At 66.8% G+C, this 57,671-nt stretch carries 46 protein-coding genes and 2 tRNA genes (1 of these 48 running past the window's edge); 33 read left to right on the top strand and 15 right to left on the bottom strand.

The window, feature by feature from the left end:
* Positions 1-695 carry the 5' portion of an FAD-dependent oxidoreductase gene (locus K7W41_RS12800; protein WP_224609079.1) on the bottom strand. Its footprint begins 457 nt before the window's first position, so the window shows 695 of its 1,152 coding nt (coding positions 1-695); the start codon lies at positions 693-695; its stop codon lies beyond the left edge, outside the window.
* A 128-nt stretch (positions 696-823) separates the two neighbouring features.
* On the opposite strand from K7W41_RS12800, the gene K7W41_RS12795 reads away from it, so the two are divergent.
* The 3 genes from K7W41_RS12795 to K7W41_RS12785 are packed head-to-tail and all read left to right on the top strand — an operon-like array spanning position 824 to position 5,996.
* Positions 824-2,143, top strand: a complete 1,320-nt coding sequence (locus K7W41_RS12795; protein WP_224609075.1) for a SpoIID/LytB domain-containing protein — start codon at positions 824-826, stop codon at positions 2,141-2,143.
* Entirely contained in the window at positions 2,140-4,899 is a 2,760-nt protein-coding gene (locus K7W41_RS12790; protein WP_224609072.1) for an LPS-assembly protein LptD, read from the top strand. Before K7W41_RS12795 ends, K7W41_RS12790 begins: the two co-directional genes overlap by 4 nt.
* A gap of 17 nt (positions 4,900-4,916) precedes the next feature.
* Entirely contained in the window at positions 4,917-5,996 is a 1,080-nt protein-coding gene (locus K7W41_RS12785) for a hypothetical protein (RefSeq protein ID WP_224609069.1), read from the top strand.
* Between the two features lie 197 nt (positions 5,997-6,193).
* On the opposite strand, the gene K7W41_RS12780 is transcribed toward K7W41_RS12785, so the two are convergent.
* A complete protein-coding gene (locus K7W41_RS12780; protein WP_224609066.1) occupies positions 6,194-7,162 on the bottom strand; it encodes a serine hydrolase domain-containing protein in 969 nt (322 codons plus the stop codon).
* A gap of 68 nt (positions 7,163-7,230) precedes the next feature.
* On the opposite strand from K7W41_RS12780, the gene K7W41_RS12775 reads away from it, so the two are divergent.
* Both K7W41_RS12775 and speA read left to right on the top strand, forming a co-directional pair.
* Positions 7,231-7,306: transfer RNA gene (locus tag K7W41_RS12775), tRNA-Asp, on the top strand.
* 215 nt (positions 7,307-7,521) lie between these two features.
* Positions 7,522-9,429, top strand: coding sequence for a biosynthetic arginine decarboxylase (speA, locus tag K7W41_RS12770; RefSeq protein ID WP_224609063.1), 1,908 nt, complete (start codon positions 7,522-7,524; stop codon positions 9,427-9,429).
* A gap of 44 nt (positions 9,430-9,473) precedes the next feature.
* Here speA and K7W41_RS12765 read toward each other — a convergent pair whose 3' ends face one another.
* Positions 9,474-10,217, bottom strand: a complete 744-nt coding sequence (locus K7W41_RS12765; protein ID WP_224609060.1) for a hypothetical protein — start codon at positions 10,215-10,217, stop codon at positions 9,474-9,476.
* A 92-nt stretch (positions 10,218-10,309) separates the two neighbouring features.
* On the opposite strand from K7W41_RS12765, the gene K7W41_RS12760 reads away from it, so the two are divergent.
* The 3 genes from K7W41_RS12760 (at position 10,310) to K7W41_RS12750 (ending at position 12,850) form a co-directional block, all read left to right on the top strand.
* Complete coding sequence (locus K7W41_RS12760) at positions 10,310-11,542, top strand: class I SAM-dependent RNA methyltransferase (RefSeq protein WP_224609057.1); 1,233 nt, start codon at positions 10,310-10,312, stop codon at positions 11,540-11,542.
* 199 nt (positions 11,543-11,741) lie between these two features.
* Positions 11,742-12,155 carry a hypothetical protein gene (locus K7W41_RS12755; RefSeq protein ID WP_224609054.1) on the top strand — a complete coding sequence of 138 codons (414 nt, stop codon included), beginning with the start codon at positions 11,742-11,744 and terminating at the stop codon, positions 12,153-12,155.
* A 32-nt stretch (positions 12,156-12,187) separates the two neighbouring features.
* Positions 12,188-12,850, top strand: coding sequence for an NAD(P)H-dependent oxidoreductase (locus K7W41_RS12750; protein ID WP_224609051.1), 663 nt, complete (start codon positions 12,188-12,190; stop codon positions 12,848-12,850).
* A gap of 38 nt (positions 12,851-12,888) precedes the next feature.
* On the opposite strand, the gene K7W41_RS12745 is transcribed toward K7W41_RS12750, so the two are convergent.
* Both K7W41_RS12745 and K7W41_RS12740 read right to left on the bottom strand, forming a co-directional pair.
* Positions 12,889-14,451, bottom strand: a complete 1,563-nt coding sequence (locus K7W41_RS12745) for a M48 family metalloprotease (RefSeq protein ID WP_224609048.1) — start codon at positions 14,449-14,451, stop codon at positions 12,889-12,891.
* 86 nt (positions 14,452-14,537) lie between these two features.
* Positions 14,538-14,927 carry a 4'-phosphopantetheinyl transferase superfamily protein gene (locus tag K7W41_RS12740; RefSeq protein ID WP_224609044.1) on the bottom strand — a complete coding sequence of 130 codons (390 nt, stop codon included), beginning with the start codon at positions 14,925-14,927 and terminating at the stop codon, positions 14,538-14,540.
* A 34-nt stretch (positions 14,928-14,961) separates the two neighbouring features.
* On the opposite strand from K7W41_RS12740, the gene K7W41_RS12735 reads away from it, so the two are divergent.
* The 3 genes from K7W41_RS12735 (at position 14,962) to K7W41_RS12725 (ending at position 18,336) form a co-directional block, all read left to right on the top strand.
* Entirely contained in the window at positions 14,962-15,663 is a 702-nt protein-coding gene (locus K7W41_RS12735; RefSeq protein WP_224609039.1) for a HepT-like ribonuclease domain-containing protein, read from the top strand.
* A gap of 598 nt (positions 15,664-16,261) precedes the next feature.
* Positions 16,262-17,395: a carbohydrate kinase gene (locus tag K7W41_RS12730; RefSeq protein ID WP_224609036.1), complete on the top strand. Its 1,134-nt coding sequence runs from the start codon at positions 16,262-16,264 to the stop codon at positions 17,393-17,395.
* Positions 17,392-18,336 carry a pseudouridine-5'-phosphate glycosidase gene (locus K7W41_RS12725; RefSeq protein ID WP_224609033.1) on the top strand — a complete coding sequence of 315 codons (945 nt, stop codon included), beginning with the start codon at positions 17,392-17,394 and terminating at the stop codon, positions 18,334-18,336. Before K7W41_RS12730 ends, K7W41_RS12725 begins: the two co-directional genes overlap by 4 nt.
* Before the next feature lie 62 nt (positions 18,337-18,398).
* Here the strand turns inward: K7W41_RS12725 and K7W41_RS12720 are convergent, their stop codons facing one another.
* Positions 18,399-19,241: a DUF2167 domain-containing protein gene (locus K7W41_RS12720; protein WP_224609030.1), complete on the bottom strand. Its 843-nt coding sequence runs from the start codon at positions 19,239-19,241 to the stop codon at positions 18,399-18,401.
* A gap of 150 nt (positions 19,242-19,391) precedes the next feature.
* On the opposite strand from K7W41_RS12720, the gene lpdA reads away from it, so the two are divergent.
* From lpdA to K7W41_RS12635, 17 genes are all read left to right on the top strand, one after another.
* Positions 19,392-20,798, top strand: a complete 1,407-nt coding sequence (lpdA, locus tag K7W41_RS12715; protein WP_224609027.1) for a dihydrolipoyl dehydrogenase — start codon at positions 19,392-19,394, stop codon at positions 20,796-20,798.
* 172 nt (positions 20,799-20,970) lie between these two features.
* A tRNA-Glu gene (locus tag K7W41_RS12710) sits at positions 20,971-21,045 on the top strand.
* Positions 21,046-21,215: 170 nt separating this feature from the next.
* Positions 21,216-22,538 (top strand): nucleotide sugar dehydrogenase, encoded by a 1,323-nt coding sequence (locus K7W41_RS12705; protein ID WP_224609024.1) that lies wholly within the window; start codon positions 21,216-21,218, stop codon positions 22,536-22,538.
* Complete coding sequence (locus tag K7W41_RS23710) at positions 22,535-23,476, top strand: Gfo/Idh/MocA family oxidoreductase (protein ID WP_224609021.1); 942 nt, start codon at positions 22,535-22,537, stop codon at positions 23,474-23,476. Before K7W41_RS12705 ends, K7W41_RS23710 begins: the two co-directional genes overlap by 4 nt.
* The gene (locus K7W41_RS12695; RefSeq protein WP_224609018.1) at positions 23,473-24,114 is read left to right on the top strand and encodes an acyltransferase; all 642 of its coding nucleotides are present in this window, start codon (positions 23,473-23,475) and stop codon (positions 24,112-24,114) included. Before K7W41_RS23710 ends, K7W41_RS12695 begins: the two co-directional genes overlap by 4 nt.
* The gene (locus K7W41_RS12690; RefSeq protein WP_224609015.1) at positions 24,114-25,274 is read left to right on the top strand and encodes a DegT/DnrJ/EryC1/StrS family aminotransferase; all 1,161 of its coding nucleotides are present in this window, start codon (positions 24,114-24,116) and stop codon (positions 25,272-25,274) included. The genes K7W41_RS12695 and K7W41_RS12690 overlap by 1 nt, the downstream gene beginning before the upstream one ends.
* On the top strand, positions 25,271-26,341 hold the full coding sequence (wecB, locus tag K7W41_RS12685; protein ID WP_224609012.1) for a non-hydrolyzing UDP-N-acetylglucosamine 2-epimerase: 1,071 nt from the start codon (positions 25,271-25,273) through the stop codon (positions 26,339-26,341). Before K7W41_RS12690 ends, wecB (K7W41_RS12685) begins: the two co-directional genes overlap by 4 nt.
* A 108-nt stretch (positions 26,342-26,449) precedes the next feature.
* Positions 26,450-27,802 (top strand): hypothetical protein, encoded by a 1,353-nt coding sequence (locus tag K7W41_RS12680; RefSeq protein WP_224609009.1) that lies wholly within the window; start codon positions 26,450-26,452, stop codon positions 27,800-27,802.
* Entirely contained in the window at positions 27,789-28,928 is a 1,140-nt protein-coding gene (locus K7W41_RS12675; RefSeq protein WP_224609007.1) for a glycosyltransferase, read from the top strand. Before K7W41_RS12680 ends, K7W41_RS12675 begins: the two co-directional genes overlap by 14 nt.
* A complete protein-coding gene (locus K7W41_RS12670; protein WP_224609004.1) occupies positions 28,925-29,959 on the top strand; it encodes a polysaccharide biosynthesis protein in 1,035 nt (344 codons plus the stop codon). Before K7W41_RS12675 ends, K7W41_RS12670 begins: the two co-directional genes overlap by 4 nt.
* Positions 29,956-31,095, top strand: a complete 1,140-nt coding sequence (locus tag K7W41_RS12665; protein ID WP_224609001.1) for a polysaccharide biosynthesis C-terminal domain-containing protein — start codon at positions 29,956-29,958, stop codon at positions 31,093-31,095. Before K7W41_RS12670 ends, K7W41_RS12665 begins: the two co-directional genes overlap by 4 nt.
* Positions 31,092-32,213, top strand: a complete 1,122-nt coding sequence (gene wecB, locus K7W41_RS12660) for a non-hydrolyzing UDP-N-acetylglucosamine 2-epimerase (RefSeq protein WP_224608999.1) — start codon at positions 31,092-31,094, stop codon at positions 32,211-32,213. Before K7W41_RS12665 ends, wecB (K7W41_RS12660) begins: the two co-directional genes overlap by 4 nt.
* The gene (locus K7W41_RS12655) at positions 32,213-33,391 is read left to right on the top strand and encodes a glycosyltransferase family 4 protein (protein WP_224608996.1); all 1,179 of its coding nucleotides are present in this window, start codon (positions 32,213-32,215) and stop codon (positions 33,389-33,391) included. Before wecB (K7W41_RS12660) ends, K7W41_RS12655 begins: the two co-directional genes overlap by 1 nt.
* Complete coding sequence (locus tag K7W41_RS12650; protein WP_224608993.1) at positions 33,388-34,911, top strand: hybrid nucleoside-diphosphate sugar epimerase/sugar transferase; 1,524 nt, start codon at positions 33,388-33,390, stop codon at positions 34,909-34,911. The genes K7W41_RS12655 and K7W41_RS12650 overlap by 4 nt, the downstream gene beginning before the upstream one ends.
* Before the next feature lie 196 nt (positions 34,912-35,107).
* Positions 35,108-36,685, top strand: coding sequence for a polysaccharide biosynthesis tyrosine autokinase (locus K7W41_RS12645; protein ID WP_224608991.1), 1,578 nt, complete (start codon positions 35,108-35,110; stop codon positions 36,683-36,685).
* 74 nt (positions 36,686-36,759) lie between these two features.
* Positions 36,760-38,184, top strand: coding sequence for an O-antigen ligase family protein (locus tag K7W41_RS12640; protein WP_224608988.1), 1,425 nt, complete (start codon positions 36,760-36,762; stop codon positions 38,182-38,184).
* A gap of 31 nt (positions 38,185-38,215) precedes the next feature.
* The gene (locus K7W41_RS12635; RefSeq protein WP_224608985.1) at positions 38,216-38,635 is read left to right on the top strand and encodes a hypothetical protein; all 420 of its coding nucleotides are present in this window, start codon (positions 38,216-38,218) and stop codon (positions 38,633-38,635) included.
* A gap of 164 nt (positions 38,636-38,799) precedes the next feature.
* Here K7W41_RS12635 and asnB read toward each other — a convergent pair whose 3' ends face one another.
* From asnB to K7W41_RS12620, 3 genes are read right to left on the bottom strand one after another with little or no spacing between them, the layout of a single operon-like run.
* The gene (asnB, locus tag K7W41_RS12630; RefSeq protein WP_224608981.1) at positions 38,800-40,725 is read right to left on the bottom strand and encodes an asparagine synthase (glutamine-hydrolyzing); all 1,926 of its coding nucleotides are present in this window, start codon (positions 40,723-40,725) and stop codon (positions 38,800-38,802) included.
* A gap of 3 nt (positions 40,726-40,728) precedes the next feature.
* Positions 40,729-41,979 carry a lipopolysaccharide biosynthesis protein gene (locus K7W41_RS12625; protein WP_224608978.1) on the bottom strand — a complete coding sequence of 417 codons (1,251 nt, stop codon included), beginning with the start codon at positions 41,977-41,979 and terminating at the stop codon, positions 40,729-40,731.
* Between the two features lie 9 nt (positions 41,980-41,988).
* The gene (locus tag K7W41_RS12620; RefSeq protein ID WP_224608975.1) at positions 41,989-43,812 is read right to left on the bottom strand and encodes a polysaccharide biosynthesis protein; all 1,824 of its coding nucleotides are present in this window, start codon (positions 43,810-43,812) and stop codon (positions 41,989-41,991) included.
* Between the two features lie 88 nt (positions 43,813-43,900).
* Between K7W41_RS12620 and K7W41_RS12615 the strand changes: the two genes are divergently transcribed.
* The 4 genes from K7W41_RS12615 (at position 43,901) to K7W41_RS12600 (ending at position 47,891) form a co-directional block, all read left to right on the top strand.
* The gene (locus tag K7W41_RS12615; RefSeq protein WP_224608972.1) at positions 43,901-44,959 is read left to right on the top strand and encodes a glucose-1-phosphate thymidylyltransferase; all 1,059 of its coding nucleotides are present in this window, start codon (positions 43,901-43,903) and stop codon (positions 44,957-44,959) included.
* Between the two features lie 87 nt (positions 44,960-45,046).
* Positions 45,047-45,652 (top strand): DUF177 domain-containing protein, encoded by a 606-nt coding sequence (locus K7W41_RS12610; protein WP_224608969.1) that lies wholly within the window; start codon positions 45,047-45,049, stop codon positions 45,650-45,652.
* Positions 45,649-46,164, top strand: coding sequence for a cyclic pyranopterin monophosphate synthase MoaC (gene moaC, locus K7W41_RS12605; protein WP_224608967.1), 516 nt, complete (start codon positions 45,649-45,651; stop codon positions 46,162-46,164). Before K7W41_RS12610 ends, moaC begins: the two co-directional genes overlap by 4 nt.
* Before the next feature lie 17 nt (positions 46,165-46,181).
* Positions 46,182-47,891, top strand: a complete 1,710-nt coding sequence (locus K7W41_RS12600; protein ID WP_224608964.1) for a bactofilin family protein — start codon at positions 46,182-46,184, stop codon at positions 47,889-47,891.
* Between the two features lie 268 nt (positions 47,892-48,159).
* Here the strand turns inward: K7W41_RS12600 and K7W41_RS12595 are convergent, their stop codons facing one another.
* Positions 48,160-48,549 (bottom strand): helix-turn-helix domain-containing protein, encoded by a 390-nt coding sequence (locus K7W41_RS12595; protein ID WP_224608961.1) that lies wholly within the window; start codon positions 48,547-48,549, stop codon positions 48,160-48,162.
* Between the two features lie 297 nt (positions 48,550-48,846).
* Here K7W41_RS12595 and K7W41_RS12590 point away from each other — a divergent pair, with 297 nt between their 5' ends.
* A complete protein-coding gene (locus K7W41_RS12590) occupies positions 48,847-49,098 on the top strand; it encodes a hypothetical protein (protein ID WP_224608958.1) in 252 nt (83 codons plus the stop codon).
* 99 nt (positions 49,099-49,197) lie between these two features.
* On the opposite strand, the gene K7W41_RS12585 is transcribed toward K7W41_RS12590, so the two are convergent.
* From K7W41_RS12585 to tgt, 5 genes are all read right to left on the bottom strand, one after another.
* Positions 49,198-50,694 (bottom strand): carboxypeptidase M32, encoded by a 1,497-nt coding sequence (locus K7W41_RS12585; protein WP_224608954.1) that lies wholly within the window; start codon positions 50,692-50,694, stop codon positions 49,198-49,200.
* 54 nt (positions 50,695-50,748) lie between these two features.
* A complete protein-coding gene (locus K7W41_RS12580) occupies positions 50,749-52,032 on the bottom strand; it encodes a bifunctional folylpolyglutamate synthase/dihydrofolate synthase (protein WP_224608951.1) in 1,284 nt (427 codons plus the stop codon).
* A 72-nt stretch (positions 52,033-52,104) separates the two neighbouring features.
* Positions 52,105-53,049, bottom strand: coding sequence for a manganese-dependent inorganic pyrophosphatase (locus K7W41_RS12575; protein ID WP_224608948.1), 945 nt, complete (start codon positions 53,047-53,049; stop codon positions 52,105-52,107).
* Positions 53,050-53,143: 94 nt separating this feature from the next.
* Positions 53,144-56,158 (bottom strand): S-layer homology domain-containing protein, encoded by a 3,015-nt coding sequence (locus tag K7W41_RS12570; RefSeq protein WP_224608946.1) that lies wholly within the window; start codon positions 56,156-56,158, stop codon positions 53,144-53,146.
* A gap of 282 nt (positions 56,159-56,440) precedes the next feature.
* Complete coding sequence (gene tgt, locus K7W41_RS12565) at positions 56,441-57,613, bottom strand: tRNA guanosine(34) transglycosylase Tgt (protein ID WP_224608944.1); 1,173 nt, start codon at positions 57,611-57,613, stop codon at positions 56,441-56,443.
* Positions 57,614-57,671: the final 58 nt, after the last annotated feature.

The following is a 57,671-nucleotide window of genomic DNA, read 5'->3' as shown; positions in this document are numbered from 1 at the left end:
GTGTGCACGCCCAGCGCGCATTCGGCCAGCCAGGGCCCCCCGGCACCGGCCGCCAGCACCACGGCGCGGGCCGGCACGGTCAGGGTCTCATGGGTCACGATCTGGTGGGTGTTCGTGACGGTCAGGCGCTCCAGGCACAGCCGCCCGCCGGGCTGGGGCGCCGCGCGGGTGTTCAGCAGCAGGTCCGCCCCCGCCCGGATGGCCGCCTGCGCGGCGTGCAGGGCCGCGTGGCCGGGGCGGTAGGTGGCGGCGTCCCGGTCCAGTTCGGCCCAGGGCAGCGCGGCCGGGTCCACCAGGGCCAGACTGTCCGGCCAGGGGGCCAGGGCCTCCAGGGTGGGCACGCGCCCGGGGGCGGCCCCGGCGTGCAGGGTCACCAGGGGCCGCGACTCCCAGCCCACGTCGCCCAGGGCCTGCAGGGCCGCGCGGGTCCAGTCGGCGGCCGGGTGCAGCGCGGGGTCCAGGCCCAGGCGGCTCCACACGCCGGGGGCCAGAATGGTCGCGCCTTCCTCGTTGGGCAGGCCGCCTTCTTCCACCAGCAGCACCCGCAGGGCCGGGGCCCGCTGGCGCAGGAACAGCGCGGCGGCGGCCCCCATGCGCCCGGCGCCCACCACGGCCACGTCGTAGGGCGAAGGCGCAAAGGGCTGGCCCACATGGGCCCACACGCGGCCGGGGGAAAGCGGGGGCGGCGCACTCATAGCGGCCATGATGCCGCGACCGCGTGCCCGGGGCCCGCATGGCCCAAGGGCGGCTCAAGGGGGGCGCGCACTTCTCACCGGGCTGTCAGATGGGCGCCAGTCTGGGCTGCGTATACTCGGCCTTGATCATGCCTGAAGGAACTGCTCTGCTTCCCGAGGTGCCGGGGAGCCGCCGCTGCCTGCGCCGCGTGTCTGTGGGCCCCGGCGCGCCTGTGGGGGCCTGGGCGCGGGCCGCGCTCACGGCCGCCCTGGCGCTGCTGGCCCCGGCGGCGGGCGCGCTGAACGTGCGGGTGCTGGTGGCGTCTGGACCGCAGCTGACGGTGCGCCTGCCCCTGACCGCCCCCGCCGCGCCGGGGCTGGGCGTGCCCGCGCCCCTGACGCCAGCGGGCCCCGCCTCCACCCAGACCTGGACCGTGGGGGTCTCGGGGACGCAGCTCACCCTGAATGGCCAGCCCACGGGCAACGCCGCGCTGTACCTGCCGCCCGCGCCCGGGGCCACCGTGGACATTGCGGGCCGCAGCTACCGGGGCGGCCTACACCTGCGCGCCGAGAACGGCAAGGTGCAGGGCATCAACGTGGTGGATGTTGAGGACTACCTGCGCGGCGTGGTGCCGGCCGAGATGCCCGCTTCGTGGCCCCCGGCGGCCCTGGCGGCGCAGGCGGTGGTGGCCCGCACCTACGTGGCTGCCCGCCTGAATCCGGCTGCCCCCTACGACACCTGCGCCACCGAAACCTGCCAGGTATACCCCGGCGTCAGCGCCGAAAAACCCCAGACTGACGCCGCCGTGAACGCCACCCGCGCCCAGGTGGTGGCCTACGGGGGCCGGGCGGCCAGCACCTATTTCAGCAGCGACTCCGGGGGCTTTACGGCCTCCAGCGCCGAGGTCTGGGGCAGCGCCCTGCCCTACCTGAACGCCAAGGCCGATCCCTTCTCGGCCGGGGGGCCGCGCGCCCGCTGGCGCCTGGAGGTGCCGCAAAGCAAGGTGCAGGCCCTGGCGGGCGAGTACGGGGTGCGCACGCCTCTGAAAAGTGTGACGGTCAGCCGCGTCAGCGAATCGGGAAGGCCGCTGGAACTCACCCTGATCGCCAGCGGGGGCACGGTGAAGCTGGCCGGCGCCCGCGCTGGGGGCTTTATCCGCGCGCTGGGGGCGCCGGGCACCCGGGTAACCCTGTCGGGCCTGAACCCCCTGGTGATCGAAGGCAGCGGGGCCGGGCACGGCGTGGGCCTCTCGCAGTACGGGGCGCTGGGGCTGGCCAGGGCGGGTTACACCCACCTGCATGTGCTGGGCTTTTACTACCCCGGCACCAGCCTGGGCACCCTGGCCGCTGGGGGTGAGGGCCAGCCGGTCCTGGCAGCGGGCCCAGTGCTGCCAGGGCTTGGGCTGCCCGGCCTGGACCTCCAGGCCCAGGCCCGGTTGACCGCCGCGCCGGGCGGGGCCGCCCAGTGACGCGGGCGCTGACCCGTCTTCACCCTCGCTCCCGCCGCCCGCTGCTGGGCGCCCTGCTGGCCCTGGGGCTGCTGGGCGGCGCGCAGGCCCGCACCGTCAAGATCATCAGCGCCGATACCCTGGAACTGCGGCAGGTGGACGGCCAGGAACTGGTGATCATTGCCGGCGAGAGCGTGGAACTGCGCGTGGACGACGATGTGGTGCGCGCCAAGCGGGTGGAATTCAACCGCACCCGGCGCACCCTGACCCTGGTGGGCGCGGCCAGCTACCGCAGCGCCAAGGATGCCCAGGACCTGCGCGGCGAGAACCTGGTCGTGGAACTGGGCCAGGAGCAGATCAGCGGCGAGGACGTGCTGATCAGCGACGCGGCGCTGGAGATTCGCGGCGCCGAGGTGGAACGCATTCCGGGGCAACTGCGGGCCACGGGCGGGTATTTCACCACCTGCGCGCGCTGCGGGCGCACCCCGAACGACTACGCCTTCCGCGCCGAGCGCCTGATCGTGTACCCGGGTGACCGCCTCGTGGCCTACCGCGCGCAGGTGCTCCTGGCCGACGTGCCGGTGTTCTTCCTGCCAGTGCTGGTGCTGCCCCTGAACGACAAGGACCGCCAGCCCCGCCTGGAAATCGGCCGCGACGCCGTGGACGGCTACACCGTGCAGGCCGACCTGCCTTTCTCGATTGGCTCCAGCACGCTGGGCACCACCCTGCTGCGCTACTACCAGAACCGCAGCCCCAGCGTGGGGCTGGGCGTCGATCTGCGTTCCTACGCGCCGCTGCCCTACGTGGACCGGGTGAACCTGTACGCGCTGGCCAACCCCAGACCCGTGGGCCAGAGCGGCTACGACGTGGACCTGAATTTCGGCGTGCGTGGGCGGATTCCCCTGGCCACCGCCACCCGCGACCTGGACTACTCGCTGGACGTGACCCGCCGCGACATCGGCCGCGCGGCCACCGACCCCGAGCGCGGCGTGACCCGCGTGAATTTCAGCGCCAGGGCGGAGTATCCCCTCTTCAGCGCCGAATTCAACTACGTCAACCGCTTTGGGCCGCCGCCCACCACCGCGCTGAGCAACGAGGACACGCTGTACCTGCCCGAAGTGGTCGTGGACCCGAAGCCCTACACGAATGGCGGCCTCAGCGCCGACTTCCGCGTGAAAGCCGGGCGGTACACCGGGCGCGTCAATCCGCTGGCCCGCAGCGTGGCCGGCCAGGGCCCGAACATCACCACCAGCCGCCTGGAAGAGCAGCACACCATCTCGTACACCGCCAAACCCTGGCGGGACGCCGACCTGACGCTGAACAACTCGTTTACCGGGCGCTATTACGGCACCGGGGCCCGCACGGTGGACCTGCGGCTCAGCGGCCAGCTGACCCAGCGCTTCAACACCACGAATTCGTTCACGGTCAGCGCCGCCTACAACCGCATAGAGGGCACCAGCCCCTTTGCGTTTGACGCCCTGAGCGGCCGCCTGCTGGAAGCGCCAATCAGCGTGAGCGTCAACACCGTGCCCGTGCGCGACGTGACCTTCAGCGTGAGCAGCAGCCGCAACCTGTTCGCGCGCCCGGCGCAGCAGCCCACCACCTTCACCCTGAATGTGAACCGGAGGCCCCTGACCCTGGGCTCCTCGGCCACGGTGGACCTGCTGGACAAAGAACTGGATGCGTTCAGCTTCAATGCCACGCTGGCCGACGCGGATGCCGGCAAGGTCACCGTGACCCCCGCCCAGCCGGCCACAGGCACCACTCCGGCCCGTCCGGCCACCGCCACCCGCACCAGTCGCTGGCCCGCACCAAAACTGAGCCTGACCGCCAGCGGCAGTTACACCAAAGAACAGGGCCCCGGCCCGCTGACCGTGACCGCCACGGTCAATGGGGACGAGCGCAGCGACTTCTTCTCGGCGTCGGTCACGCACGCCATGCGCACGCCGGAGATCACGGCCGTGGGTGTGCGCTACAACCTCAGCGGCACGCGCGACACGGTGCTGAACAGCCTGCGCCTGTCGGGCAGCGAGACCCTGAATCCGCCCACCGGGCAGCTGGTCGGTGACGCCACACTAACTTGGCGCGGGCGCTACGAGTTCAAGACGACGCACAACCTCCGCCTCGTGCGTGTTCCTGGCGCCACCGACAGCGGCACCCTCTTCTTCAGCGTCGGTACGGTGGGCGGCGCCGCCACCAACTGGAACCTGTCCTACGGCGGCCCCTACGATCTGGGGCGCGGGGGCTTTACCCGCCCGGCCCTGACGGGCAGCTTCAACACCACGCGCCCGGGACAGAGCCTCTCGCTGACCGCTGCCGTGAACACCCCCGGCCTGGACCAGCCGCGCCTGGAACTGGCGCGCGCAGACGTGAGCGCGGCCTGGAACGCCGAACGGTTCTCGGCCTCGGGCCGCGCGATCTACACCCGCACCCGCGAGGGCACCTTCCCGGACGATAAGGCCCGTGACCGACTGTCGCTGGAACCGCTGCGCTTCAGCCTGGGCCTGGGGCGCGCGGGGCAGCCGCCCGGCGCCTACGTGACCCTGGGCCTGCGCCAGAGCTTCGAGTGGCTGGACGGCGTGCGGCAGAACCCGCAGCCGCTCTCACCCGTGCTGGGCCTGACCATTGACCGCTGCTGCTGGGCGCTGCAGGCCGAAGCCGACCTGGGCCTGCGCCGCTTCCGGGTGGCGGTGGGCCTGCCGGGCCAGACCTACTACCCCCTGTTTGACCTGGAGCGCGACCGCGTGAACGTGCCGCTGCTGCCCACCCTGCCCTGACCCCCCGGAGGTCCTCCATGCGCCGCCTGCCCCTTCTGCTCACCCTGGGCCTGCTGACTGCCGGCACCCTCACCGCCTGCACCGGCACCGAGGAAACCCCGCCCCCCCTGCGCCTGGTGGTGCTGGACGGCGCGACCACCCTGCGTACCCTGACCCTGCGCGGTGGCGGCGCCAATACGGCGCCCACAGTGACCCCGGGTCCCACCGCGGGCGTGACCGGCGGCGTCAGCGTGCACCCCACCACCGACGCGCGGCTGTTCCTGCTGGTGCGCACCGAGGCCGTGGAAAGCCGGGGACCTGACCTCGCCGTGACCACCACCTTCCCGGCGCCCGGCTTGACGCCAGTGTGCTTCACGCGCGCCGCGCAGAACCCGGGCCTGGACCGCCTGCTGGTGCTCAGCGACTGCAATGGCTCGCAGGGGCTGGCGCTGTACCAGGGCGCGCGCCTGGTGTGGCAGACCACGCTGCCGCCCTTCCTGGCGCCCACCCCCGGCCCCGGCACCCCCCCGGTGCGCCTGGCGGTGCAGGGCGAGGTGGGCGTGGTGGCCCGGCCTCGCCTGGGCGGCGGCAGCGAGGTGCTGCGCGTGGCCGTGCCGCTGGGGGGCGCCGCGCCCCAGGTCAGCGATCCGCAGCCCACGGCGGCCATCTACGATCTGGCGCCCTACGGCACGGAGGTCCTGGCCGCCACCGACACAGGCGTGCAGCGCCTGAACGCCGCTGGCCTGCCCGACCCCGCCACCACCATTAGCGCCCTGGGCACAGCGCGCTACGACCGGCTGTGGACCGGCGCCCCCGGCGGGCGCCTGCTGGCGGCGTGGCGCAGCGATGTGGGCACGGGCCTGGGCCCCCAGCCCCTGCGGGTGTGGAACGGCGCCTCCACTGCCGCGAACAGCGCGGCGACCGTGACCACCTTCACCGACCTGCGCGACCTGACCTTCACCCCCGACGGCTACCTGTACGCCCTGAGCGCCACGACCCTCACCCGCGCCGATACCCTGCTGGGCCTGCAAAGCGGCACCTGGAACGCCGCGCCGCTGCCGGCCACCTTCACGGGCGCCCGCAGCGTGACGTGGGTGGTGCCGCCGGAAGCACCGTAGATGGGGCAGATGGTTGATGGTCAATGGCAGATGGCCTGGGTGGGCTCTGCCGTGCGCTGAAGGCGTTTATCAAAATTGAGACCCCAGCGCCCCTCTCCACCTGGAGGGGTGCTCTTCTTTGCCAGTGCGTTGGCTGGTCCCGGCCTTGGGCACGATTCAAGCCCAGTCTGCACCCCCCATCCTTGGCCATCTGCCCCTTATCCCAGCAGCCCCAGCACCAGCTGTGTCACCCCGCCGCGTGGGCCCAGCAGGGGCGCGCCGCCGCGCACCAGCACGGCGGCCACCGCGCCGCTCTGGGCGTTAAACCCCAGGGCGGTGCGGGTGGCGCGGGCCGCGCCGTCGTGCCAGCGCAGGGGGCCCCGGGCAAACCAGCCGGGCGCCACGCCGCTGAGCGCCGGGGGCAGGCCGGGGGGGCGAACCGTCTCTGACCACGCGCTGGCCGAGCGGCCGGCCCACTGCGCCTCGGCAAAGGTCAGCAGGTCCTCGGCCGCGCCGAACAGCCCGCCCGCTCCGGCCAGCGGGCCAAACCCGGTGGGCGGCGCGGTGACCTGATCCGGGCGCTGCAGGCCCACCCCCAGCCCCAGCGGGCCGGTGACCCAGCGCGCCAGTGCGCGGCCATACCCGGCAGCGCTAAAGGCCTCGCCCGCCGCGTGGGCCGCCGCCAGGGCCAGCAGGCCCACCCCCAGGTTGGAATACACAAAGCGGCCCCCGGGCCGGGCCCAGCGGCGGGCACTGGCGACCACGGCGGCCGGGTCCATGCCGCCGTAAGGGTCGTGAAAGCGGGTGAAGGTGGTCACCGCCACGCGCGCCGGGTGCATGGGCAGCCCCGCCGTGTGGGTGGCCAGGGCGCGCGGGGTGATAAAGGGCGGGAGCCCCCGCAGCGGGCCGCCCAGCCCGGCCAGCGGCCGGTCCCAGTCCAGGTGCCCGGCCGCCTGGAGCGCCGAGACCAGCGCCGCCGTGAAGGGTTTGCTCACGCTGGCGAGTTCAAAGCCCTGCCCGGGGCGCACGGCCCCAAAGGCGTGGACTGCCCGCGCCGGCCCCCGCGCCACCGCCACCACGCCCCCGCGCGCCGTGACCTGCCGCATCAGGGGCCGCAGCCCGGTCAGATCGTGGCCCAGCACCTCGCTGGAGGCCCGCAGGGCGGCGCGCGCCGGGTCTCGGAACATGGCCGCAGCCTATCCCGGCACGCCGCCGGCTTGACACGGGTCCGTTCTGCCTTTAGTCTGCTGGCGCTGGTCCGGTAGTGTAGCGGTTAGCATATCTGCCTGTCACGCAGAAGGTCGCGGGTTCAAATCCCGTCCGGACCGCCAGAAGAAGAAAGAGGTGCCTCCAGGGGCGCCTCTTTTTCGTGTCGCAGGCTGGGCACGCGCTCCCCCAATGTCCCCCGGCGAATGGGGGCCCACATGACTTCCTGCCGGCGCGCTTTGCCGTATCATGCGCCCCGGTTTCGCACGGCGTCCGTGAGCTGCGCTCCGAACCCCGCGCACGGCGAGCCTATCCCCACTTTCGGAGGAGGACGCCCCTCATGACGACCCCCAACAGTTTTTCCACCACCGACGCCGCCGAACTCTACCAGGTGCCCAACTGGTCGGGCGGCTGGTTCCGCGTCTCTGATAAGGGCGTTCTGGACGTGACCCCCAGCCCCGGCCTGCACGCCCCGCTGCGCGCCATCGTGGATGAAATCGTGGACCGGGGCGAGAGCCTCCCCGTGATTCTGCGCTTTCCTCAGGTCATCTCGGGGCGGGTCAAGCACCTGAACGAGGCGTTCGGCAAGGCCATTGCCGAGTACGGCTACAGCGGCCATTACCAGGGCGTGTTTCCCATCAAGGTGAACCAGCGCCGCGTGGTGGTCGAGTCGGTGGCGGCGGCCGGCTACGACTACGCCCACGGCCTGGAAGCCGGCTCCAAGGCCGAGCTGGCCCTGTGCCTCGCCCAGAAGATGCACCCCGACGCCCTGCTGTGCTGCAACGGCTTTAAGGACGACGGCTTTATCAAACTGGCGCTGTGGGGCCGCACGCTGGGCAAGAACGTGGTCATCACCATCGAGAAGTTCTCGGAACTGGACCGCATTCTCAAGCAGGCCAAGGCGCTGGGCGTCAAGCCGGCCGTCGGCGTGCGCTTCAAGCTGCATGCGCGCGGCTCCGGGCAGTGGGAGGAATCGGGCGGCGACCAGGCCAAGTTCGGCCTGAACGCCTACGAACTGCTGCGGGTGGTCGAGCGCCTGAAAGAAGAGGACATGCTCGATAGCCTGGTGATGCTGCACACCCACATCGGCTCGCAGATCACCGACATCCGCCGCGTGAAGGTGGCGGTGCGCGAGGCCACCCAGACCTACGCGGGCCTGATCGCCGCAGGCGCGCAGCTGAAGTACCTGAACGTGGGCGGCGGCCTGGGCGTGGACTACGACGGGTCCAAGACCACCTTCTACGCCTCCATGAACTACACCGTGGGCGAATACGCCGCCGATGTGGTTTACACCGTGCAGGAGGTCTGCAAGGCCCGCGAGGTGCCCGAACCCGTGATCGTCTCGGAGTCGGGCCGCGCCCTGACCGCGCACCACGCCGTGCTGATCCTGCCGGTGGTGGACGTGACCGGCCCCACCCGCGACCTCGAAGACCTGCCGCCCGCCAGCGACGAGAGCCACCAGATCGTCAAGGACATGGAAGAGATCCTGGGCAACATCACCGGGCGCAACTACCGCGAGATGTACAACGACGCGGTGGGCGACAAGCAGACGCTGCACAACCTCTTTGACCTGGGCTACGTGACGCTGCAGGACCGCGCCCGGGGCGAGGCGCTCTTTAACGCCATTCTGCGCCGGATTGCCAAGCTGATTCAGAACGAGAAGTACGTGCCCGACGAGCTGGAAGACCTGCAAAAGGTGCTGGCCGACAAGTTCATCTGCAACTTCTCGCTGTTCCAGAGCCTGCCGGACAACTGGGCCATTCAGGCGCTGTTTCCGATTGTGCCGCTGGACCGCCTGAACGAGAAACCCACCCGGCAGGCCACCCTGGTGGACATCACCTGCGACAGCGACGGCAAGATCGAGAAGTTCATTGACCTGCGCGACGTCAAGGCCACCCTCCCCCTGCACGAACCCGGCCAGCGGCCTTACTACCTGGGCGTGTTCCTCATGGGCGCCTACCAGGACGTGCTGGGCAGCGCGCACAACCTGTTCGGCAAGGTCAGCGAGGCCCACGTCACCGTGCGGCCCGGCGGGCGCTTCAACATTGACCTCTTTGTGCGCGGCCAGAAGGCCCGGCGCATGATCGAGTCCATGGGCTATGAGGAACCCATGCTGCGCGACGCCATTGAGGACCAGGCCGACGCCGCCCTGAAGGTGGGCACCCTGAGCAGCGAGCAGGAGCACGAGCTGCTGGAGGACTACGGCGAGGAACTGCTGGGCTACACGTATCTGGAATACGAGAACTGAAGGGCAAGCGAGCACGGCCGGGCTTAGTCCCGGCCGTGCTCCGTTCAGCACCCATCTTCAGAAGACCAGATCCACGCTGCCTGCGCAAAGGACCAGAGAGGCAGTGCAGAAGGATCAAGGGCGATCCGTGACCCTGGCTCGGTCCACCCTTCAGCGTATCCCTCCGCAGCTTCTGCCCACACTTGAGCCCCGTACCGCTGTCCGAACGTCATGGTGTGCAGGCCCTGGGCCGTCAGCAGGTCAAAGTCACCCAGGCCCACCCGAAGCACTCGGCCAGCAAGGGCTTGCGGGCCCTCTGTCCAATGAAGGTCAAGCTTCCGCTCCTGCGTGCACAGGAGAAATGCGGCCCAGGCGCGCCGGGTCAGGCTGTACCGGGCCGGTGTTTCCCCAGACCACTCCTCGTTGGCGTATTCATGGGGACAGTCCACCCGGTCGGGGTGCCGGGCAAATTCAGGCCGGTCAATGAACGGTGCGAAGAAGTCCTCCACCTCTTTCAGGTCATCCGTGAGGAAGGTGGTGTAGGCCGTGAGCATCAGCTCGTCCCAGGGCTCCACATCCAGTCCTGCCTCGGCATCACGTTGGGCCGTCCAGAACGACTCCAGGGTGACTTCCAGATGCTGCACCTCATAGGCCCACTGCGCAGGGCGCCACCCCGGCAACCACACCTGCCGGACGTGCACCCAGCCCACCCGGTCACGGGGCGGCCGCTGCACATAGGCCGCCAGCCCCGAGCGGTTGAGGGTGTTGCGCTGCTGAAGATCAAACTGAAAGGGGGGCTCAGGGCTCATCCCGCCACCGTACCGGGCAGCCAACACGCGTGGCATCGGCAACGTGACGCACTGTGCGCCCCCTTCACCCCATCCGCGCTACCCTGTTCTTTATGTCGGACGCTTTGCTTACGCTGGAAATCGAGAAACTGGTCGCCGGAGGTCTGGGGCTGGCCCGTGACGAATCCGGCGTGGTGCTGGTGCGCGGCGCGCTGCCCGGCGAACAGGTGACGGCGCGGGTGCGCCCCGGCAAGGGCGTGCGCCAGGGCGAGGTGGTGGAGGTGCTGCGCCGCAGCCCCGACCGCGTGGACGGCCCGGAGCTGCCCACCGCCGATCTGGCCCACGCGACCTACGAAGCGCAGCTGAACTACAAACGCGCCTTTGTGGAAGAGGCCCTGAGCCGCATTGCCAAGGTGCGCCACGGCGTCTCCCCCACCGTGCCCAGCCCGCAGCCCTGGGGCTACCGCAACACCGCGCAGTATCTGGTGACCCCCCGGGGGCTGGCCTACCGCGAGCGCCGGGGCAGCGAGCCCCTGGTGGTCAGCCGCGACCCCCTGGTGATGCCCGAGATTCAGGCGGTGCTGGACCGCCTGGACCCGGCCCAGCTGGACCCCGCCACCGAGGTCGCTTTCCGCGCCAGCCGCCTGACCGGCGAGGTGGTGGCGGCCCTGATCGGCGCGGGCGAGCCCCGGCAGTACCTGCGCGCCAGCGACCACCTGATGGACGCGGGAGTGGTGGGCGTGTCGCTGGCCCAGCCCGCCGGGCGCCGTTTCAGCGCGGGCGTGCGCCTGATTGCCGGCGAAAGCGAGATCCGCGAGCAGTTCGGGGACGTGCAGGTGAGTGTGTCGGCCACTGGCTTTGCCCAGGTGAACCCGGAAGCGGCGGGGCTGGCTTACCGCCGCGCCGCGCAGCTGGCGGGCCAGGGCGAGCACGCCGTGGACCTGTACGGGGGTGCAGGCGCCATCGGGCGGCATCTGGCGCCCCATTTCCGCCGGGTGACCGTGCTGGACGCCGCGCCCGAGGCCCTGGCGCGCGGCCGGCAGGACGTGGCCCAGAGCGGCGAGACGAACGTGACCTTCCGCAGTGGCGACGCCGCCCGCTTTTCCGAACTGGGCACCGACGTGATTGTGGTGGACCCCCCACGCGCCGGGCTGGAAGAGGGCGCGCGCGACCACATCCACGCCAGCACCGCCGACCGGCTGGTGTATGTCTCGTGTGACCCCGCCACCTGGGCGCGCGATGTGGGCGATCTGGTGCGCCGGGGCTGGAAGCTGGCCGAAGTGGTGCCGCATGACTTCTACCCCCAGACCAGCCATGTCGAAATCGTGAGTGTGCTCAGCCGCTGACAGCGGGCCGCCGGTGACAGTGGGCCTCAGTGCCGCCCCGGGGCCGCGCTGGGCGAACAGATGACAGGCGGCCACAGACAGAGGCGCGGGCAGACCCGGTGGCCCGCCCTTTGGCCTGCGGGCGAAACCGGGCGACGCTGTGAACGGCCTGAAGGCGGCGTTCACGGCCGCTTCACCCCCGAACGCTAGCCTGCCCCGCGTGACGCGCCCGCTGCTCGCCCTGCTTGGCCTGCCCCTGCTGCTCTGCGCCTGTCAGGATCAGGGCGCCCGCGCCCAGACCGCCGCCCTGCAGGCCCAGGTGGACCGGCTGCAAGAAGAGGTGCGCGCCCTGCAGGCCGCCCAGGCGGAGCAGGCGCGCGCCCTGCCCACGAACCTGCGGCAGGTGACCGAGCAGGCCGCCGCCCAGAACTGCGCCAACAGCCTCACCCGCGAACTGGAAAGCTTCCGCGAAAACAGCCTGGACCAGCGCTATCCCACGGCGGCGCAACTGGTGCTGCCCCCCGCCTGCGCCGATCAGCGCGTGAACTGGCTGAGCCGCAGCCCCCAGACCTACACCTTTACCGTCACGGGCGGCGACGGGCGCGAACTGGCCCGGCAGAGCAGCGGCTCCTGAGCCCCTCTGCCCCCAGGCGGGTACGCTGAAGCATGCCGCGCGCCCTGATTGTGCATGCCCACCCCGAACCCGACTCCTTTTGCACCGCGCAGATGCACGCGGCGCGCGGGGCGCTGCAGGCCCAGGGCTACGAGGTGGAGGTCAGCGACCTGTACGCCCTGGGCTGGCACGCCGCGCTGGACCGCCACGACGTCACGCACGCGGTTCAGGCCCCGTTCAAACCCCAGGCCGAGCAGCAGCGCGCCGCGCAGGCCGGCACCTTCGCCCCAGAGCTACAGGCCGAACTGGACAAACTGCGCCGCGCCGAGGTGCTGGTGTTTTCCTTTCCGCTGTGGTGGTTCAGCCTGCCGGCGCTGCTGAAGGGGTGGGTGGACCGGGTGTTCGCTATGGGCGAGGTGTACGGCGCCGGGCGGGGGACCTACGACCAGGGGGTGTTCCGGGGCCGCCGGGCACTGCTGCTGCTCACCACTGGCGGGCCAGAAGCGGCCTACGGGCCCGGGGGACGCAACGGCGAGCTCCTGACGCTGCTGCAGCATGTGCACCACGGCATGCTGTGGTTTTGCGGCTACACGGTGCTGGCGCCCGTGGTGGGGTACGCGCCCGCCCGGCAAAGTCCGGAGGCGCGGGCGGCGCAGCTTCAGGCCGTGGTGCAGGCGTTTGGGGCACTGGAGAGCCGGCCGGTGCTGTACGGCTGAGCAGGGGACCTGGGCGGCGTTGATTCAGGGCGCCCGACTCAGCGGGCTGGCACCACACCTTGCGCGCGCTGGGCCTCCGCTGGCCAGATTTCTGGGCTCAGCAGTGGCTGGTCTTGCAGGCCAAGCGACATGAGGGTCTGCGGCCACTGCCGGCGCGCGTCGCTGTGGCTGACCATGGCCCACAGCTGGGTGTAGGGCACCAGGGTGTGGCCCTGAAGCTGCGCGGCCCAGGGGTGGCCGGGGCGCACAGACGCTTCGGCCCCCTGGCGCAGCGCGCACAGCAGCACGCCCACCGCCAGCCAGCCCACCAACAGATGCCGCTCATCGCCGCCCACCCCCTCGTACTGCAACTGGGGAAACCGGGCGCGCAGATGCGCGTTCAGGTCTGCACACACCTCGGCCACCCCCGCCAGGGTGACCCCGCGCAGGGCCACCTGCAGATCCTCGTTGGTCGCCAGGGTCTGCCAGTGCGCGGGCCAGTGACGCAGGTCCAACTCTTCCCAGCTGACTGGCTGCAAGGTGGTGGCCGACTTGGGCGTATAGAACTGTCCGCTCCACTCGTCGGCGCGGCGCAGCCGCACGCCGGGCAGCGCGGCGGCTGGCCGGGCCGGGGCCTGCTCGGCCAACTGCTCCAGACGGACGCGCAGGGATGGGTGCGACAGCGTGGCCTCGCGGGCCGGCAGGTCCTGCGCGGTCCAGCCCCGGAGCCGCTCGGCGTGTTCGCCAGCCAGGAAGTGCTCAAACCCCTCGGCAATGGGCACACGGAACCCGGCCTGGGCCAGCGGCAAAAGGTCATGTTCAACGTAAGCGTCAAACAGCCAGGCTTCGACGGCCACCCGCTGCAGGGCGCTGCGCGTGGCCTCGGCGCCCGCCACCTGCTGCGCCGCCAGATCCGCTGCGTGTTCCTGCGCGTGGTTCAGGGCCTCCACCCGCTTCAGGTACGCCTGCGCTATGGCCACCATGGGCAGGGCCAGCAGCTTTGCCGTCATCATGTGCAGCAGCACGACCGTCGAGACGCCCTGCGGAAGTACTGCCACCACGGCCTCCGGATCACCCCGGTTCAGATTCAGCATGGTGCGGAAGAGCCCAGACGCCAGCCCCGACAGCCGCCAGACCCGGGCCGCGTCTCCCTGACCCAGATGCGCCAGCTCGTGCGCCACCACGGCCTGCACCTCCGCGCGGGAGAGCGACAGCAGCAGCGGCAACCCCAGGCCCAGGGTGGCGCGCTGGCCCCGCACCGACATATAGGCGTTCATATCTGGCAGCAGGCGAACTTCGTCGGGCAGCGGCACCTTCAGCGCCTGGGCGGTCTCTTCAATGAGTGCACGCAACTCGGGTTCCTGCTCCAGGGGCACTGGCACGCCAAAGGGGGCTGGTCGGGGACGCGGCAGGGCGCTCCACCACAGCTGCGCCAGCAGGCTGAGCAGCAACAGCCCCAGCATGCCGCGCACAAGGGGAAACCAGGGGGCCACCGCGACCCGGAGAAGCAGCCAGAGCAGCGCGCCGCTGATCAGTGCGAACAGGCCCCAGTACGCCAGCAACCAGCCAAGCGCCTGCCGGTACTGACGATCCAGCGAAGGAAGAGCCACGGAAGAGGTCACCCGCCCACTCTACGAAGTTGAACCTGGCAGCGCCGGCGTATGTGCCGTGCAGGGGCTCTTCTGGCCGCCCGCTCCAGGACCGTCCGTCAGGGGGCGTGGGCTTCCAGCACCACCACCGCCGAGGCGTGCTCCTTGGTGTGCGTCAGGCTCAGGTGGGCGCGCCAGCCCCGGGCCTGCAGCTCGGCGGCAATCGCTGGGCAGAACCCCAGGACGGGCGGGGCAAAAGGAAAGGGGCCGTCCGGGGTCCGCTCGCGCTCCACCCACACGTCGCGCCAGCCGTGGGGGCGGGGCCAGACCTTCTGAAAGGCTTCCTTGGCCGCAAAGCGGGCCGCGAGGCTGGGGGCGGGGTCACTCAGGCGGGCGCAGTAGGCCAGTTCGGTGGGCGCAAACAGCTTCTCGGCCCGGCGGCCTTCGCGGGCCAGCATGCGGCGAATGCGCTCAATCTCAATCAGGTCATGCCCCACAGCGACAATCATGCGCCTCCCAGCATACGTGCCCTATTCTGCCCCCGTGACCGGCACCGAGCCGCTGTTTCCCGAGGCCCTGCGCCTGAGCACCATCGCCGCTGCGCTGCGCGGCACGCAGCCGCTGTGGGCGGGCCTGGGCGTGGTTCGCGTGCGGGTGTTCGGTTCTGTGGCGCGGGGCGAGGCCACCCCCGCCAGCGACATTGACCTGCTGGTGGACTTTGACCCGGCCCTTTCCCGCGGCCTGCTGGACCTGATGCGCGCCCGCGAGGTGTTCGAGGCCGCCCTGGGCCGCCGGGTGGACGTGGTGACCCCCGGCGCCCTGCGGCCCCCCCTGCGCGGCGAGATTCTGGCCGACGCGGTGGACGTCTTGCAGGTGCCCGACCCCGCGCCCCGCAGCCACCGCGCCAAACGCTGGCGCTGGCGGGTGTACGACCTGCTGGGCGCCATTGACCGGGTGGCCGAGTACACCGCCGGGCATTCCCTGACCACCTTCCAGCGCGACGAGATCGTGCAGGACGCGGTGCTGCACACGCTGGCGCGCCTGGGCGAGACCACCAAGTTCATTCCGCAGAGCGTGCAGGACCGCCACCCGGAGGTGCCGTGGGCGCTGCTGCGGGACGTGCGGAATCTGGTGTCGCACGATTACTTTGGGATTGAGGCGGGGTTGATCTGGCATACGGCGCGGGTGGAGGTGCCGGGGCTGAGGGGGGGGTTGCAGGCGTTGGCGGATGGGGAGGGGGGGTGAGGGGGGGGCTTTTTGTTGGGCGATGACGTTTTTGGGCTTGCCCCACCCCCCCAGCCCCCCTACCCCGGAGGGGCAGGGGGGAGTTTTCCGCTGCGCTCGGCAAACGTTGACTGACGGTGTGGGGCGGCTTGGCTTCGCCCCGCGTTGTACGCCGTCGCCTTGCTCCGCCCATCGCCTTACGCCCGCGCGCTGCGCGCACGACGGCTTCCGTTGCTCACCCCGCAGGGGTGAAGGGTGGGGACGCTGAGGGCACGAGGTTCTACTTTTGAAGGGCGGCTTTGGCCTTTGGCTGTTGTGTTGTTCAAAGTAGAACTTTCTGGGCCGCAGCAAGACACCTTGCCCCACCACCGCCCAGGTCCAGACGAGGCCGTCGTGCCCGAAGGGCGCGGGCCATTACGCGTCATCAGCGGATGGCGTCGAAGCCGGACACGTTAGCGGATAGAGCGAGCCATCCAATCTCAGTAGAAACTCTTGCCCAGCGCAGCGCCGCTCCCCCCTGCCCCTCCGGGGTAGGGGGGCTGGGGGGGTGGGGCAAACACGCAAACGAACTCGCCCAAACCCCTTTACTTCAGCCAATCCCTTAACTATGATAAACCCCATGGCCTTGACCGACACCGAAGCCGCGCTCCTGGCCCTTATCCGCCAAACCCCCCTCGCCCCCCCCGAAGACCTCGCCCGCCGCCTGGGCACCTCCCGCGCCGCCGTGAACGTGCACGTCAGCAATCTGGTGAAAAAAGGCGCCCTGCTGGGCCGGGGCTACCTGCTGCCCCCCGAACAGGGCCCCGGCCGCGTGGTGGTCGTGGGCGGCGCCAACGTGGACGTCAAGGCCCGCACGCTGGCCCCCGTGGTGCCCGGCACCAGCAACCCCGGCACCGCCGCCCAGGCGCCGGGCGGCGTGGCGCGCAACGTGGCCGAGAATCTGGCCCGGCTGGGCGTGGCCACCAGTCTCATTGCGGCGGTGGGACGCGATCCCCTGGGCGACTGGCTACTGCGCGAAACGGGGGCGGCAGGCGTGGACGTGCGCCCGGTGCTGCGCGCCCCCGGCGTGGCCACCGGCACCTACACCGCCGTGCTGGACCAGGGCGGCGAACTGGTGGTGGCCGTGGCCGCTATGGCCGCCACCGACGCCCTGACCCCCGCCGAGTTGCAGGCCCGCCGGGGCACGCTGCGCGGCGCCGCCTGGGTGGTGGCCGACGGCAACCTGCCGCCCGCCACCCTGTCACACCTGCTGACCCTCGCCCGGGACGCAGGGGTGCCCGCCGTGTTCGAGCCGGTCAGCGTGCCCAAGGCCGCGCGGCTGCGGCCCCTGCTGGCCTCTGGGCTCTCACCCCACACCGTCACGCCGAATGTGCCAGAGCTGGGCGCGCTGCTGGGCCGCGACGTCCCCGACGAGCCCGCTGCCCTGCGCGCCGCCGCTGCCGAACTGCAGGGGCAGGGCGTGGCCGTGGTGTGGGTGCGCCGGGGCGAACGCGGCAGCCTGCTGGTCACGCCGCAGGGCGAGCACGACCTGCCTGCTCTGCCTGCCCAGGTGCGCGACGTGACCGGGGCCGGCGACGCCATGCTGGCCGCCTATCTGGCCGCCCTGCTGGGGGGCCACCCGCCTGAGGCCGCCGCCCGCGCGGGCCACGCCGCCGCCGCGCTGACCGTGGAAAGTGAATTCGCCGTCTCCCCCACCCTCACCCCGGCCGCCATCCATGAGCGCGCCGGACTGGCCCCCCAGGAGCCCGTATGACCCAGACTTTTTCTCTCCGTCCCGAAATCGCCGCCCACATGGACCTTCACCCAGAAGTCGCCGCCGCGCTGCAGGAAGGCCGCCCCGTGGTGGCGCTGGAAAGCACCATCATCAGCCACGGCATGCCCTTTCCGCAGAACGTGGAGATGGCGCGCGGCGTGGAAGCCGTGGTACGGGAGCACGGCGCCGTGCCCGCCACCATCGCCGTGCTGGGTGGCCGCCTGAAGGTGGGCCTGAACGACACCGAGCTCCACCAGCTTGCCACCGACAAGGCCGTGGAAAAGATCAGCACCCGCGACCTGCCGGTCACCGTGGCCCTGGGCCGCCACGGCGCGACCACGGTGGCCTCCACCATGCGCATTGCCGCGCTGGCGGGCATCCGGGTCTTTGCCACGGGCGGCACGGGCGGCGTACACCGGGGCGCCGGGCAGAGCATGGACATCAGCGCCGACCTGCTGGAACTGGCCCGCACCGATGTCTGCGTGGTCAGCGCCGGGGTCAAGAGCATCCTCGACATTGGCCTGACGCTGGAAGTGCTGGAAACCCAGGGCGTGCCCGCCATCACGCTGGGCAGCAGCGAATTCCCAGCCTTCTATTCGCGCCAGAGTGGCTTTCCGTCCCCGCTGACCGTGCAGACTCCAGAGGAGGCCGCCCGGGTGCTGCAGGCCAAGTGGGCGCTGGGCCTCTCGGGCGGGGTGCTGCTTGCCAACCCCATCCCCAGCGCGGCGGAGATCCCGGCCGCCGAGATCGGCGCCCACATTGAACAGGCGCTGCAGGACATGGACGCCCTGGGCCTGACCGGCAAGGCCACCACGCCCTACCTGCTGGGCCGCGTGGTGGAACTGACCGGCGGGCGCAGCCTGGAGGCCAACATTGCCCTGGTGGGCCACAACGCGGCGGTGGCGGCGCAGGTGGCGGCAGCCTACGCCCAGCTGGGGTAAGGGGAAGCAAAGGGGCGGGGGCATATGCGCGCCCCCGCCCTTTGTCTGGCAGTCTCCGGACTTCAGGCCCGCGCGCGGCGGCCCATCAGGCGGCCCAGGCCGCCCAGCGCCGCCGCAATCAGAATCCAACCTTTTTTCAGGAACAGCAGCACCACGCCCAGCAGGCCCACTTTCTTCGCCGCCGCCACGCCCAGCAACCCGGCAATGCCGTAGGTGGCCAGTTGGTCGGTGTCCGCGTTGAAGTCCTCGTAGCGCGCGCCTGGGGTAAAGGACACCTGGTTCAGCACCGCGGCCATGTCGCGCTTGATCTGCGGCAGCTGCGTCATCCCTGCCACGGCGTTCAGTTCCAGCACGTTGTCGCGGCCCAGAACGCGCACGGCGTAGTTCAGGGTGTGCTCGCCGGGGTTGTCGCTGAAGGCCAGTTCCTTGGCCCAGTACATCTTGTGGGTGGCGGCGTCGTAGCGCGGCGAGTCGGCCCAGCCTACGAGGTCCACGGTGCCGAACCCCGCGTCCTGCCGCCCACTGTTCTCCTCCTTCGTGGCGGCCTGCATGTCGCGCATCAACTGGTCGTAGTTCATCCCGGCCGCGTCCTTGTCCGACACGTGGCCGTCCTTGCTCTCGGTGATCACCACGCCCCAGCCTTGCTTGGTGGCGGGGTCCAGGCCCGCCGGCACAATCATGCCCAGCACGTCCTCGGCGGCTTCGGGGGGGTTCCCCCACTGCCCTACGATGACCTGCTTGGCCCCGCTGGCGTCCAGATAGCGCAGGCTCTCGCCGGTGTTCAGCTGGGCTTTGCCCCCCAGCAGCGAGATCTGGCCCGTCTGGTAGCGCAGCGGCGCCTCGGCGGCCTGGGCCCCGGCGGCGGCCAGGCCGCTCAACATCACAAGTGTCAACGCTTTTTTCATCTCTTTCTCAGCTTAGGCGGGGTTGCGCTCCGGCGTTGCTGCATCTGCGGTGCCCCCGGTGGGGGCAAAGTGGTGGGGCCCGCTCTGTCTCTGCCACAGGAACGCGCCTTCCTGTGGGGGGCAAAGGCCGGTGGTACGCTCAGGAACGCTATGGATTCCTTTGACGTGTTGGTCATCGGCGGCGGCCCAGCCGGATACGTGGCCGCCATTCGCGCCGCGCAGCTGGGCTTCAAGACCGCCTGCGTGGACGCCTTTGAACGGAACGGCAAGCCCTCGCTGGGCGGCACCTGCCTGAACGTGGGCTGCATTCCCAGCAAGGCCCTGCTGGATTCCAGCGAGAAGTACGAGGTCATGCAGCACGACTTTGCCGAGCACGGCATCAACGTGCAGGGCGCCAGCATTGACCTGGGCAAGATGCTGGGCCGCAAGGCCGCCGTGGTGGACAAGCTGACCGGCGGCGTGGCTTACCTGTTCAAGAAGAACAAGGTGACCTCCTTTCACGGCCTGGGCCGCCTTGTGCGCCGCGAGGGCGACGCCTGGGTCGTGGACGCCGCCGGCACCGAGGTGCAGGCCAAGCATGTGATCGTGGCGACCGGCAGCAGCCCCCGCGCCCTGCCACTGGCGCCTTTTGGCGGCCATGTGGTCGAGAACGGCGGCGCCCTGGCCTTCGAGCAGGTGCCCGGCCAGCTGGGCGTGATTGGTGCGGGCGTGATCGGCCTGGAACTGGGCAGCGTGTGGCGCCGCCTGGGCGCGCAGGTGACGGTCCTGGAGGCTCTGCCCGGCTTCCTGATGGCCGCCGACGACGCTGTGGCCCGTGAGGCCCAGAAGCAGTTCCAGAAGCAGGGCCTGGCCTTCCACTTCGGCGTGCAGATCAGCAAGGTGGAGCAGGACGAAGGGGGCGTGACCGTCACCTACACCGAGAAGGAGCAGGAGGTCACGGCCCGCTTCGACAAGCTGATCGTCTCGATTGGCCGCGTGCCCCACACCGCTGGCCTGGGCGCCGAGGCCGTGGGACTGGCCCTGGACGAGCGCGGCTTCGTGAAGGTGGATCATCACTACCGCACCAACCTGGAAGGCATCTACGCCATCGGGGACGTGATCGGCGGCGCCATGCTGGCCCACAAGGCCGAGGAAGAGGGCGTGGCCCTGGCCGAGATGCTGGCCGGGCAGGCCGGGCATGTGAACTACGACGTGATTCCCTGGGTGATTTACACCAGCCCCGAAATCGCCTGGGCCGGCCTGACCGAAAAGCAGGCCAAGGACAAGGGCCTGCAGGTCAAGACGGGGCAGTTTCCCTTCAGCGCCAACGGCCGCGCCCTGGGCCACGGTGACCCACGCGGCTTCGTGAAGGTGGTGGCCGATGCCGCCACCGACAAACTGCTGGGCGTGCACATGGTGGGTCCCAACGTCAGCGAACTCATTGGCGAGGTGGTGGCCATCATGGAATTCGGCGGCAGCAGCGAGGACCTCGCCCGCACCGTGCACGCCCACCCCACCCTCTCCGAAGTGGTCAAAGAAGCGGCCCTGGCCGCCGATAAGCGCGCCCTGCACATGTAAATCTCGGTTCCGGCGGGCGCCCCCTTTCACCAGGGCCGCCCGCTTTTCTGTTGAAGTTTATGGCCCCTTGACGAACCGGGCTTAACCCAGTATCTTTCTGTGCGTGCCGGAAACGGCGCCCCTTGAAAGGCAGTCAGCGAAGGCGCAAGCCAGAGCACAACTGAAGTGGTGTGGCCCCATCGTCTAACGGTTAGGACACTACCCTTTCAAGGTAGCGATACGGGTTCGAATCCCGTTGGGGTCACCACATATGCTCGCCTCTGTGAATGCAGAGGCGAGCATATTTTTGCCAGGAAGGTGCAGTGGGTGCAACCGCCGCACAGACGAATCTGACCGTGTTCTCATGGTATATAGACCAGACATAGTGAGAGCAAACTGCAGTCTTCAGGATGAAAAGTTTGCCGTTAGAATGCACTAATGAGTCTCAGCACAACACCAACCAAACAGCTTCTGATTGAGAAGCTCCAGCGCCGGGAGGCGAGAATCGGGGTTATCGGGCTTGGGTATGTCGGCCTCCCCTTTCTGGTTGAAAAAGCCAAGGTTGGCTTTCAGGTCGTGGGAATCGACCGCAGTGCCGAGCGCGTCGCGCAGGTGCAGCGCGGCGAAAATTACATCAAGGATGTGCGCGACGAAGACCTGCGCGATGTGGTGAACCGGGGTCTGGTCACGGCCACCACCAGTTTCGCCGAGGCGGCCGACCTCGACGTGCTGGTGATCTGCGTGCCTACGCCGCTGGATCAGAACCTCACGCCGGATCTGAGCTACGTGCGCAGCGTGACCCGGGAGATTGCGGCCATCTTGCGTCCTGGTCAACTGGTGAGCCTGGAAAGTACCACCTATCCCGGGACGACCGAGGAGATCATGAAGCCCATCCTTGAAGCCGGTGGGCTACGCGCCGGCCAGGACTTCTACTTGGCCCACTCGCCCGAGCGGGTGGATCCGGGCAATAGACGTTACACCACCAAGAACACCAACAAGGTGGTCGGCGGCCATGATCCTGAGAGCCTTGAGGTGGCGCTGGCCTTTTATCAGCAAACCATCGAGAGCGTGGTGCCCGTCAGCTCGGCTACCGCTGCAGAGATGGTCAAGGTGTTTGAGAACACATTTAGGGCCGTTAACATCGCGCTGGTCAATGAGCTGACACTGCTGTGTGACCGTATGGGCCTGAACGTCTGGGAAGTGCTGGACGCCGCCTTCACCAAGCCCTTTGGCATTATGCCCTTTTACCCTGGTCCAGGCGTGGGGGGCCACTGCATCCCGCTTGATCCCCATTACCTGGAGTGGAAGGCGCGCGAATTTAATTTCCAGACCCATTTCATCGCGCTGGCTGGGGAAGTCAACCGCCGCATGCCTGAGTTCGTGGTCGAAAAGGCCGGGCGGGTGCTCAACACACACCGCAAGGCCCTGAACGGCAGCCGCGTCCTGCTCCTGGGCGTGGCGTACAAATCCGACCTGGACGATTACCGCGAGTCTCCGGCGCTGGAGGTCTTCAAGCACCTGCAGCAAGCGGGGGCAGACGTCGAGTATCACGACACTTGGGTGCCTCGCATTGATGACCATGGGGTGAAAGCCGACAGTGTCGAACTCACCCAGGAGCGGCTCCAGGCGGCTGACCTGGTCATCATCACCACCCACCATTCCAATGTCGATTACGGTCTGGTGGTCGACCATGCCCAGGCCATCCTGGACACCCGCAACGCCACGCGCAATTTCAAGAGCGAGAAGGTGACTTTGCTGTGAAGCGGTTTGGACTCACCGGCGCGGCCGGATATATCGCCCCCCGTCACCTTAAAGCCATTCAGGAAACGGGCAATACGCTGGACGTAGCCCTCGATCCTTTCGATTCCGTGGGCGTCATGGACGCCTACTTTCCACGGGCCGAGTTCTTTACTCAGCCAGAATTGTTTGAGCAGTATCTGCATACAGCGCGGGATGAGGGGCGCGGCCTCGACTACCTGAGCATCTGCGCACCGAATTATCTGCACGGCCCGCACATTCGCATGGGCCTGCGGGCCGGCGCTGACGCCCTGTGTGAAAAACCGCTGGTGCTCTCGCCCGAGGAACTGCGCGGCTTGGCGCACGAAGAGCAGCGCACGGGACAGCGTGTCTGGACCATCCTTCAGTTGCGCGTTCACGAAGCCCTGACGGCGCTTAAGGACAAGCTGGATCAAGAAGGCCATACGGGCAAGCGGGAAGTGGACCTCACCTACGTCACTTCGCGCGGCACCTGGTACCTGCGGTCGTGGAAAGGCCGCACCGAGCAAAGCGGGGGGCTGGCCTCGAACATCGGGGTGCATTTCTTCGATCTGCTGAACTGGTACTTTGGCACTGCCGAGCATGTGGAAGTGCATGTGCGTACAGCAACGGTCAATGCTGGCTATCTGGAGCTGGCTGGCGCGCGGGTCCGGTGGTTTTTGGCAGTGGATGACCAGTACATTCCGCAGGAGCTGGCCGCCGCCGGAAAACGCACCTACCGCTCCATCACCATTGACGGGCAAGAGGTTGAGTTTTCTGAGGGCTTTACCGATCTGCACACCGCGGTTTACCGCCGCACCCTGGCGGGTCAAGGTTTCGGGCTGGCCGACACCGCGCCGGCCATTGAGCTGGTGTCGCAGATTCGCACCCTTCCCGTGACTCCTGGAGGCACGCGTCGTCACCCCTTTGTGAGGTCGTCTTGACCGGGCCCTTGATTCATGAGAGCGCGTATGTCGACGAGGGGGCGCAGGTGGGGGACGGCACCCGCATCTGGCACTTTACCCATGTCATGCCCCGCGCAGTGATCGGTGAGGGGTGCTCAATTGGTCAGAATGTCCTGATTGCCAACGATGTCCGGGTTGGCAATGGGGTCAAGATCCAGAACAACGTGGCTGTCTATGAAGGCGTGACGCTCGAAGATTACGTGTTCTGTGGGCCCAGCATGGTGTTTACCAATGTCCGCACTCCACGCAGCGAGTTCCCTAGAAACACTGGCGCGGATTATCTGCCCACGCTGGTCAAACGTGGGGCCAGCATCGGCGCCAATGCCACCATTGTCTGTGGGGTGACGCTGCACGAGGGCGCCTTTGTTGCTGCCGGCGCGGTGGTCACCCGCGACGTGCCGCCCTACGTCATGGTGGCGGGGGTGCCGGCCCGGCCCATCGGCTACATGAGCGCCAGTGGTGACGTGCTGGATTTTGAGCAGGCCACGGAAGTTCAGGACTCCCGCGGCCACCGGTACCGGCTGGTCGCACCGTGGCAGGTCGAGCGGCTGCCCAGCAACGTTGAAGTTTCGCCCGAAGATGCTCAGGCTCTGCCGGGTGCAGAGCGGGAGGCGTGATGTCCTCAATTCCGATTCTTGACCTTTCCCCTGAAGTTGAAGCGCACTGGGCTGAATTTCAGGCCGCGTTTGAGCGGGTGGTTCGCTCTGGACAGTTCATTATGGGGCCAGACGTCATGGCTTTTGAAGCCGAGGCGGCCGAATTTCTTGGTGTGCGCCACGCCGTCGGGGTCAACTCTGGCACCGACGCGCTCGTGATTGCGCTGCGCGCGCTGGGGGTCGGCCCAGGCGACGAGGTCATCACCACGGCCTTCTCCTTTTTTGCCACCGCCGAGAGCATCAGCTTGGTGGGGGCCAAACCAGTGTTCGTGGACATTGACCCGGACACCTACAACTTGGATGTTCAGCAGGTGCGCGCAGCCATCACCCCCCAGACCAAAGCGCTGATGCCGGTTCACCTGTATGGCCAGAGTGCCGATATGGGCGCGCTGATGACCTGTGCCCAGGAGCATGGCCTCCTGGTGGTTGAAGACTGCGCCCAATCATTTGGGGCGCAGTACCACGCCGCCAATTTTGGGCGCGCAGCGGACGCCTGGGACGGTCAGCAGACTGGCACCATGGGGCACGCGGGGGCTTACTCGTTTTTTCCCAGCAAGAATCTGGGGGCGTTTGGGGACGCTGGGCTGTTGGTCACCAACGATGACGCGGTGGCGGAACAGGCCCGCATGCTCCGGGCGCACGGCAGCCGCCGCAAGTATCACAACGAGACCCTGGGCTTTAACTCCCGGCTTGACACACTGCAGGCCGCCATTTTGCGGGTGAAATTAGGCTACCTACCAGAGCAAAACCGCCTGCGCCGCGAGGTAGCCGCACGTTACACTGGCCTTCTCGCAGGACTGCCCAGCGTGAAAGCGCCGGCTGTAACGCCGGGCCACGTCTTTCACCAGTACACCATTGAACTGATCGGGTTTGACCGCGACGCTGTGCAGCGCGAACTGGCAGCCCGGGGAATCGGCACCATGGTGTACTACCCGGTGCCCCAGGACGCGCTGCCGGTGTACAGCGGCCAGTACACGGTTCAGCCGCGCAGCGCCCAGGCCAGCCAGCAGGTGCTGAGCCTGCCCATCTGGCCCACGTTGTCGGCAGAGCTGCAGCATCAGGTGGTCAGCGCCCTCACAGATGTTCTGGGTACCCTGGCGCCCGAACAGGCACCAGCATGAGTTCTATTGTGACGGTGCTGGGCACGCGGCCCCAGCTGATCAAGGCCAGTATGGTGTCCCGCGCGCTGCAACAGGCGGGCATTGAAGAGATTCTGGTTGAGACCGGGCAACACTATGACGACGCCATGAGCAGCGTGTTTTTTCGTGAACTGGGCCTGCCCGCTCCGGCGCACGCGCTGAAGATTGGCTCAGGCACCCACGGCGATCAAACCGGGCGCATGCTCAGTGAGATTGAACAGGTGCTGCTCCAGCGCCGCCCGGACGTGGTCCTGGTGTATGGGGATACGAACTCCACCCTTGCGGGTGCGCTGGCGGCCAGCAAACTGCACATTCGGGTGGCCCACATTGAAGCCGGCCTGCGCTCGTTTAACCGCAGAATGCCGGAAGAGATTAACCGGGTCCTTACCGACCACCTCAGCAGCCAACTGTTTGCCCCCACCGAGCAGGCGCGGGCCAACCTGCAGGCCGAGGGGATTACGCAGGGGGTGGCCGTGGTTGGCGACGTGATGCAGGATGTGGCCAACTTTTTTGGTCAGCACCCCACTGCCGTGCTGAGTCAACAGGGCCTGAAAGCCTCTGGGTACGTGCTGGCCACCATCCACCGCGCCGAGAACACGGATGATCCCCGTCGCCTGCAGGTGATTGTGGAGGCCTTGCGCGCTCTTGCCCGGGAGGAGCCTGTTGTCTTTCCAGTCCACCCGCGCACGCGCGCAGCTCTGGAGCGGCTGCAGTGGCACGCGGCCCTGGAGAACATCCTGCTGCTGCCGCCGCAGGGGTACCTGGATATGGTCACCCTTGAGCAGGGCGCGCGCGTGATTGTCACGGATTCTGGGGGCGTCCAGAAAGAAGCGTATTTCCACCGGGTCCCCTGCATTACCCTGCGCGACGAAACCGAGTGGACCGAGACGGTGGCCACTGGCTGGAATACCCTGCTGCCGCCGCAGGATGCCAGCGCAATTGTCGCGGCGGTCAGACAAGCCCAGGCGGGCCAGCACAGCGAGGGCATCTATGGCGACGGACATGCTGCCGAAACAATTGCCAGGGCCCTGGCGGCTCAGCTTGGTTAGACCATTGCCCTGCGCCCGCATGGCCAAACGGGCCAGCACCCTTCGGAAGCAGAGGAATTTTATGTCACCCATTACTACCGCGACGTTGATTGTTTGCACGGTGCGGTCATGAGCGCGGCGCCGCGCACCGTCTCAGCCCCGCGCGTGCAGGCAGCAGGGCTGGTCCAGTGGCTGGTGCTGCTGCTCTCCACAGTGGCGTTTATGGGCACCTTAAGCTGGGCAGTCACACAGTACAACTACATCCTGGGTATTCACGGGGTCAGAGGTCAGTTTAGCGAATCAGCGCTCATTCTCTCGGCCCTGGGCACGCTGCTGGAGTTCGTGTGCATTCCCAAAGACCGCAAAAAAATATCGAGTTGGATTCTGTGGCTTTTCTTCGTCTTTGTTGTCTTACCCATCAACACTGTGTTCTTTCTTGGAGACTTCAGTTCAGAGTGGTTCGTTGCCCACTCCCTCTTCTGGACTGGCGTTTTTACAGTTGTAAATTACTTTCAAGGTCGTGGCGTCAGCAGCAGCCCTGAGACTCGCGGCCTGACGCTGCGGGGCGGACGGCTGTGGTACTCACTATTAACCATCCTCCTGTCATTGGCCGGCATCGCTACCCTGGCCGCACAGATTGCCAACCAGGGTATCAGGCTAGACACCAGCCTCACCAACGTTTATGAAACGCGCGAACGTTACGCTGCGTCGTCCAGCACAGTGGCGCTGTATCTCAACAATTGGTTGGCCTTTGTAGTCCTTCCTCTGCTCTTCATGCGAGGTTTACAGAAGCGATCCATGCTTCACCTGGGACTTGCAGGCGCCATGATGATGCTACTGTTCCTAGGTACAGGCAATAGAATCTTTCTTATTATTTTGCCACTCGTTTTGATGGTGAGCTGGTTTGTGCGACGTGGATTCTCACTATCACTGATACCTTTGTTTTTTTCAGGATTTTTACTCTTCACGGCATCGCTGTGGGAATATGCCCACGACCCCGTTCCCTTAGCACTAACTATGGGCCGCTCCCTGGTGATTCCAGCAATTATCTCGTTTTATACTTTTGACTTCTTTTCCCAACACGAAATGATGCGCCTCTCGCATTCTATTTTCTCAGGATTTTTCTCAAACCCCTATCCTTATGATCCTGCTAACATCATTGGTCGAATTTATTTTCGCAATCCAGATGAGTTTGCCAACACTGGCCTTGTTGGTGACGCATACATGAATTTTGGTTATTACGGCATGATAGTTGTCGGCCTCCTCTTTGCGGCCTCATTGGTGTTAATTGATCTGCTCTCAAGGGCGAAGAAAACATATCTTGTGACTGCCGCATCCCTGATGCCTTTTATATTCGCGGTGAATGTCTCCTTTTTCACTACCATCTTGACTGGCGGCCTGCTGCTGAGCTTAATCCTGCTCTTTCTCTTGCCACTTGAGCCTCAGCGCACCATTGAGGAGTCTCCCTATGAAACGGCATGACATTCTGGTCATTACCACGATTCACCCGCCCTACGACGGTCGCATTTACGAGCGTGGCACCCGCGCGCTTAAAGACGCTGGCTTCAGCGTGGGGGTGATTGCCCCTTGGGACATCGATCTCGAACGCTTTGCCCGCGACGGTATCCCGGTCTATACACTGCCGCCTGCGACTAAGCGACTGGACCGCATCTTTCATGGCTGGCGCACTTTCCGCGCGGCCTTGCGGGCGCCCGCGCGAAGCTACTATTTCCATGATCTGGACTTTCTGCCGTGGGCGGTGCTGCTCCGCAAGCTCAAGCGCGTACCAGTGGTCTACGACTGCCACGAGAATTATCCAATAGAAATTGTTCATAACAAAGACTGGATTCCAGGCTTCCTGCGTGGACCACTTTCCAAACTGGTGCACGCCCTGGAAGACCGCTGTGTGCGTGCGCTGGGCGAAGCCACAGTGGTGGTCCCCAATCTGCTGGAGCGTTTTGAGCAACTGGGCGCGCACACCACGCTGGTCAGGAACTTTTCCAGATTCTCGCCTCGGCGGCTTCAGGGCCCCCCCGGCCTTATTTACTCCGGGACCGTCAACCCCGCTTACGGCTCTGAAGTGCTCCTGGAGATTGCCCGGCGACTGCCTGCCCATGTGCCCCTGTATGTCCCGGATCGCTTCCCTGATCCGGAAACCAAGGCCAACTTCGAGAACACGGTTCAGCGAGATCAGTTGCCCATCACGGTTCTGCCCCGCGTCAAGCCCGGCGAAATAGATCAGCTGTTGGGGCGGGCGTCGATTGCGCTGTCCACCGAACAGGATCTGCCCAATATGCATTTGGGTTACCACGCCAAACTGTTTGACTACATGGCGTTTGGCCTGCCCATTGTGGCCAGTCACGTGCAGAGTAATGCGCGCATCGTGGGTCAAGCCGGCGCAGGCATCCTGGTCAAGCCTGATGATGCCCAGGCGTATGTCGACGCCGCCCTGCATCTGCTGTCGGAGGCCGGGCGGGAAGAGCGCGACCGCATGGCGCAGGCGGGGATGCAAGCGGTGCAGGACCACTTCAGCTGGGAAGCGGAGCAGCACGCTCTGATCGGCCACTTTCAACAGGTGCTCAACTCGTCAGCACAGAGGATGTCATGACAAATCTGCAAGACAAGACCATTCTGATTACGGGCGGCACAGGCTCGTTCGGCCATAAACTGCTCGACAATGTTCTGACGGCTGGCTGCCGTGAAATCCGGATTTTTTCCCGTGATGAGCTGAAGCAGGAGCAGATGCGCATTCAGCTCAACGAGCCCACAGTGAAGTTTTATCTGGGCGATATTCGTGACCGAGAATCCATTGACGGCGCCATGAAGGGCGTTGATCTGGTATTTCACGCTGGCGCCCTGAAACAGGTTCCGTCCTGCGAGTTCTTTCCCATGCAGGCGGTGATGACCAACGTCATTGGTTCTCACAACGTCATTGAGTCGGCCATCAGCCACGGCGTCCGGAGCGTGGTTTGCCTGGGGACGGACAAAGCAGTCTACCCAGTCAACGCCATGGGCATGACCAAGGCGCTGATGGAAAAAATTGCCCAGGCCGCCTCCAGACAGAACATGTCGGGCGACACCATCATCTCCTCGGTGCGCTACGGCAACGTGATGTATTCGCGTGGGTCGGTGATTCCGCTCTTTGTGGAACAGATCAAGCAGGGCAAGCCCCTGACGATCACAGACCCGCAGATGACCCGCTTCCTGATGAGCCTACAAACGGCCATTGAGCTGGTGCTGTTCGCCTTCGAACATGCCCGGCAGGGCGATATCTTCGTGCGCAAGGCGCCGGCCTGCACCGTGGGCGATCTGGCACAGGCGGTTCAGAACCTCTTCGGGGTCTCCACTCCGGTCACGTCCATCGGCATCCGTCACGGCGAGAAGATGTACGAAGCTTTGGCCTCGCGTGAAGAACTGCAAAAAGCCGAAGATATGGGCGACTACTTCCGCATCGGCATGGACGACCGCGACCTGAACTACGCCAAATACGTCACAGAGGGCGAACAGGCCGCCGCCCAGTTGGTGGACTACACTTCAGACTCGACCCAGCGCCTCTCGGTCAGTGAAGTCGAAGCGCTCCTGCTCACCCTGCCTGAGCTGAGGGCCGAACTGGCGGCCTTCCAGGCGCGCGGCGCATGATGCGTCTGGGCATCACGGGCGCAGATGGCCTGCTCGGGCGCCATTTGCGGGCGCGGGTCTATGGTGATCCAACCATTCAGGCCGTCCTCGCCACCCGCGAGACTTTTGCCAACCCAGAGCGGCTGGCGGCGTTCGCCGCGAATGTGGACGCCATTGTGCATCTGGCCGGCATGAACCGCGGCGACGACGAGGATATTGAGGGCGTCAATATCGCGCTCGGGCAGCAATTGACTTCGGCCCTGGACGCAGCTGGACAGCGCATTCCGCTGGCCTACTCGTCCAGCACCCACATCGCCCGCGACACGGCGTACGGCCGCTCCAAGCGGGCCGTGGGTGAGCACCTGCGGGCCTGGGGCGAGCGCGTTGGCGCGCCAGTGAGCGAACTCGTGCTACCGGGCGTCTTTGGGGAGGGCGGCAAACCCTTTTATAACTCTGTGGTGTCCACCTTTTGCTTTCAGCTGGCCCACGGTCAGGTGCCCCAGGTGACAGCAGACGCCGAGATAGAGCAGGTGCACGCGCAGGCGGCAGCGCAGCAGTTGCTGGCGGCTGTGCAAGCGTCCCAAGGGGTTCGATTTGAGCGGGTGCACGGCACCACCTTGCAGGTTTCTGAGTTGCTGCGGCAACTGCAGGAACTGGACAGCATGTACCGGCAGGGCCTGCTGCCGTCCTTGGCCCACCCCTTTGCACGGGACCTGTTCAACACGTACCGCTCCTACCTGTTTCCCCACTTCTATCCCCGGCAGGTGCAAGTGTTCCAGGACAACCGGGGCGCCCTCTTTGAAACCTTTAAGGTGGGCAGCGGTGGCCAGAGCTTCTATTCCACCACCCACCCCGGCATCACGCGCGGCAACCACTACCACCTTCACCGCATGGAGCGCTTTTTTGTGGTGGAAGGCGAAGCAGTCATTGCCCTGCGGCCGCTGCTGGGCAGCGAGGTCACCGAGTTCCGGGTGAGTGGGCAGACCCCGGCCTACGTGGACATTCCCACCCTGTGGGTGCACAGCATCACCAATGTGGGAGCGCAGCCGCTGCGAACTGTGTTCTGGTCCGACCAGATTTTTGATCCGGCCAATGTGGATCAGTTCCCGGCAGACGTCGTGGGAGGACGGCCGGGCATGCAAGAGGTACTGGCATGAAAGTGATGACCGTGGTGGGCACGCGCCCAGAAATCATTCGACTCTCACGGGTCTTCGCGGCGGTGGATCAGTCGTTCGACTCGGTGTTGGTGCATACCGGGCAGAACTATGACTACGAACTGAACCAGGTGTTCTTCGATGACCTGGGCCTGCGTAAACCCGACCACTTCCTGAACGCCGCTGGAAAGAGCGCCATGCAGACCATTGGCCAGATCATTGCCAAGGTTGACGAGGTGCTGGCCCAGGAACAACCCGACGCCCTGCTAATTCTGGGCGACACCAATTCGTGCCTGGCGGCCCTGCCCGCCAAGCGGCGGCGTATCCCCATCTTTCATATGGAGGCCGGGAACCGCTGCTTTGATCAGCGGGTTCCGGAGGAGACCAACCGCAAGATTGTTGATCACATCAGTGACATCAACCTCACGTATTCCGATATCGCGCGTGAATATCTGCTGCGCGAGGGTCTGTCGCCTGACCGCATCATCAAGACGGGCAGTCCCATGTTCGAGGTCCTTCACCATTACCTGCCGCAGATTCAGGCGTCCACGGTGCTTTCACGACTGGAGTTGCAGGACAATGGGTATTTTGTGGTGAGCGCCCACCGGGAGGAAAACATTGATTCTGACCGGAACATTCATCTGTTGGCCGACACCCTGAACAACATGGCCGCGACTTACGGCCTGCCTGTGATTGTCTCCACGCACCCCAGAACCCGCAAGCGGATTGAGGCACTGGGTCTCACTTTTGCCGATCAGGTCCGGCTGCTCAATCCCCTCGGCTTCCATGACTACGTCCGGCTGCAGCAGTGCGCCCGCGCCGTCATTTCCGATTCGGGTACCATCACCGAAGAGTCCAGCATCCTCAACTTCCCCGCCCTGAATATCCGTGAGGCCCATGAGCGCCCTGAAGGCATGGAAGAGGGCGCTGTGATGATGGTGGGACTGGGCTGGCCCACGGTGGCGCAGGGCCTGCGTCTCTTAGAGCACCAGGGGCGCGGTGCGGACCGAACCCTGCGTTTGGTGTCGGATTACAGCATGCCCAACGTGTCCGATAAGGTGGTGCGCCTGATCCTCAGCTACACCGGGTATGTCCGGCGCGTGGTGTGGCGCGAAACCTGATGCGGCTGCGAGTCCTGTCTGAATACTATGGCCTGCACGACACCTCAACGGGCAAACTGCTGGCCGAGCTCGTCCAGGAACTGCTGAGACAGCAGCCCCATCTGCGCGTGGAGGTCGTTACCGGCGCCCGCCCATACCGGGTCACAGCCAATCCTCAGCAGCCAGAGCCCCAGCTTGACCGCCTTCAAGTGACCCGGCTTCAGCGCACCGCTTGGCGCCACAAGGGCCTGCTGGGTCGCTTGGCCGATGATCTTCACTTTACCCTCAGTGCCTTCCTGAGCAGCCTGGCGGGCCCAAAAGCCGACTTCACCCTGGTGGTCACCAATCCGCCGGTGCTGCCGCTGGCCGCGCTCGCACTGTCCAGACTTGGCCGTGGGCGCTTTGTCTACCTGATGCATGACATCTACCCCGATATCGCGGTCGCGAGCGGTCAACTTTCGGCCCGCCATCCGGCCACGCGGCTGTTCGGCCTGTTGCAGCGGCGGCTGTTGCATGGAGCAGACCGCATCGTGGTGCTGGGCACATGTATGGCGGCTGAGGTCCAGCGCCGGTACAGGGCGGCGGCCGAACGCATTGACGTGGTGCCCAACTGGTGGTCGCCCCAGTTTCTGGGAACAGCCCGGCCCCAGCCCTCTGGCCCCCTGACCTTGACCTACGCGGGCAATCTGGGCCGGGCACAGGAGTTCGACACCCTCCTGCGGGGGCTACCGGACCAGCAGGTCCAACTGGAACTGATTGGGGAAGGCGAGCGCCTCAGCGCCCTGCGCGAGCAAGTTGCGGCGCAGGGCCTGACCCAGGTGCAGTTCCTGCCCTATATGGCCGAGCCCGCACTGGCCCACCATTTTCATAGCCATACCGACGTGGGGCTGATTCTTTTGCAGCCGGGGGTCAGCGGTCTGGCCGTGCCCAGCAAGAGCTACAACCTGTTTGCAGCGGGCCTGCCTGTTCTGGCGGTCTTGTCACCGGACAGCGAGATTGGCCAGCTGATTCGCCGCCACGGCAATGGCGTGGTGGTGTCGCCCGGCGATGACGCTGGGTTCCAGGCTGCGCTGCGCACCCTGCAAGACCCAGTGCAGCGGGCGCAGATGGCCACTCGCGCCCAGGCCCTGCTGCCGGAGTACAGCCTGCAGGCCGCTGCCCAGCGCCTGTGGACGACGCTGGACAAGGAGCAGCCATGAAGGTCATGGTCACAGGCGCCAACGGCTTTATCGGCCAGCAGGTGGTGGCCTTTCTGGCCGCGCAGGGCGATGAGGTGCTGGCGGTGACCCGTGAGCCGCAGAGCGGGTGGCCAGCTGGAGTCCGGAATCTGCGCCTGGCCGATGTACAGTGCCAACCCGAACAGCACTTCGCGGGCGTCAATGCTGTGGTGCACTTGGCGGGACGCGCCCATCAGACGCGGGTGCGGGACCAAGCCGCCGAATGGTGCCGCATGAGGGCCGTGAACGTGGAGCTGACCCGCCACCTTGCCCAGCTGACGTTCGAACACTCTGAGGCGCGGTTCGTGCTGGTCAGTTCCATAGGGGTACACGGTGTGACCACGGCCCCCGGTAAACTGCTGTCTGAACGCTCGGCCCTGCGGCCAAGTTCAGCCTATGCCCAGAGCAAGCGCGCTGCCGAGGCGGTGGTGGAAGACTTGGCACTGGCTTACGGCGGTACCTTCGTGGTTGTGCGGCCCCCGCTGGTCTTTGGTACCGGAGCGCCTGCCAACTTTGGGCTGCTGGAGAAGGCCGCGCGCCTGCCCTTGCCCCTGCCTTTCGGGCGGGCCACGGCCCCCCGGGCCAGCATCGGAGTACGTAATCTGGCCGCGTTTCTCCGGCTTGTGGCCCTTCACCCGGCGGCCCGCAACCGCACCTACGTCATCGCGGAAGACCCGCCGCTCTCCACACGGACCTTCCTTAAACTGCTGCGCCAGGGGCGCGGCGCACCAGCGCGCCTGCTGAATGTGCCGCCTACGGCGTTGCGCTTGGCCCTGGGTGCACTGGGGCGTCGGCAGATGGCCCAGCAACTGCTGGCACCCCTGCAGGTGGACATCACCAGAGCGAAACAGGAACTGCAGTGGCGCGCGCCTTTCTCGGCGCAGGAGCAGCTACAGGTGACTCCTGCGCCCATTCAGGGCCCGGCGCGGCCTGTGCGTGTCCTCAAGCGGGCCCTGGACCTGGGGTTGACCCTCCTGGCCGCGCCGCTGGTCCTGCCGCTCGGGCTGCTGGTGGCCCTGGCCATTCGCCTGGATTCGCCTGGGCCCGCACTGTTTGTGCAGCAGCGAGCGGGGCGTGACCACCGCCCTTTCGCCATCTATAAGTTCCGCTCCATGCGCACCGACACGCCTTCTGTGTCCACAGAGGAATTGCAGCGGCTGGGCATTCGGCCGGTCACCCGGGTGGGGCAATTTATCCGCCGCACCAGCTTGGATGAGCTGCCGCAACTCTGGAACGTCCTGCGGGGCGACATGAGTCTGGTGGGGCCGCGCCCCGCCCTGCTGACCCAGGACAAAGTGCTGTCGCTGCGGGAGGCCAGTGGCGCCTCAGCGCTGCGGCCGGGCATCACTGGACTCGCCCAGATCAGGGGCCGTGATGACCTCTCGGATGAAGAGAAGGTCGCCTACGACACGCAGTACTTTCAGGACCTGGGTTGGCGCAGCGATCTCGCCATTTTGCTGGGCACGCTTCAAGCGGTCTTCACTGCCCGGGGCAACAAGTAGGTCAGACGCAGGGTGCTTGGCTGACGGGCGTACCGTCCTCAGGTGGTCGCCGGGCACGCGCTGGGCGGCGAGACATTGGGCACCGCGCCTGGACAGTATGCTGCACACAAAGCCCCTCTTGCGCGCCCCACAACTGGCGCCGGGCTTGTGTCAAGCCCGACGCGTTTTCCCGCCCCGTAAGGAGTTCTCCGACTGTATGACCACCTTTCGCTCCGCTGCTGGCTCGGAAATTCACCTCGCCAGCATCATAAAAACCCTCCAGCGCTCACTCTGGCAGATTCTCGCGCTGGCGGTTCTGCTGGCCGGCCTGGGCTACGTCCTGTCCAAGCGGCAAGCGCCCGTGTATCAGGCCACCGCCGTCATCGCCACGGCCTTGCCTGATTTGGCCGGCACCGTGACCGGACTGCCGGTGCAAACGGCGACCCTTTCCCCGGATCTGGTGGGCAAGCTACTGCAAAGTCCCCAACTCGTCGAGGACATGGTGCGGCGGCTTGGGCAATCGAAACTGCCGGCTGACATTCAGACCACACTCGCGCGGCAGTTGCAGCGTGAATTGCAAACGGGCCGCTTTACCCTGCTGACCATTCGGCCTCTGGTCAACGGTTCGCAACAGATCATCTATGAGTTACAGGCGCGGGGAACCACCCCAGCCAGCGCCAAGGTGCTGGCCGATACCGGCGCCGCCGCCATTCTGGCGTGGGACCTGACCCAGGCCCGCTCTGGCGTGCAGCGGGCGCGTACCGTCCTCACGGCGCAATTGGCCGACTACCAACAACGGCTGAAACAGGCAACGACCGCTGAAGAACGCAGCAGTTTACAGAGTGCGCGCGGGGCCCTGCTGCTAAAGCTTTCGCAGATTGACGTGCAGGCAACCGGGCTCACAGGCAGCCTGATTTCCCTGTCGTCTGCGGTTGAGCCCTTGACCCCTGTCGCGCCGCGGCCTCTGCGCAACGCCATCCTGGCGGGCTTGGCGGGCCTGCTGATCGGCAGCCTGATGGCTCTGCTGCTCGACAGCCTGCGGCAACGCGTGCACACCGCCGACGAGCTTCAGGACTTTGGTCTGCCCGTTTTGGGTCAGGTGCCCAAGATTGCCCCCCGCCTGATGCGCCAAGGCCTGTCCAAGCTGGTCGAGCACGGCCGGCTGTATGAGGCCGCCGGGTTTCTGCGCGTCAACATGCTGGCCTTGCCCCACAGCTTTCCCCAGCGGCGCTACGTGATCAGCAGTGCCCGGCCCGGCGACGGCAAAAGCACGGTGGCCAGCATCCTGGCCGAGAATCTGGTGGCGCAGGGCCTGCGCGTCTTGCTGATTGACGCCGACCTTCACCAGCCCACACAGCACCTCATTCATGTCACCAAGCCCTCGGGCGCGCCCGTGCTCACCACCTCAACCCTGCTCAGCGCCGGTCCAGACGCCGCGCCTTTGCAAACAGCGTCCGGCATTCACCTGATTCCCGCCGGCAAAGCCAGCCGCGCCACGCACACCCTCACGGGGTCGGCGGCCTTTACCCAGCGGATTGAGGAACTCAGTCAAGCCTACGACGCGGTGCTGATTGACGCCCCCCCCATGCTGAGTCTTTCGGACGCCTTTTTGCTCTCACAGCAAACCGACGGGATCATTGCCGTGGTGGGCGCTGAGGAAGCCACCCAGGCCGATATCCAGCGACTCATACAGAGTGCCAAGCACGTGCAGGCCCATATCGCCGGCTTTGTGCTCAACCGCGTGTCCCAGCGCGACACCGCGTATTACCACGGTTACTCCGATACGCTGACCTGACTGTGGGGCCGTCACGCATTCAATCCACGGCCCCGTCCCAGGGACGGGTCTCGTGGTTGCTGTTCGTCCCGGGCGTGAGTGTTCTGACACTACCGGCCCTGCGGGGCTGGGCCCAGCTGCCTGCTGCCCTGCAGGTGCCTCTGGTGTTGTTCGCCGCGCTGCAAGGCTTGGCTGCCGTTTTCTCGCCCTGGTGGCCGTGGGCCCTACCGCTGGGCCTTGGCCGCGTGCTGCTGCTGATTGCGCTGCTGCTTTGGGGCTGGCAGCGGGCGCGCGTGGCTTGGCGGCACCATCTTTACGCCGGCTTTCTGTGGGTGCTGGCCGCGGCCTACCTCACTGGCGCTGTCAGTGCATCCACCTTGTGGCCTTACCGGGAGATCGGCCTGCTGTATCTCTCCTCAACGGCCCTGGGATTAATGGCTGCATTAACCCTGCTGATTGCGCTGTGGGACTGGCCTGCCCTGGGGGCGCGGCACAAAGCCCTCCTGGCGCTCCCTATGCTGCTGCTGGTGCTGGCCGGCTCCAGAACCGCGTGGCTGGCATTGCTCGTGGGGGCCACGGTCCTCGCCCTCCACCGTTTGCCCCTGGCCTGCAGAACCCTGGGGCGGGCGCTGGCTGTGGGAATTCCGGCGGCCCTGAGCGTGCTGCTGCTGCTCAATGAGGGCCCTGACCGGCTCAGTGAGCGCACCGGGCTGTGGCGCAACGCTTCAGCGGTGGCCCAGGCTTCACCCTGGGGTGGCGCAGGCAGTTATCAGTTGGGGCGGCTCATCAGTTACGGCTGCGCCGACGCTGAGCGGCATGCGGCCAGCCTTCAGGGGTGCGAAGGGCCCTTGCAGGTTCTGCCCGCCCCCTGGACCTTTGCCCACAACCTCAGCGCCCATCTGCTGGCTGAAACGGGAATCATCGGCACCACAGGCTGGCTGCTGGTGCTGGGCCTCTCGGTTCTGGTGTGCCTCAGGACCCCCCACCCACTGGTGGCGGCGTGCCTCGCCGCCCTGCTCAGCAGCAACCTCTTTGACAATACCCTGCTGCTGCCCAGCGGTTTTCACGCTGAGCTGTTCTGGGTATTGACCGGGCTTGGTCTGCGCGGCCTGGGCCGCCCGGGGCTGCGCCTGGTCCCCCTGAGCCTGCCGCTGGGGCTGGCACTGTGTCTGCTGTATGCCCTGCCGCTGCGCAGTGCCGAACAAACGCGCCTCTGGCCAGGGCTGCGCCTGACGGCGGTTTATGGCCTGCCCCAGGCCGAACGGGATCAGCCCTACGCCATCTATGTGGCGGCCGAGTTGGATCAGCAGGGCTATATGGACGTGCAATCGTGCAGCCCTGAAGGCATCTGCCGCCGCATTGGCGGGGCGGTGCTGGCGGCGGGTCCAGTCAAAACCTGGGTGACTGTGCGCCCCCCCCAGGACACGGGCACGGTTCGTGTGGTTTTCACACCTTTCGCTGGCCAGGGGCTGGCTGGGGCCCTGGGGCCGGCCGTGGCTTGGCAGGTGCGCCTTGAATAGGGCGGTCTGGTTCTACGGAGTCGGTGGCCTGTTGACTGCCGCCGCGTTGACTGTGGCCCTGCCACTCTGGCGCCCCCCACTGCTGCCAGCCCCGACGCCGTTGGCTGTGCCCTGTACCCCAGGCGGCAGCGCCCAGTACTCCCCGCTGGCCGTCACGGCGCTGACGCCCGACACCTGGGTGGTGCAAAGCGGCGGCGTCATTGCCTTTACGGCTTGCCAGGGCGGGCACACCCAGCTGCACTTGCGGCTTCGCCCTTCGGCTCAGACCTTCTCAGCCCGTGTGGCGGTGCGCTGGGGACAGCAGCAACAACTCGTGCAGCTGAAGGCCAACGAAGAGCGCCACCTCTCGCTGACCCTGGCCCCAGCGCAAACGCTCTGGATCATGCATTTGCCGGGCCCAGCGGGCCAGGACAGCCAATACCTGGAAGTTGATCGAAGATCAGGCGACTGAGCCCAGCAGAGGTGCGCTTGAAGTTCGCCGCTTTGATCTCCACCGGGTATACCCAGGGCGTCGCGCGTAACGCGGCCTTGGGACAGCTCCAGCCTCTCTTCAAAGAGGAAAACCCATAGCAGCCGAACAGGGGCGAGCGCTCTTCTCTCGCCCCTGCCTACTGGTTAGAGAACCACCTGGTAAGCCTGCACCCAAGCGGCAAAGTTGAGCATGCGCCACAAAGGCCCCGCACTGTCTTCGGCCGCGCGCGTCTGCAGCGCTTGCCAGTGCTGCCGGGCCTGCGCAGCGTCAACCGGCCCCTCCAGCTGCTCCAGAATCTCCAACTGGCGCTCGACCCACTCGGGATGTGCGATGAGCCAACGGGTCTCTGGCGTCACAAATCCCAGCTTGTCTCGCCGGGCCAGAATGGGGTCCGGCACCAGCCCTTTCATGGCGTCTCTGAACACGGCCTTGGTGCGGCCCTGGGCATCCAGCAGCAATTCTTCTGGCAGGGTCATCAGGAATTCCGCCAGTTCCCGGGTCAAGAACGGCACGCGGCTCTCGATGGAAAAGTGCATCGAATTCCGGTCCTCGTAGCGCAGCAAGGAGGGCAAGGGGTAGCGGAAGGTCGAGCGCTGCAGCTCTTCTTTGAGCGTCTGCCGGCCCCCGGGGACGCGTTCGGCCCGCAGTTCCACGCCCTGGCGCCGCAGCCAGTCGGCCGAAAGCCAAGTGGGTTGCAGAGGTTCGCCCACCAGCTGCCGTAAGGTCCCCTGCACAGCCGCTGGCGCCAGAAACTGCGCCACATTCAGCAGCAAGGCCCGCCGAGCAGGACCCGCTTGCCGAATCATCTGCGCCGCGCGCTGCACTTGGCCTTGGCGCAGCAGTGAGGTCAGGCGGGCCGAGGCATAAATGGGGTACCCGGCCAGCTGCTCATCGGCGCCCTGACCATCGAGAATGACAGGAATACCGTGCTGCCGTGCACTCCGAAACACCGCGTACTGCGCGTAAATAGACGTGCTTAAAAAAGGCTCACCCTGGGCCAGAATCAGTTCATCGAGATCACGCTCAAGGTCGCCGGGTTGGGGCGTCACGATGTGCGAGGTCACAGGGTAACGGTCAGTCACCTGCTTGACCCAGGCCCCCTCGTTCAATTTAAAATCCGGCTCCACATAGCTGAAGGTATGCAGCTCGGCATCCGGATACAGGTGCCGAATCGACGCCACCACCGCCGACGAGTCAATGCCGCCCGACAGGGCAGCCCCAACCGGCACATCGGCGCGCATGTGCAGCTCAATGTTCTTGAGAAACAGTCGGCGCAGTTCTGTAGCCGCCTCGCCGGGCGCGGTGGCCTGAATCTGGGGACGCGGCGCCCAGTAGCGCTGCACAGTGACGGCCCCACTGCGCAGGTCAACCCGCATCAGATGGGCGGGGGGCAACTGGCGAACATCCTGAAACAGCGTGGTCTCGCCGTCGTTGCTGACCCCAAACCGCAAGTAACGGGCGGCCGCGCCAGCGTTCAGCTGCCGTGACACACCGTCAAAGGCCAGCAGCCCGGCAATCTCTGAAGCAAAGACCAGGCGCCCCTGAACCTGGGCGTAGTGCAGGGGTTTGATGCCGAAGGGGTCCCGCACCAGGGTCACGCGCTGGTGCTGCTGATCATAGAGGGCAAAGGCGAACATGCCGGTCAGGCGGTGCAGGCAGGCTTCTCCCCAGGCGTGCCAGGCCGCGAGCAGCACCTCGGTGTCTGAATCTGACCGGAAGCGATACCCCAACGTTTCCAGTTCTGAGCGCAACTCCAGGAAGTTGTAGATTTCGCCGTTGAAGGTGATCCACAGGCGCTGGTCTGCCGTGGCCATGGGCTGCCAGCCTTCTGCGGAAAGATCGAGAATAGACAGCCGTCGGTGCAAAAAAGCCACCTGCGTCTCTGTCAGGATAGGCGAGGCGATGTCCTGGGGCTGACGCCCATGAAACAGGGGTTCGCCCGCCTGCCCCAGCAGCAGCAGGCCCTGATCGTCGGGGCCCCGGTGTTTCGTGTGCTCAAGCACCCGCTCAAGTTCCTGGCGCGCAGGCGGCGCCCCGTTTAAACGCAAAAGCCCAGCAATTCCACACATGACTTACACCTTCCTCTGCTGCGAATGAACCAAAGAGAGTAAGACACCCAGATACACGGCGTACATCACCGCGTTGATCACAGAAAAAATAGCCACCACCAGAAGCGGATCGGCCAGGTGCACAGTACCGCTCCTCACCAGCGCATAGAAGCACACCAAAAAGGCCACCACGGACACGTCGTAGATCAGTTTCACACTGGCGCGCTCGGTGTGCACGAACACCACCCGTGACACCGGGCCCACGACATACAGCGCGCACAGCCAGGGAATCAGCCACCGGATCATGGCGGGCAGCTGCGGCCACTGCTCGCCAAACAGGCGCAGAGCCAAGGGCGCGCACAAATACAGCAGCACACCCAGCGCTCCGGCCTGAAGCCCGAGCGCACCCAGCGTCCTGTACAGATACTGACCTGCCTGCGGGCCCTGCTCCGCACGCCAGAGTTGGGCGTAGCGACTTTGAAACACATCGGCCATGGCGGCCGTGACCACCGCAACCACTGCAAACAGGGTGCGCTGCAGCAACGAGAAACTGCCGGCAGTTCCCACCGTGGTTAGCACCGTCAACAGGGGCAGCGGCAGCGCGACTGCCACAGCGTCAATGAGAGCCGAGGGCAGAATGACGCGCGGAAATTGACGGTGCGCCCGGGCGACCCGGAGCGCTTCGTGCCACGGCAGCCACCTGGGCTGCGCCGTACGCCACCCCCGCAGCACACCGGCTGTGCGGTTGACCACCTCACCGGCGGCCAGCCCCGCGAAGCCCAGGTGCAGCACACCGCCCGCCAACCGAACAGCACTGGCGGCCACCCCCTGCAGCAAACTGATCTGGGCGGCCTGCCCATATTGCTCTTGCCGAATCAGGTATGCCCGCAACGCGAAAAACACCCCCGAACTCGCTGAGAGCATACCCACCGCCACACTGCCCAGTGTGCCCAGCGCGCCATACCCCAAGACGTTCTTTACAACGATGCCTGCAGCGATCAGGGACAGCAGCGGCGCACTCAACAGGGACAGCACAATCGAGAGAGAGAGCAGATCGCGCGCCTCGTCATCGGTGCGGGCACCGATAATGGCCGCTTCATACTTTAAGGTGGCCACCACAATAGCTGGCGCACCAAAGGAAATGAGCAACCCCACGCGCTGAAAGTCTTCTGGACTGTAGAGGCGCGCGAGCACAGGCGTAAGCGCCAGTGCAATCAGCTGACCACCCGCCGCTCCCCCGACCAGGAGCAGCACTTTACGGAAAAAAGAATTCACCCGTCAGTCCTAGCGCAGGCTTCCGAATTTATTTTCAGGAATAAGGTCCATCATGACGGCCCTGATGGCTCTGGCATCCCCTTGCGCGGCAAAGTGGCCCAAGCGGCTCAGCTGCGTTTCCAGGGTCTGCGGATCGCACTGCTGGAGCTGCGCACTGAAAATTTCCTGGTGGGTGGTTGCCTGCGTTTCCTCACTGGTGGTCAGGAGTTCTTCGTACAGCTTCTCGCCGGGCCGCACCCCGCTGTACACGATATCCACGTGTGACGCCCCGGACAGATGAATCAGGTCCCTGGCCAGATCGGCAATTTTGACTGGCTCACCCATATTCAGCACATAAACCTTTCCGTTCTCTGCGAGTCCACCGGCTTGCAGCACCAACCGCGCGGCTTCCGGAATGGTCATGAAATAGCGCACCATCTCCGGATGGGTGACCGTTACTGGGCCGCCAGCCAGAATCTGCTTCATGAAGATCGGCACCACACTGCCGCGACTGCCCAAGACATTTCCAAACCGCACCGATACAAAAGCCTGGTGCGCTTTGGCCTGGGCGGCCCCAGCAGACACCACCATCTCGGCCACCCGCTTGGAGGCACCCATGACACTGGTGGGGTTGACCGCCTTGTCTGTTGAGATGTTCACCAGCCGCTGAACCCCAAAATCCAGGCAACACTGGACCACGTTCCTGGTGCCAAAAATATTGTTCAGCACTGCTTCAGAGGGCGACTGCTCCATCAGGGGCACATGCTTATGGGCAGCGGCATGAAACACCACTTCCGGCTGGTATTCCCGAAAAATGGCGCGCAGCCGCTTGTCATCGCGCACATCCCCGATCAACCCCAGCACCTGAATCTCGGGCCAGTCGTGTTCCAGTTCCTGCTGAATACCGAACACGCTGTTCTCTCCCCGTCCGAAGAGCAGCACCTTGGCTGGGCCGAACGGACACAGCTGCCGAACAATCTCCGACCCGATGCTGCCCCCTGCCCCGGTGACCAGCACCACACGCCCGCGCAGATAGCCGGCAATCTCGGCAGTATTCAGGTGCACCGGTTCGCGGCGCAGCAGATCTTCAAGATTGACCTCGCGAATTTCGTTGATGCCCACGTTGCCCGCGAGAATCTCAAAGACGCCTGGGATAATACGGTAGCGCACCTCGGCCGACTGGGCCAGTTGCACCACCCGGCGCACGAAATCGCCTGGCGCCGAGGGTACGGCAATCAGGATCTCGGCCGCCTGTTCACGGCGGGCCACCGCCACCAGGTCGCCCACTGGGCCAAACACGGGCAGACCCACAATGCTGCGCCGCTGCTTGGTGACTTCGTCGTCCAGAAAACCGATAGGCGTAAGGCCCGCTTCCGGATGGCGCTGCATCTCTTTGGCAATCAAGGTGCCGGCCTCACCAGCCCCCACAATCAGTACCCGCCGCTTGGCCTGGGCGCGGCGGTGGGGGCGCCGCTCATACAGGAGCCGCGTCAGCATGCGCGCAGCCCCCATCAGCACCAACCCCAGAACGCCCGCCAGCACAGGTACGCTGCGGGGCAAATGCCACTGCGGCTGCAGAATGAAGGCCAGGGCCACGACCAGCAAGGTGGTGAGACCCGTGGCCTGGGCAAGACGCACCAGATCCAGCAGGCTGGCCCGCTGCCAAGACTGCCGGGCAAGGTGGTAATACCACGACACCACGGCCATCACGGCGGTGGTCACGGCCAGGTACGGCAGCGCCGAGATGGCCACACCACTATCAATCGCTGAGGGTTGACGAAAGCCGAAGGCAAGAACGGCTGCCAGCAGCCACAGGGCCAGGTCAATGCAGGCTTTCACCAGCAGATACAACATAAATGTCTGCTCCTCCGCGCTCAGTATGACGTACCTGCTGGTCCGAACACCGCCGCCCACACAAACGGTTAGGGATACACTCGCCCCCATGAAAGCCATCATCCCCGCTGCAGGCCTGGGCACCCGCTTGCGTCCCCTCACCTACACTCGCCCTAAGCCCGTGCTTCGCGTGGCAGGCTACCCCATCATCTGCCACGCCATCGGCACGCTGCGGCAGGCCGGGATCACCGAGATCGGCATTGTGGTCTCAGACATCACGCGCGACGAGATTCAGCATGCAGTCGAAGACCTTCAGGGCGTCCAGCTGACCCTGATCAACCAGCACGAGCAACTGGGCCTGGGCCACGCGGTGCTCACGGCCCGCGAGTGGGTGGGGCAGGACGACTTCTGCGTGTACCTGGGCGACAACCTCTTTGAATTCGGGGCCCAGCCGTTTGTTGAGCGTTTTCAGCAGACACGGCCCACGGCCCTGATTGCCCTGGTCGAAGTGGAGAACCCCACCGCCTTCGGGGTGGCAGAGTTGCAGGGGGAGCAGATCACCCGCTTGGTCGAAAAACCGGCCGTGCCGCCCAGCAACCTCGCGGTGGCCGGCCTGTACTGCTTCACGCCGGAACTGTTCGAGGTGCTCGAAGGCATGCCCCCCTCGGCGCGGGGGGAGTACGAGATCACCGACGGCATTCAGGGCCTGATTGAGCGCGGGCGCACAGTGACCGGGCAACCGGTGCAGGGCTGGTGGAAAGACACGGGGCGCCCTGCTGACCTGCTGGACGCCAACCGGTTGCTGCTGGAGCGCATAGAGGCCAGTATTCAGGGCGTGACGGAAGACGCGCAGCTGACCGGCCATGTGGTCGTGCCGGCCAGCGCCCGGGTCACGCGCAGCAAGATCGTGGGGCCCGTGCTCCTGGGCGATAATGTGGTCATTGAAGACGCCTACATCGGCCCCTTTACCAGCATCGGCAAGGGCAGTGTGGTGCGCGGCGCTGAAGTCGAGCACAGCGTGGTGGATGAAGGCGCCATCATTGAGCACGTCTCCACCCGCCTGCAGGACTGCCTGATCGGGGTGCGGGCCCAGGTGCGCGGCGGCCGTACCCTGCCACGCACCCACAAGCTCACGATCAGCGACGCCAGCGTGGTGGAACTGGTGTGACAGCTGCCACGGCTGCCCCCTTCACCTCTGCGCCACTTCGTTCACAGGCTCAAGGTTCTGTCAGCCGCCTCGGCCTATCATGAGGGCATGACCGATTCACCTCGAATTCACCTGGGGGCCCTGCTGCGTTCCTCGTCGGACGACGCCCGCGCACAGGGCACCCTTGATCACCTCCACTACGAGCAGGGCGGCACGCAGCAGACGCTGCGCTTCGCCGAGCCGGCGCCGTTCGAGGTGAGTGTCAATGCCCTGGGCGGCCACGAGATGTACCTGCAGGGGTCCTTTGAACCGGTGCTGATCATGGAGTGTGCCCGTTGCCTGCGCGACGTGCAGGTGCCGCTGGAGCTGCGCCTGGGCACGTTGATGCGCCACGAGCCCTCCGTCAACACGCCCTTTTTAGAAGAGGCCGAATCTGGCGAAGAGGTCCTGGTGTTCGGCGCCCCGGAACTGGACCTGAGCGCCTACCTCGCCGAGTCGGCGCTGCTGGCCGCGCCCCTGAGCGTGCTGCACGACGAGGCCTGCAAGGGCCTGTGCCAGGTCTGCGGGCACGACCTGAACGACGGGCCCTGCGAGCACATGGCGCAGGTGCCCGTGGAGGCCATTGACGATGAGCTGGGAATCCCCGAAGGCTCGGTCCATGCCCGGCAAAACCCTTTTGCGGCCCTGGCCGACCTGAAGGTGCCCGAGGAGTGAGTGAACTCACCCACTTCCGGGACGGGCAGCCCCACATGGTGGACGTGACGGACAAGGCCCCCTCCACCCGGGAGGCCACCGCCGAGGCCTGGGTGCGCCTGCCGCCCGAAGCCCGCGCGGCCCTGGAGACCGGGACCAACCCCAAGGGCGACCCCCTGGTGGTGGCCCGGTTGGCTGGCCTGGCCGGCAGCAAGCGCACGGCCGATCTGGTACTGCTGTGCCACCCCATTCCGGTCACGGGCGCCGAGGTGCAGGTCTCCCTGGAACCGGAGGGCGTGCGGCTGTGGGCCCGGGTGCGGACTGCGGCGCCCACCGGCGTGGAGATGGAAGCCCTGACGGCCGTCACGGTCGCCGCCCTGAACGTCTACGACATGCTCAAGGCGGCCAGCAAGGCCATGGAGATCACGGGCGTGCGCCTGCTGAGCAAATCTGGCGGCAAGAGCGGGCCCTACCGTGCCCAGGAGGAAGCCCGCGTGAGCCCGGCGGACGCCTGGGAACGTCCGGGCCCCTGACCCCGTAGAGGACACGTATGGGCGCGGAGACTCACAATTCCATGGGCAGCCCCGAATGGCTGACCCTGCTGCACCGCGAGGCGGACGGTGAGCTCTCCCCGCAGGATGCGGCGCGCCTTGCGGCCGTGCCCGATCAGGCCCAGGTGGAGCGCTGGCGGCAGCGTCTTCAGCAGACCGCCGCCTTGGTCGCGGTTCGCCCGGCCCTGCCGCAAGGGGTCGCGGCCGAGGTGGCCCGGGACATTGCGCTGCTTGCACAGCTGCAGCAGGCGGCAGTGCCCCCGGTGCCTTCGGTGGCCGCGCACATCCGCGCTGAGGTGGCCCTGGCCCGCCTGCTGGGCGCACAGGTGCCCCCCCAGCCCGAGCGAGGGGTGGCCGAGGGGGTCGCCCAGGCCATTGGGGTGGACGCCGCCCTGCGCCGCGCCCCGGCCCCCACGCTGCCCCATTCTGTGGCGGCGGTGGTGGCCGCCGAGGTGGCTCTGGGGGCCCAGCTGCAGGCGCCGGTCCCCAGCACCAGCGTGGCCGCCGCGGTGGCGGCCGACGTGGCCTTGCAGGCCCAGCTGGCCCGCGTGCCCGTGCGCCAGCCCCGCAGCCTCGCGGCGCAGGTGGCCGCGCGGATTGGTGAAGCACAAACCCCGCCAGCACCCAACGCCGCGCCCCAGCCTCCCCTGACTGTTCCGGTGGCGGCGGCGCTGCTGGGCCGGCGGCGCAACCCCGCGCCCCTGTTTCTGGTGCTGTCACTGCTGACCGCGCTGACGGTGCTGGCGGTCTCCAGCGCGTGGCCCAACCTCGCGGCGGGCGCGCTGGTGCTGCAGACCCTGCTGGCCCAGGTGTCGCCTGTGGCGGGCCTGGGCCTGGGGCTGCTGCTGATCACCAGTGTGCTGGTGACGTGGCGCCCGGCCCCCGTGACGCAGCGCCTGGGCGGCCTCGCGTTTGCCCTGAGCGCCGTGCTGACCCTGCCAGCCCTCTATGAGGTGGCTGGCCGCGGCACGGTGACGTTCGGGCAGGATGTGGTGGTCAGCGGTCCGGTGCAGGGCAACGTGATCGCCGTGGGCGGCAGCGTGCGCCTGCAGAACACCGCCCAGGTCAGCGGCGAGGTGGTGACCTTGCTGGGCGACGTGCAGCGGGCCCCCGGGGCCCAGGTAGGCGGGCGCGTGAACGCCCTGCTGGGCCGGGCCCCGGGCGACGCCGCCGCGCTCCAGACCCCGGTGCCCCCCGGCGTGGGCGCCGTGACCGCCGCCGCTTTCCGCCCGGTGCTGGGCTGGCTGGGGGCGGCGGCGTGGCCCCAGGTGTTCGTGACCCTCACAGGGGGCGCCTTGCTGCTGCTGTTCGTCTCGGGGCTGGCGCCGCTGCTGGCCCGGCGCCAGCGCCACGCCCCCATGCGGACCCTGGCCCTGGGGGTGCTGGCTGTGGCCACCCTGTTGGGCCCCGCAAGCGGCTTGGCCCTGGTGGGCCTGCTGGGCCCCGCCCTGATTGCTGCCGCGCTGGCCGCCCTCTTGATCGCCGTGGGCCTGAGCGTGAGTGCCTACGACGCAGGCCGGACCCTGGCGACCCGCGCCCGGCTGCCCCTGCCCGACATGGTGGGCGCCCTGGTGGGCCTCAGCGCCGTGGCCGCCACCCTGAGCGTGCCGCCCCTGGCCTTTGCGGTGGCCCTGATCGGCGGGGCCTGGGGGGCCGGCACCCTCCTCCTAACCCGAACGGACCCCTCTCCTCTGAACCACGCAGCGTGAGGGCGGAAGCCACTGCCTGTATAGGGCAATTGACGGGTACTGGCTCAGCCGCCCATTCCTTGGCGCAGCCCCGAACCGCCAACGAGAGGGCGGCAGCACCTTTTGAAATGGCCCTGTCACGGGAGGTGTGCGCCAGAACCTGCGGCCTAAAAGCCAGCCCTCTGGCCCCAGCCAGAGGGTGTGCACACTCTCCTAGAGCGAAAGCATGAAGGCGCCGCCGCCAGCCTGAGTAGCTGACGGCGGCGCGATTGAGGCTGAACCCTGGGGCTCAGTTGAGGATGCGTTTCAGGTGCAGGTAGATCTCATACCAGTCCTGCTTGTCGCGCGGGCGTTTGCCACGCAGCTCAATGCGGGACAGGGTGCGGACCCAGTCGGGCGTGATCTGTGGCCCCAGGGTGGGGTCTGCGACCAGATCAGCGAGGCCCTTGGGCAGCGCGCCCTCGGTGGACGTGCCGTAGAACTCGACGCCTTCGAGCAGGTCATGGACCGTGATGGCGTAGGCCCCCGCCAGGGTCTGGAGGGTTTCCAGGCTGGGGTTGGTGCGGCCACGCTCCAGATCGCTGAGATACGGAACGCTGATTCCGGCCGTTTCGGCCACATCCTTGAGCCGCAGCCCGCGTTCGCTGCGCAGTTCGCGGAGTCGTTCGTGCAGTTTCATTCTTCACCTCCTTGGCTGCGGCGTGGCCTCACGCGGGGCGCTGAACACGCTGACGCGCGGGCCGCCTGGGGCCCCCCGGCTCAGCCCGCAGCAGGTTTGCCTGTGGGCAGAATAGGGCAGCCTTGGTTGGAGTGTAACACCGCCCCTCAATACGGTCAATACAGAATGAGGGTTAACCCTTCTTGCCCTTCACGATCTCCCCTGCTACCATGAGGGCACAAACGGCCCCACGCCACAATCACCCACACTGTGCTTTCCTCTGACCTCGCCGCCCAACGGGCGGGAAGGAGTACCTTCATGCGCGCCCTGGACACCATCGCCGAAAGCATTCGCGTCGGCTACGCCCACCCCACCACGCTCCTGAACACGTTCATTGAGGTCGAGAACGAGGGCGGTCTGGGCGCCGTGCGCCGCATTGAGCGGCAACTGCAGTTGGGGGTCAGCGCCATGCGTGAGCGCCAGCACCCCGGCAGTGACCTTGCCCAGACCTGGCTGAATTCGGCCCGCGCCTACCTGATCACCCGCGCTGAGCGGCGTCAGGCGGTGTAAGACGCAGGGCACCCCAGGCGCCCCTCCCAGACAACCCGAGGCAAACAGCGCCGCCGCACCTGATCTCGCAGGTGCGGCGGCGCTGATGTGGGGTGAGCCTCAGGCCCCAGCGGTCTCTTTCAGGCCGTAGATGGCCTCGTATTTGCGGTGCAGGTAGGCCACGTACGCGTCGGCGCTCAGGGGCTGCCCGGTGGCCTGCACGATCAGCTCGTTCGGGGTCAGGCTGCGGCCATGCTGGTGCACGTGCTCCACCAGCCACGCCAGCAGGGGGCCGTATTCGGCGCGGTCCACGCCGGCGGCCACCTCGGGGGTGCGGCGAGCGGCCTCCAGCAGCTGCACGCTCAGCAGGTTGCCCAGCGTATAGGTGGGAAAGTACCCGATGAGCCCGGCGGACCAGTGGATGTCCTGCAACACCCCCTGCGCGTCGTTCGGCGGGGTCAGGCCCAGGTCGGCCTGCATGCGGGCATTCCAGGCCTCGGGCAGGTCGCGCACCGCCAGGGTGCCTTCCAGCAGCGCCAACTCCAACTCGAAGCGCAGCATGATGTGAACGTTGTACGTGACCTCGTCGGCTTCGACCCGGATCAGGCTGGGCTGCACGCGGTTCACGGCGCGGTAGAGGGTCTGCGGATCCAGGCCCGCCGTGACCTCAGGGGCCGCCGCCGCCAACACCGGGAAATAGCGCTGCCAGAAGGGCAGGCTGCGCCCCAGCAGGTTCTCGAACATGCGCGACTGGCTCTCATGGACCCCCAGGCTGGCGCCTGCCGAGACCGGGGTGCGCGCCCAGCGCTGGGAGACCCCACGCTCGTACATGGCGTGCCCCGCCTCGTGCCACGTGCCAAAGCAGCAGGCGGGCCAGTACGGCTCGACCCGCGTGGTGATGCGGATGTCGCTGCGGCTGAAATTGGACTGAAAGGGGTGGGCGCTTTCATCCTGGCGGGCAAAGTCGCCCTGCAGACCAAAGGCCTCACCGGCCACCCGCCACGCAAAGGCTTTCTGGGCCTCGGCCGGGAAAGGGCGGGTCAGGACGCTGTAATCGGCGGCGTCGCCAGCGCCACGCAGGCGCGTGAGCAGCGGCAGGGTGCGCGCGCGCAGATCGGCAAAGATCGTGCGCACCTGCGCGGCGCGCATGCCGGGCTCATAGTCGTCGAGCAGCGCGTCGTAGGGATGGTCCTCAAAGCCCATCAGATCGGCCTGGCGCCGGGCCAGCTCGACCATGCGCGACAGGTGGGGGGCAAACAGGGCAAAGTCGCTCTTGGCCCGCGCCTCCAGCCACGCGTGGTGGGCCTCGTTCTGGGCGCGGGTCTGCTCCTCCACAAAGGCGGTGGGGAGCCGGGTGGCCTTGGCGTAATCGCGCCGCGCCACCCGCACCACAGCGGCCTGGGTGTCGTCTTCGGGCTGGGCCGCTTCCAGCAGCCGCCCCAGCTCTTCGGCCGTGAACAGCTCATGGCCCAGCGCCGCCAGGGTGGCCAGTTGCTGGCCGCGACCCGGGGCCGCTTCGGGCGGCATGGAAACCTCTTGCTCCCACGAGAGTAGCCGGGCCGCCGCTTCCAGGTCACTGACCTGCCCCAGACGGCGCATCAGATCGTTCATGGTCATGGCCCCCAGCCTACCCTTGCCGGGCGCCGGCTGCGCCAACTGGCTGACTGGCCTTCACTGCCAGCGCTCGCGGGTCTCGGCCGCCTGCCCCAGCAGCAGGGGCCGCACCTCGCCCAGCAGGTACAGGCTGCCGCACACCAGCGCCGCCTCGCTGCTGAGGTCGCCCATCAGCCGGTCCAGGGCCTGCAGGGCCTGGGCCGGGGATTCGGTGAGCGTGTGGGGGATGTTCGGAAACAGGGCCGCCAGGGTGGCCGGCGCGGCCGAGCGGGGACTCAGGGCCGCGCGGGTCAGGATCAGGTGGCTGGCCAGGGGCGCCAGCGCCGCCGCCACCCCGGACAGATCCTTGTCCTCGGCGGCCCCAAAGACCACTGGCAGGCGGGTGACCCCCAGGGCCTGCAGGGCCTGCACCAGCGCGCGCGCACCATCAGGGTTGTGGGCGCCGTCCAGCAGCACGCGCCGCCCCTGCCAGGGCATCACCTCCAGCCGCCCAGGCCAGCGAGTGGTGGCCGCGCCGCGCGCCATGGCCGCCGCAGTCAGGCCCAGGCGCTGCGCGGCCAATGCCGCCAGCGCCGCGTTGCGGGCGCCGTGCTCGCCCAGGAGGGGCGTGTGGAAGGTGACCTGCCCAGCGGGGCTCTGAAGGGAGACGGTGGAGCCCGCCCAGTCCAGCCCGGTCACGTCGGCCTGGGCCTCGGTCCCCAGGGCCCACAGGTCGGCCCCCTGGGCCTGCAGGATCAGTTGCAGGCTGGGCGATACCCCGGTCACCGCCGGGCGACCGGGCCTCAGGATGCCGGCCTTTTCAGCCGCGATGGCTTCCAGGGTGTCACCGAGAATCGCCGTGTGGTCCAGGCCCACGTTGGTGATCACGCTGAGGGCCGGGTCCAGGGCATTCGTGGCGTCCAGGCGTCCGCCCAAGCCCACCTCCAGCACAGCCACCTGCACGCCCGCCTCCGCGAACAGCAGCGCCCCCAGCGCCGTCACGATCTCGAAAAACGAGGCGCCTTCGGCTTCGGCCGCCGGGCGCACTCGGGCCAGCGCGGCGGCCACCTCATCCTCCGGGCACTCTTCTCCCGCCACCACGAAACGCTCGGTGAACCGGGTGAGATGGGGGCTGGTAAAGAGCCCGGCGCGGATCTCGGCGGCCCCCAGCATGGCGGCCAGTGTGGCGGCGGTGGAGCCTTTGCCGTTGGTGCCGCCCACCAGCACAGTTTCAAACGTGCGCTGGGGGTCACCCAGCCGCGTCAGCAGCGCCCGCACCCGGCCCAGGCCCGGGTGAATGCCAAAGCGCTGCTGGGCAAAGAGCCAGTCCAGTTCCATCTGCCACGAAGGGGAGGCAACCATACCCCCAGCATAAAAGCGGCGAGCACCGGGACGCGCGGCGGCCCCGGTCCTCTTGTCCAGTGACGGCGCAGCTCAGCCCTGGGCGCTGAAATAGGCCTCCAGGGCCGGCACCACCTGCTTCTTGCGGCTGATGCGCGCGCCCAGATCCGCCACATGGTCGTGGGCCTCCACGCCGAACGCCTCCCGCAGCACCTTCTCCTCGGTGGCACTGAGCACCAGCGTCCGGTTGGTCTCGTTCAGAATGTCCACCACGCTCAGCAGCACGCCGTTGAGGGTGTCTTCGGCCTTCACGGCGTCCATGGCGCGCAGCAGCTCGGCCTGGCGCCCAAAGACGTAGCCTGGATTGGTGGTTTCAATCACGCCCAGGCCCCACTGCTGCGGGGCCGCCGGATCGCCAAAGGGAAAGACCTTGTAGTCCATACGCAGCAGCGTTTCGGCTGGGGTGTCGCCCAGATCACTCTTGGCCGCAAACATGGCCAGGGCGTAGGCCTCCACATCTTCAATCCCAGCCACCGGCGCCAGGAAACCCACCGCGTCGCGGTCCTCGGGGGTGGTGGTGGGGCTACGGAAGTGCAGGGTATCGCTGAGAATGGCGCTCAGCATCAACCGGGCGTCCAGCGGCTCCACGTCCAGCCCCGCTTCCCGGAACAGCTTGAGCAGCAGGGTGCCGGTGCAGCCCACCGGCTCGAAGCGCAGATAGGCGGGCTGCGTGGTGGTCAGGTCACCCAGCTTATGGTGGTCCACCACACGGGTCACGGTGAGCTCATGCAGGCCAGCCAGCGACTGCGCGCTTTCATTGTGGTCCACCAGGGCCACCGGGCTTCCGGCAGGCAAGGCCTCCAGCAGGGGGGGCGCCTCTAGACCGGCTTCCCGCAGCACAAACGCGGTTTCAAAGTTGGGTTCACCCAGGCGGTAAGCCTGGGCGTCCACGCCCTGGCGCTGCAGCAGACGCGCGTACACCAGCGCGGCAGTCATGGCATCGGTATCGGGGTTCTGGTGGCCAAACACAGCAAGCATGTGGGGAGTCTAACGGGTCTGGCCGCGGCTGGGCTGCAGGCACCCCACACAAGAAACCCCCGCGCGGGGCGGGGGCTTCTGAGAAAGAGAGGGTTTAGAAGGTGACCTTGTACTGGATCTTGAAGACGCTGCCGCGGGCGCTCTGGGCGGCGTTGGCCCCCGTCGTTGCACCGTTGAGCGCGCTCAGGCCCAGGTTGCCGTAGCCGTAGCCGAAGCTGAGGTCGTAGTAGTTGCCCTCCACGTACAGCAGGTTCTGGGTCACGGTGCGGTTGCCGTTGTACTGGTCAATGAAGGCGCCAGCGGTGTTGGTGCTCGCCGCGTAGGGGCGGTAAGCGCGGTTGGTGCCTGCGTAGCCGGCGTAGTAGACAGCCAGCTTGGTGTTGGGCAGCAGGAATTCGTTCAGGCGCACACCCACGCGGTAGGTCACGTCGTTGGCCGAGAAGTCCACGTTCGTGCCCGTCGCGGTGTAGTCGTAGCTCTTGTTGTAGAACTTCGCGTACGCCTCGAAGCTGGGACGGAACACGGTGTTCAGGGTGTCGGTCTTGACGTCCACCGTGCCGTTGAAGCTGGTGGTGTTGGCCAGACCGTTGTTCTGCCCCAGTTCCGTGCTGCTGTAGGTGCTGTTCTCAAAGCCGGCGCCCACGTTGATGTTGGCCACGCCCACCTTGGCGCTGTACCCAACGTTGCCGTACAGCACGTTGTTGCTGTAGCTGTTGGTCGCCGTGCGGTAGCGCGACTTGTAGCCCAGCGTCAGGTCGAGGTTCTTGACCAGCGCGTCGGCGGCTTTGCCGTCGTGCTTGACTTCCACGCCGAACTCGCTGTAGCAGGTGCTGCCGCCGCAGGAGTTCGAGTCCAGTTCGCTGGTGTTCAGGCCGAACTCGTTGCTGCCCGCAGCAATGCTGTTGGCGAAGAAACCACCGTCGTTGTTCACGCGGAGCCCGCCGAAGCCGACGTTGCGGAAGAAAGCACCCACACTGAAGCCCAGACCCGGCGTCACGTCAGCACGCACAGCGTAGCGGGCGCCCGCGCGGTCCTGGTAGATAGCGTCAACAGGGGCTGCACGGCCGGTCATGTACTCGTAGTAGCCGCCGCGCACGGTGATCAGGTTCAGCAGGCTGACCTTCGCCGCGATGCCACGGTCCACGATGGCGCTGGGCTCGTTGGCGGTGTTCAGGGGGTTGCGGCCATAGGCAACGCTGTTGTCCACGTAGCCACCCACCGAGACAGGGCCCAGGGTGGTCTTGGCCTTGACACCGAAGCCAGTGCGGCCGGCCGGGAAGGGGGCCGTGCTGTTCTTGGCGGTGGGGTTGGCTTCCATGATCCCGGCGGTCGCGTCGTAGCCGGCGCTCACGCTGCGGTAGTTGATGGTATAGAACTTCACCGGGCCCAGGGTGCCCGAGGTCTGGGCGTAGAAGGCGTTCTGGGTTTCCACCGCACCTGCCGCTGCGCCCGCCACACGGCTGGGGTAGATGCGGCTGGTGGCGTACTCGCTGTCCACCTGCCAGCCACCCACGGTGCCGTGGAGGTCTGCGCCGAAGGCCGTCACATCGTTGGGCTGGCCTGCGGGCTGGCCGAAAGCGTCAGCGCCTTCCTGCAGCACGTGGATGCCGGCCTTCAGGGTGCCCACGGGGGTGATGGTGGCGCGCACACCACGGTAGTACAGGTTGTCGCCGTTGGCGCCGCCGCGGCTGCCGTACACGCCGGTGATGGTGGGCTTGAACGCGCCGAGCACGGGCAGCGTGCTGCCGTCCACGTTCACGATGTAGCCGTCGCCGCGCCCCACGGCGTCGTTGTCACCAATGTAGTCGGCGAACTTGAACTTCAGGCTCTTGCCGAAGGTCACCGTGATGGGCGCGTTGCCTACGGTGAAGCTCGCAGTGGCATTGTTGAAGTAGAAGAACAGGGGGCGGTAGGTCACGCCGTCCTGAATGACGTCGGGGTAGCGGGTGTCAGCGGTGGGCAGGCCAGCGCGGATACCGAAGCTCACGTCCACTTTGTTGACGTTCAGCCCACCAGGGCCGGGCACGAACGCGCCGGCCGGCGCGCTGCGCACGGTGTCAAAGCGGCCCGTGTTGGTGCCGAAGGTGATGCCAAAGCTGATGGTGGTTTCGCCTTCGCGGCGCACGGCGCCGTTGGGCAGGTTGCCCGCACCCGAGAAGCCGTAGTAGTTCGCGGCGTCGTTGATCACGGGGCTGCGGCCGCCAGTCATATCGGCGTAGTCCACGGCCGTATCGGCCGTGTCGGCATTGCCGTCCGTACCCGTGGTGAAGACCGTGCCCGGGATCAGGCGGTCAAAGTCCATGTCGCGGGTGCTGCGGGCCACGTAGTAGGTGGCGCTCAGGGTGGGCTGGATATTGAAGGCGTACTTCTCCAGCTGGGTCACGCGGTTGTCGATGCTGTTGACGCGGGTTTCCACGACGCCCACGCGGCCAGCGAGGTTGTCGAAGTCGGCGCGGGCCACCAGATCGGCCTGGGCGGCTTCCACGGCGCTGACGCGGTCTTGCAGGTTCAGGATGTCCTGGTTCAGCAGCACGGTCAGGTCGTTCAGGGCGGCGATGGAGCTCGCGTTGTCGTCAACGTCGGCACGCAGGGTGTCGTAGTCGTCGGCGCGGGCGGTCAGCTCCTCGATCTGGGCGGTGATGCCCGCCAGGGCCTCGGCGTCACCGTTGGCCGCGGCGATCATCTCGACGCGCTCTTCCAGACGGGCGAAGTCGTCGCGGCTGACCATGTTCTCTTCCAGGTCGCTGACGCGCACGCCCAGAGCGGCCAGATCGGCAGCGAGTTCCTGGATGGCGTTCTGCAGCGCCGTCAGGGTCTCGGGGTCGATCTCGCTGGGTGCCACTTGGCCCGTACGCATCTGATCCAGCAGGCGCGCAATGATGACGGCCGCTTCATAGCGGGTCAGGTTCTGCGTGCCGCGGAAGGTGCCGTCGGGGTAGCCCAGGATGATCCCGGTGCTGACCAGACGGTCGATGGCGTCCTTGGCCCAGTGACCGGCGGGCACGTCGGTCAGTGCGGGCACCTGGGGCGCGCTCGCGGGCGCAGTGGTCTGCGCAGCGGCAACGCCGAAGGACAGCGCAGCGGTGAGAACGAGCAGGCTTTTCTTCATATGAACCCCCAAAAGGTCGTCGCGCGTCGGAGCACCTTCTCGCAGCTCTGAAGTAGACGCAGGGGCGAGTTGCCGGGTTTCCTCTCCCAGGTGTAGTTCGCCGCTTCCCGTGTTCCTTCGCGCAACCTGACATTCTTCGCCTGTCGGTTCAGAAATGCCAGATCAGGCGGATGATACAAGCATGAAAGAGACCCGGTCAACCCTGAGAGCCCCATAAAACCGTCATTTTACGCGCTTTGACCTATTTCTGATCAAGTGATGAAGGCGTATGGGCCGCTCTTTTTAGGGTTGGGTGGGCAAGACAAGCTCTTGGCCGCCCGTCGCCAGAGCCTCCTCAAACCAGGCGGGCACGCTCGCCTTAAAGTACCGCTCGGCCCATGCCCTGGCCCAGCTGCCAAATGTGCCGCTCTGAATGGCATTCCGCGTGCGCTCCACCAGACGGTGGAGATAGCGCAAATTGTGCAGCGAGAGCATCCGCGGCCCAAGCATCTCCTCCGCCTTGACCAGGTGCGCCAGATAGGCACGGGTGTAGTGCTGACAGGCGTAACAGTCGCACTCGGGGTCCAGCGGGACCAGCTGCTGGCGCGGCGCACTGGCGTTCAGGTTCAGGCGGCCATCGTCCGTCAGCGCGTAGCCAAAACGGCCCGTGCGGGTAGGGTACACACAGTCAAACATGTCTACACCCAGCGCGATGCCCGCCACCAGATCCTCGGGGTGACCTACACCCATCAGGTAACGGGGCTTGTGGTCGGGGAGGCGCTCGGCCGTATAGGCCACCGCAGGGTACATCTCTTCCTTGGGCTCGCCCACCGCTAGGCCACCCAACGCAAAGCCGGGGGTGTTATGGGGCAGCGTTAGCTCCAAGCTCTGCTGGCGCAAGTCATGGTGCACGCCCCCCTGTACGATGGCAAAGAGGGCCTGCTCTGGCTTGGTCTTGGCCTGCAGGCAGCGCGCCAGCCAGCGCTCGGTGCGCTCCAGACTGCGCTGAATGTACTCGCGTTCTGCCGGGTAGGGGGGACACTCATCAAACGCCATGATGATGTCGGCGCCCAGGGCCTCTTGCACGGCGATACTGCGCTCCGGGGTCAGCTGCACCGCGCTGCCGTCCAGATGACTTTTGAAGGTCACGCCCTCCTCGGTGATCTTGCGCATGTGGCCCAGACTCATCACTTGGAAGCCACCAGAATCGGTCAGGAAGGGGCCGGGATAGGCCGTGAAGCCCGGCAGGCCCCCGTGCGCGGCCACCAGCGCCTCTCCCGGGCGGAGCATGAGGTGATAGGTGTTGCCCAGAATCATCTGTGAGCCAATGTCCAACAGTTCCTGGGGGCTGATGCCCTTGACCGTACCCTGCGTCCCGACGGGCATGAACATCGGCGTTGTGACCGTGCCGCGCGGCGTGTGGAACTGCGCGACGCGCGCCCGGCCCTCGCGGGCCTGAATGGTGAACTCGAACATACGCGGCATTGTGCCGCATGGCGTCTGGACAGGCGCCCCAGCCGCGAGAGACAACAAG

It is taken from the genome of Deinococcus multiflagellatus (genome assembly GCF_020166415.1).
GTDB classification, from domain to species: domain Bacteria; phylum Deinococcota; class Deinococci; order Deinococcales; family Deinococcaceae; genus Deinococcus; species Deinococcus multiflagellatus.
Note: the sequence above shows the minus strand (reverse complement) of the source record. Positions and strands in the feature narration are given on the sequence as shown.

What these genes read in the sequence shown, in the direction of transcription:
- K7W41_RS12795 (WP_224609075.1), top strand. Translation starts at nt 824, where the DNA reads ATGCCTGAAGGAACTGCTCTGCTTCCCGAGGTGCCGGGGAGCCGCCGC.
- K7W41_RS12785 (WP_224609069.1), top strand. Translation starts at nt 4,917, where the DNA reads ATGCGCCGCCTGCCCCTTCTGCTCACCCTGGGCCTGCTGACTGCCGGC.
- K7W41_RS12780 (WP_224609066.1), bottom strand. Translation starts at nt 7,162, where the DNA reads ATGTTCCGAGACCCGGCGCGCGCCGCCCTGCGGGCCTCCAGCGAGGTG.
- speA (WP_224609063.1), top strand. Translation starts at nt 7,522, where the DNA reads ATGACGACCCCCAACAGTTTTTCCACCACCGACGCCGCCGAACTCTAC.
- K7W41_RS12765 (WP_224609060.1), bottom strand. Translation starts at nt 10,217, where the DNA reads ATGAGCCCTGAGCCCCCCTTTCAGTTTGATCTTCAGCAGCGCAACACC.
- K7W41_RS12760 (WP_224609057.1), top strand. Translation starts at nt 10,310, where the DNA reads ATGTCGGACGCTTTGCTTACGCTGGAAATCGAGAAACTGGTCGCCGGA.
- K7W41_RS12750 (WP_224609051.1), top strand. Translation starts at nt 12,188, where the DNA reads ATGCCGCGCGCCCTGATTGTGCATGCCCACCCCGAACCCGACTCCTTT.
- K7W41_RS12740 (WP_224609044.1), bottom strand. Translation starts at nt 14,927, where the DNA reads ATGATTGTCGCTGTGGGGCATGACCTGATTGAGATTGAGCGCATTCGC.
- K7W41_RS12730 (WP_224609036.1), top strand. Translation starts at nt 16,262, where the DNA reads ATGGCCTTGACCGACACCGAAGCCGCGCTCCTGGCCCTTATCCGCCAA.
- K7W41_RS12725 (WP_224609033.1), top strand. Translation starts at nt 17,392, where the DNA reads ATGACCCAGACTTTTTCTCTCCGTCCCGAAATCGCCGCCCACATGGAC.
- K7W41_RS12720 (WP_224609030.1), bottom strand. Translation starts at nt 19,241, where the DNA reads ATGAAAAAAGCGTTGACACTTGTGATGTTGAGCGGCCTGGCCGCCGCC.
- lpdA (WP_224609027.1), top strand. Translation starts at nt 19,392, where the DNA reads ATGGATTCCTTTGACGTGTTGGTCATCGGCGGCGGCCCAGCCGGATAC.
- K7W41_RS12705 (WP_224609024.1), top strand. Translation starts at nt 21,216, where the DNA reads ATGAGTCTCAGCACAACACCAACCAAACAGCTTCTGATTGAGAAGCTC.
- K7W41_RS12690 (WP_224609015.1), top strand. Translation starts at nt 24,114, where the DNA reads ATGTCCTCAATTCCGATTCTTGACCTTTCCCCTGAAGTTGAAGCGCAC.
- wecB (WP_224609012.1), top strand. Translation starts at nt 25,271, where the DNA reads ATGAGTTCTATTGTGACGGTGCTGGGCACGCGGCCCCAGCTGATCAAG.
- K7W41_RS12680 (WP_224609009.1), top strand. Translation starts at nt 26,450, where the DNA reads ATGAGCGCGGCGCCGCGCACCGTCTCAGCCCCGCGCGTGCAGGCAGCA.
- K7W41_RS12675 (WP_224609007.1), top strand. Translation starts at nt 27,789, where the DNA reads ATGAAACGGCATGACATTCTGGTCATTACCACGATTCACCCGCCCTAC.
- K7W41_RS12670 (WP_224609004.1), top strand. Translation starts at nt 28,925, where the DNA reads ATGACAAATCTGCAAGACAAGACCATTCTGATTACGGGCGGCACAGGC.
- K7W41_RS12665 (WP_224609001.1), top strand. Translation starts at nt 29,956, where the DNA reads ATGATGCGTCTGGGCATCACGGGCGCAGATGGCCTGCTCGGGCGCCAT.
- wecB (WP_224608999.1), top strand. Translation starts at nt 31,092, where the DNA reads ATGAAAGTGATGACCGTGGTGGGCACGCGCCCAGAAATCATTCGACTC.
- K7W41_RS12655 (WP_224608996.1), top strand. Translation starts at nt 32,213, where the DNA reads ATGCGGCTGCGAGTCCTGTCTGAATACTATGGCCTGCACGACACCTCA.
- K7W41_RS12650 (WP_224608993.1), top strand. Translation starts at nt 33,388, where the DNA reads ATGAAGGTCATGGTCACAGGCGCCAACGGCTTTATCGGCCAGCAGGTG.
- K7W41_RS12645 (WP_224608991.1), top strand. Translation starts at nt 35,108, where the DNA reads ATGACCACCTTTCGCTCCGCTGCTGGCTCGGAAATTCACCTCGCCAGC.
- asnB (WP_224608981.1), bottom strand. Translation starts at nt 40,725, where the DNA reads ATGTGTGGAATTGCTGGGCTTTTGCGTTTAAACGGGGCGCCGCCTGCG.
- K7W41_RS12620 (WP_224608975.1), bottom strand. Translation starts at nt 43,812, where the DNA reads ATGTTGTATCTGCTGGTGAAAGCCTGCATTGACCTGGCCCTGTGGCTG.
- K7W41_RS12615 (WP_224608972.1), top strand. Translation starts at nt 43,901, where the DNA reads ATGAAAGCCATCATCCCCGCTGCAGGCCTGGGCACCCGCTTGCGTCCC.
- K7W41_RS12610 (WP_224608969.1), top strand. Translation starts at nt 45,047, where the DNA reads ATGACCGATTCACCTCGAATTCACCTGGGGGCCCTGCTGCGTTCCTCG.
- K7W41_RS12600 (WP_224608964.1), top strand. Translation starts at nt 46,182, where the DNA reads ATGGGCGCGGAGACTCACAATTCCATGGGCAGCCCCGAATGGCTGACC.
- K7W41_RS12595 (WP_224608961.1), bottom strand. Translation starts at nt 48,549, where the DNA reads ATGAAACTGCACGAACGACTCCGCGAACTGCGCAGCGAACGCGGGCTG.
- K7W41_RS12590 (WP_224608958.1), top strand. Translation starts at nt 48,847, where the DNA reads ATGCGCGCCCTGGACACCATCGCCGAAAGCATTCGCGTCGGCTACGCC.
- K7W41_RS12585 (WP_224608954.1), bottom strand. Translation starts at nt 50,694, where the DNA reads ATGACCATGAACGATCTGATGCGCCGTCTGGGGCAGGTCAGTGACCTG.
- K7W41_RS12580 (WP_224608951.1), bottom strand. Translation starts at nt 52,032, where the DNA reads ATGGTTGCCTCCCCTTCGTGGCAGATGGAACTGGACTGGCTCTTTGCC.
- K7W41_RS12575 (WP_224608948.1), bottom strand. Translation starts at nt 53,049, where the DNA reads ATGCTTGCTGTGTTTGGCCACCAGAACCCCGATACCGATGCCATGACT.
- K7W41_RS12570 (WP_224608946.1), bottom strand. Translation starts at nt 56,158, where the DNA reads ATGAAGAAAAGCCTGCTCGTTCTCACCGCTGCGCTGTCCTTCGGCGTT.
- tgt (WP_224608944.1), bottom strand. Translation starts at nt 57,613, where the DNA reads ATGTTCGAGTTCACCATTCAGGCCCGCGAGGGCCGGGCGCGCGTCGCG.